Below are 56457 nucleotides of genomic sequence, written 5' to 3'. Positions count from 1 at the left end.
CAAGCAAAACACTCGCGTCCACTGTGCAGTCACTGACACAACACACCAACCCGAAGAAGTGGTTGGCCGACAAAAATTGCATACACACGCTGAACACTCAGCGCCGTGCATACCCCACAAGGTGTGTCGGTGGTTGATGGCGGCGGGGAAACGCCCGGTCCCATTCCGAACCCGGAAGCTAAGCCCGCCCGCGCCGATGGTACTGCCCCCGGGAGGGAGTGGGAGAGTAGGTTACCGCCGACCCAACAACTTCACACACAGCACCCGCCACAATCACCTGCTTGCGGCGGGTGCTTTTCTGCATGCTCACTACTCGGCCGGCGTAGCCACGCTGCTCGCGTGTACTCCCGCATTGCAGGCTTCCGCATTGCGGACAACCACACCCCCACCAACAATTGGTGTGCACCCACGGATTGTACGAATCAACAAAACACCCCCGCCGACGCAAAACCGACCTGGGCAAACGCGGCGGCGTCGTCGATTCGTCCACAACCGGTGCCCCGCATGGCCTCCTCGTCGCCCTCTAGCGCTTGCGGACTTCCGCATTGCGGACAACACCGAGCTCGCCAATAATGGGTACGAACCAACCAATGAACCCGGCGGGGAAGTGGCGGTCTCGTAAATTCTGACAACGGTGATCCACGACCTTGGGAAACAGCGGGCGAAAACCGTCCGGTCGTCAACTTCTACGAGACCACCCCAGCCCGCCGCCGTTGCGGATTTCCGCATTGCGGAGAACACCAGTGTCACCAACAATGGGGGCAGACCCACGAATTGTACGAATCGACAACGCGCCCCACTTGCCCGATAATCCACCTGGGGAAACGTGGACCCGCCGTCGATTCGTGCACAATCGGCACCCAAATGGGCAGGTTGATCCCAGATATTGACGCAGTGAGGCCGGACGGGGTGGGGGAAGGCGCAGGTGGTGGGAGCCAGATGTGCCCGGGTGCATGGCTTTCCTATAATGGTCGAGATTAGAAACGGAGGTCCCCAATGGCAGATGTGGACGAAGGAAGAGGGCAGGAGCGCTCTTTCGGTGACAACGGTCGCGAGGACCGCCCGCATAGGGAGCGCGGTGGTCGTGACGCCCGCAACCGCGATGGTCAGCGCGGGGCTCGCGGAAACGACTCCGATCGCGGAGAGCGCCGGGGCGAAGGGCGCCGGGGTCAAGGTCGCGGTCGGGATGGGGACCGTCGACGTGGTGAAGGCCGAGGCGAGGGCCGAGACGGACGGCGCGGCGAGCGTCGGGGCGACGGCCGCCGTGGCGAGGGTCGCGGACGCGACGGGGACCGTCGCCGGGGTCGCGGTGGTGTGCGCCACGACCGTTCCAACCCGCGCCGCGAGGGCTTCCGCGAGGACCGCATGGTGCAGAAGGAGCTGGAGCCTGATCTGCCGCAGGGCCTGGAAATCTCCGACTTGGACCCGTCGGTGCTGCAGGATTTGAAGGTGCTGTCGAAGGATAATGCGGAGCGCGTCGCAAAGCATATGCTCATGGCGACCGACCTGCTGTACGACGACCCACAGCTTGCGCTGCAGCACGCCCGCGCCGCGAAGAACCGCGCGGGACGCGTGGGCGTGGTGCGCGAAACCAACGGTGTGGTGGCGTACCACGCCGGCGAGTGGAAGGAAGCACTGTCTGAGCTTCGTGCCGCGCGCCGAATTTCCGGCGGTCCCGGTTTGCTTGCCGTGATGGCGGACGCGGAACGCGGTCTTGGGAGGCCGGAAAAGGCACTGGAGCTCGGTCGCAGCCCCGAGGCACGCGAGTTGGACGAGGAAGGCCAGATTGAGCTGGCCATCGTTCTGGCTGGTGCACGCCACGACCTTGGGCAGCACGACTCGGCGGTGGCGCAGTTGCAGCGACTGAACCCGTCGCTGGATTCCCAGGGTTTTGAACAGGCGCGGCTGAGCTACGCCTACGCAGATGCGCTCTTGGCCACCGGCGAGAAGGCGGAGGCGAAGCGGTGGTTCGAGCACGTTGCCAAGATTGACGTGGACGGCATGACCGACGCGTCCGAGCGTGTGGCGGAGCTGGGCTAGAGCGATGACGCTTGCGTCGTACCATGACGGCCTGCTGCTGGACCTCGACGGCACTGTCTGGTCTGGCGGTGTGGCGATTGAGCACGCGGTCGAGGCGATTAACGCCTCCGGGCTGCCGGCGATGTACGTGACCAACAACGCTTCGCGCAGTGCCAAGGATGTCGCGGAGATGCTCCGTGCCATTGACTTGCATGCGGGTGAGGAGGACGTGCTCACGTCCGCGATGGCGGCGGTGAACATGGCGGAGCGCTACCTCGAGAAGGGGGACGCAGTCTACGTCGTGGGTGCGCCGTCGCTGCGACAGCTGGTCCAGGACTCCGGCTACCGGGTCGTGGACAGCGCCGATGATGCGCCCAAGGTGGTGCTGCACGGCCACAACTCGGACACGGGGTGGCGCGAGCTGTCGGAGGCGGCGCTGAGCCTGCAGCGCGGGGCGAAGTACCTGGCCACGAACCTGGATACGTCGCTGCCGATGGAGCGCGGCTTGATGGTTGGCAACGGGTCCATGGTCGCGGCGGTGACCTCGGCGACCGGCGTCGTGCCTGAGGCTGCGGGCAAGCCGGAGCCGGCGATGTTCACCCAGGCGGCGAAGTCGCGGGGCATGCAGACACCGCTCGCTGTGGGCGACAGGCTGGACACCGATATTGCAGGTGGCGTCGCCGCTGGCATGCCCGCGCTGCATGTGCTGACCGGGGTTTCTGGCCCGTACGCGCTGCTGCAGGCGCCGCCCGAACACCGGCCGACGTACATCGCCGCGGACATGCGCGGACTGAGCGAGCCGACGGAGGCACTCGCCCCGGGCGCGCAGGAGGGCTTCGAGGCGCGTATCGACGGCTCCGCCATCGTCCTTTCCGGCGGCAACCCCGGCGCCTCCAGCTTGGCTGCGCTTCGGACTGCCCTCGACGTGGCGTGGCGGCAGCCCGAGCCGCCGGCCGATGTGCGCGAAGAGTCAGATGCCGCTGCGGTAGCCGTCGCGAAGTGGTGGTGACGCAGATGAGCCCTGCGCCGATTCCCCGCGACCCGCGCGCGCCCAAGGTCAGCGCCGAGGAAGTCACCGAGCGTGTCGAGTCGATTCTCGCGGAACCGACTGAAGGCCTTGCGGCAGAGGTGGACGCGCTGACCCGGGCGCACGCGGTGCTGCACGAAGCGCTGTCCGACAGATAAGCAACGAAAGGGGGCCGCTACCGTGGCACCGAAACGCACCCGGCTCGACGCGGAGCTGGTCCGCCGCAAGATTGCGCGCTCGCGCGAGCAGGCGCAGTCGTGGATCAAGGAAGGCCGCGTCCAGGTGGGTGGCTTCACGGCAACGAAGCCGGCGACGGTGGTGGAGCCGGAAGCGTCGATCAAGGTCAACACCGACGACGTGGACGATTGGGCGTCGCGTGGTGCGCACAAGCTGCTTGGCGCGCTTGAGGTGTTTGGCGGGGGCGGGCTGGTCGTCGAGAAGCGAAAGGCGTTGGACGCTGGTGCCTCGACCGGCGGGTTTACTGATGTGCTGCTGTCGCGCGGCGCGAGCGAGGTCGTCGCGGTGGACGTGGGTTACGGCCAGCTGGTGTGGCGGCTGCAGAACGACGAGCGTGTGCGCGTGCTGGACCGCACGAACATCCGCAACCTCACTCCGGAGATGATGGGCGGGCCGGCGGATCTTATGGTGGGCGACCTGTCGTTTATCTCGCTGAAACTAGTGCTGCCGGCGCTTGCGGAGTGCATGGTCGACGGCGCGGACATGCTGCCCATGGTCAAGCCACAATTCGAGGTAGGTAAGGACCGCCTCGGCAGCGGCGGCGTGGTGCGCTCGCCGGAGCTGCGCGCGGAGGTCACGCTGGACGTCGCGCGTTTTGCGCAGTCGCTGGGATTGTCCGTGCGCGGGGCGACGGCGTCCCCGCTGCCGGGTCCGAGCGGCAACGTGGAATACTTTCTGTGGCTGGTCAAAGACGGGGGTAAGCACAAGCTTGACGACGACGCACTGGCCGCGCTGGTCAACCGCGCGATCGAGGAAGGACCGAAGTAGATGGGTGAGACGACACGCCGCGAGATCCTGCTGGTGCCGCACCTGTTCAGGGCCTCCAACATTGATTCGGCGGCGCGGGCGGCGCAGCTTTTGCAGCAGGCGGGCATTGAGGTCCGTCTGCTCGAGCAGGAGCAGATGGACGTCATCGAGACCAACCCTGTGCTGTGTGGGCTGACGCGCGCGAAGGCGGACGATTCCGCTGCCGCGGGCTGCGAGTTGGTGCTTGTGCTCGGCGGTGACGGGACGTTCCTACGTGCGGCGAGCTACGCGCGGGCGCAGGACATCCCGGTCCTTGGCATCAACCTGGGTCACGTGGGCTTCCTCGCGGAAGGGGAAGCATCGAGCCTGGAAAAAGTCATCGGCCAGGTGATTGACCGTTCCTACCGCGTGGTTGAGCGCATGACGCTGGATGTGTCGGTGATCGGCGAGGGCGGGGAGGTGCTCGGCCGCAGCTGGGCGCTCAACGAGTGCAGCATTGAAAACTCCGACCGCACCCGCGTGTTGGACGCGACGCTGGAGGTGGATTTCCGGCCGGTGTCCTCCTTCGGCTGCGACGGTGTGCTTATCTCCACGCCGACAGGCTCGACAGCGTACGCGTTTTCCGCGGGCGGGCCCGTGATGTGGCCGCAGCTCGACGCGATCCTGGTGGTGCCGAATAACGCGCACGCGCTGTTTGCCAAGCCGCTGGTGGTGGCGCCGACGTCGACTGTGGCGGTGGAGTCGGAGCAGCAGACCACGCAGGCCGTGGCGGTGATGGACGGGCAGCGCCGCCTGACGGTGCCCGCCGGTTCCCGCGTGGAAGTGGCGCGGGGCGAGCGCGGGGTGCGCTGGGTACGCTTGGACGACAGGCCGTTCACGGACAGGCTCGTAGACAAATTCCAGCTCCCGGTTTCCGGGTGGCGCGGCCCGCGCGGGGCTTGAATCTGACAGGGAGGCACGTTTTTGCTCGCTGAGATTGCTATCTCCAACCTTGGTGTGATCCGCCATGCCTCGGCTGAGCTTTCGCCGGGGCTGACCGTGCTCACTGGCGAGACGGGCGCTGGTAAGACGATGGTGGTCACGGGCCTGCGCCTGCTCACCGGTGGCCGGGCGGATGCCTCACGCGTGCGCACCGGCGCGGACGGCGCGGTGGTGGAAGGCGCGTTCGGCACCGAAGAGCTGCCGGAGGAGATGCGCGAAGCCGTCGGCGCGATAGCCGCGGGCGCTGGCGCAGAAGCTGACGAAAACGGCGAGTATTTGGTCTCGCGCTCGGTGAAGGCCTCGGGGCGCTCCAGCGCGCACCTGGGCGGGCGCAAGGTGCCGGCGGCGACGCTGAGCGAGCTGGCGGGCCACCTGCTGACCATCCACGGCCAGAACGACCAGTTGCGGCTGATGGCGCCGGAACAGCAGTTGGCCGCACTTGACCGTTTCGACCCGGCTATTCAGGCCAAACTGGACGCGTACCGCGAGGCGTACACCGCGTGGCGAGCGGCGGCGAAGGATTTGAAGGAACGCACGGAAAAGCGCCTGGAGCTGGCGCAGGAGGTAGACCGCCTCCAGTTCGCCATCGACGAGATCGATGCGGTGGCCCCGCAGGCTGGCGAGGACGAGGAGCTGGTTGCCACCATCAACCGTCTCCAGGATGTGGACGCCTTGCGCGAGGCCGCCGAGACCGCGCTTATGGCTATCGACGGCGCGGACGCCGTCGGCGGTGTCGGCGGGGAAGAGGAACCCGCCTCCGACCTGATCGGCCGCGCGCAGGCGGCGCTAGAGGGAGCCAGCGACCAGGACCTGCGTGATCTGGGGGCCAGGCTGGGCGAGGTCGCCGGCGTGCTCTCGGACGTTTCCGCGGAGCTGGGCAGCTACACCGGCAGCCTGCCGTCCGACCCGGAGGAGTTGGAGCGGCTCCTGCAGCGACAGCAGGAGATCAAAGGTCTGACCCGCAAGTACGCCCCGGATGCGGCAGGGGTGGTGGCGTGGCGCGACAAAGCTGGGGCACGGTTGGCGAAGATCGATACGTCGGAGGGTGCCGTCGAAACGCTGAAGGCGAAGGTTGCCGAGCTGGAGCAGGCGATGACAAAGCACGCCGCCGCGTTGACGAAGGCGCGCACGAAGGCCGCGGGCAAGTTGGGCGAGGCGGTGACCGAGGAGCTGCACGGGCTGGCGATGCCGAAGGCGCAACTCACGGTCAACGTCGCGAAGGCGCAGTACGGCCGCGACGGGGCCGACACGGTGGAGATCCTGCTCGCGCCGAATAGCGCGCTTGAGCCGAAGCCGCTGGCCACGAGCGCGTCCGGCGGCGAGCTGTCGCGCGTGATGCTCGCGCTCGAAGTGATCCTGTCCGAATCCTCCAGCGGCGCGACGCTGGTGTTCGACGAAGTGGACGCAGGCGTGGGCGGGCGCGCGGCGGTGGAGATCGGACGGCGTCTCGCGCGGTTGGCGCGCGGCAACCAGGTCATTGTGGTCACGCACCTGCCGCAGGTCGCGGCGTATGCCGACACGCACCTGCACGTGTCCAAGGACATCGGCGACGTGGCTGTGACCTCCGGTGTTGCGGCGCTGCAACCGGAGGAGCGCATCGAGGAGCTGGCCCGAATGATGGCGGGCATGGACGATTCGGACACCGGCCGCGCCCACGCCGCGGAACTCTTCGAGCGCGCGCAGGGTGAGGTGGAGCAGTTGCGCGGATAACTCCCCGCGCGCCTCCCCGGTTCAGGCAGGTCACCGTTGCACAATGGTGCGCATGACTGCTGCACCCTCCACCCAAGACCCCACGAAGGAACCGCCCGCGGCCGAGCTGCGCGGCACCTTGCGCGACTGCACCCCGCAGGGCAAGGGCCTTGGCAGGCTCAGCGAGGGCGACATCGTGTTCGTGGACGCCCCCGACATGCAGCGCCGTTTGGCGGAGCAAATCATTGCGCGGCGCCCGGCCGCGGTGGTCAACCTCGCGCCGTACTCCACCGGCACGCTTCCCACGTTCGGGCCGCATTTGCTTCTCGACGCAGGCGTTCCGCTGTTCGAGGCGGCAGGCACAGACATGCGCGGAAAGATCCGCGACGGCAAGAAGGCCGTGGTCTCACCGACCGGCCAAATCACCGTGGGACGCAAAGTTGCCGGCCAGGCACAGCCGGTGACCCGCACCGAAGTGGACGCCACGTTCGCCCAGGCCCAACGCGGTTTGGTGGAAAACATGGAGGCCTACTTCGGCAACACCATCGAGTTCATCCACTCGGAGGCGGCACTGCTCATCGACGGCGTGGGCGCCCCGGAACTCGGCGACATCATGGCCGAGCGCAAGGTACTGGTGGTCTCGCCTGCTGCCGACACGCGTCAGCGTCTGGAGGAGCTGAAGAACTTCATGCAGGAGTACACGCCGGTGGTCATCGGCGTTGGCTCCGCGGCGGACACGCTGGCGTCCATGGGGTACGCGCCGGACGTCATCGTGGGGGACCCGAAGGACGTGGCCTCGGAGAACCTGCGCTCCGACGCGAAGGTGATCCTGCCGGCGGAGCCGGACGGATACGCGCCCGGGTTGGAGCGCATTCAGGATCTCGGAGTGGGCGCGATGACCTTCCCGGCGGCGACGGATTCGCCGACGGACCTGGCCATTTTGCTGGCCACATTCCATGACGCCGAGATGATTGTCACCGTCGGCCAGCCGGTGGAGCTGGACCGCATCTTCGCGGATTCGGCTACCACCGCGGGCACCCCGGCAACGGAACCGGCGGCGCTGCTCGCGCGCCTGAAGGCGGGGCGCAAGATCGTGGATTCCACCGTGATCACCAACCTCTATGCCGTCGAGTCCGGTGCGGGTGTGGCGTGGGCGTGGGCGATCCTCGGCGTGCTCGTTGCCGCCGCGGTGGTGATCCTGATCGCCGGCCTGGGCGGCGACGGCAACTTCGCCGACAACCTCGTAGACACCTGGAACACCATCGCGCTGACGGTGCGCGGCTGGTTCGACGGCTGGACCAGCTAGGAGGGCAGTGGCAGATGGCGAAGACTAAAGGCAGGGCCGGGCTGATTGCGGCCGGTTTGGGTTGGGGCGCAGCGCTGGGTATTGCGCTGGGCGCTCTCGTGCTGGTTCCGGCGATGCCGGGCGAGGTTGACCTCGGCTTTTCCGAATTCAAGGCCGACGCTCCGGCCAAGCCGGACGCGGACGACTCCGAACTCACTGAGGCGGAGGCACGTGCGGAAGAAGCAAACGACTTGTTGGCCCAGGAGTCCGGCTCCATCGTCTCCGGTGCCCTGAAGGACGTGCCGGTGACCATTGTGCGCACCGCCGCGGCGGACGCTGACGATGTGGAGTCCGTGCGCTGGTTGCTCAACGCCGCTGGTGCCTCCGACTCCGGCGAGCTGACCTTGACGGAGCGCTTCACCGACCAGGCGGGTGCAGACGAGCTGTCCAGCATTGTCGCCAACACGCTGCCTTCGGGCGCGAAACTGTCGGTGGAGGAACGCTCCCCAGGGCTTCATGCAGGCGAATCTCTCGCGACCGTGCTTTTCGACGACGGCACCAACGGCGAGTCCAAAACCCTGCCGGCGGACCGCACCTTGGTGCTGGACACGCTGCAGCAGGCTGGATTTATCGAGTTCAACGGTTCTATTGTGCCCGCTGGCGCAGTGGTGATTGTGGACGGGCCGTCGCGAGGCACCGACTTCGGAGCCAAGGTGTTGGGCGATTTTGCCGAGGCACTCGGCGCGGAAGGCAAGACTGCGCTTGCGTCTCAGGGCACTGAGCCGGATGCGATCGACGGGGTGAAGACTGTCGGCGGCGTGGACTACGAGGCAGGACGCATTAAGTCCGTGCTTGCAGTGTCTAGTGGTGGCGGCGAGGCCTAAGGCTCGTAGGCTGGTTGCCATGAGCCACGAATTCACTGTCACTGGGTCCGAAGTTGTCCTCGACGCGCCGATCATCGCGGTGCGCCGCGACCAGGTGGTCATGCCGGGTGGCAACGAGGCCGCGCGAGAAATTGTGGAGCACTTCGGTGCTGTCGCTGTGGTCGCGCTGGATGAACATGGCCGTGTGGCGCTGGTGGAGCAGTACCGCCACACCGTCGGCGAGCGCCTGCTGGAGCTTCCCGCCGGTCTGTTGGACATGCACGCCGAAGACGAGCTGACCTGCGCGAAGCGCGAGCTGCAGGAGGAGGCAGGCCTGGCTGCGGACGAGTGGGGCGTGCTGGTGGATCTGGTCACCTCACCGGGCTTCGCGGAGGAGGCGGTGCGGGTGTTCATCGCCCGCGGCCTGCACGAGGTGGAGCGCCCCGAGCCCGAATACGAGGAGGCCGACATGGACTTTTCGTGGGTGGACCTGGAGGATGCCGCGGATATGGCGTTGCGCGGCGAGGTGGTCAACTCCATCGCGGTCTCCGGCATCCTCGCGGCCGTGCGCCTGGTTGCGCGGGGTGATGCGCCCCGGCCTATCGACGAGCCGTTCCGCCTGCGCCCGACTTCCCTGGCCGCACGTCGCGCCAAGCACGGCGTCGTGCCGGACATGAAGCGGATCTAGCAGGTGGATGCGGAGGCGCTGGCGCAGCGTTGGCTGACCCATCTTGCCGTTGAGAGGGGAGTCTCACCCCACACGTTGAGCAACTACACCCGCGACGTGAACCGCTACACCACGTGGTTGGCGGCTGCGGGCAAGACGGATTTGCGCAAGGTCACCTCCACCGACATCGAGGCCTACGTGGCGGATCTGCGCCGCGGGGTGGACGGGGCGAAGCCTCTGGCCGCATCGTCGGCAGGGCGGGCGCTGACCGTTGCGCGCGGCCTGCACAAGTTCGGGGTGGAAGAGGGCGAGCTGCCGGCGGATGCGGCGGCAGAGGTCTCCCCGCCGCAGACCGGCGAGCGGCTCCCGGACACCTTGAGCATCGAGGAGGTGGCAAAGCTTCTCGACGCCTGCCCGACCGAGACCCCCTCCGGCCTGCGCGACAAAGCACTGCTGGAGACGCTCTACGCAACCGGCGCCCGCGTCTCCGAGGTGCTGGGTTTGAGCGTCGACGATGCAAACGCTGCTTTAGACGGCGAGTACGGCGGCGTGCTGGCGGTAACCGGTAAGGGCAATAAGCAGCGTCTGGTGCCGCTGGGGTCGAAGGCGCAGGAGGCGCTGGAGGCGTATTTGGTGCGCGGCCGGCCGGCGTTTGCCAACGGGACCTCGCACGCGCTGCTGTTGAACAAGCGAGGCGGGGCGTTGTCCCGCCAAAGCGCGTGGAATGCGATCAAGGCAGCGGCGGCACGGGCGGGCATTGAGAAGGACATCTCGCCGCACACGCTGCGCCACTCCTTTGCCACGCACCTGCTGGAGGGCGGGGCGGACGTGCGAAGCGTCCAGGAACTCCTCGGGCACGCCTCAGTGACCACCACGCAGATTTACACCCACATCACAGCCGATAACCTGCGTGAAGTTTGGCGCAGCACGCACCCGCGTGCGTAGACTCGGCTGCTTGATTGACGTACGCAATTAACGGGAGAACTAACCATGCGACCCGCATCCTCGAAAACGCACAGCACGCGCCGCGCTGCGCTGCTCGCCGTGCCCGCCGCGCTGCTTCTCGCGGCTCCGCTCGCTCCGGTGGCGAATGCGCAGCTTCCGGGCGGCATGAGCCCGGAGGAGATACAGTCCATGATCCCCGGCGAAATCTCCGTGCCAGCCGGTGAAAGCACGACCGTGGACGTGGGCGTTCCAGTGGACGTGAACTATTCCTCGGGCGGGTGGACGGTGACGTCGTCCGGCACGTCCGTGACCGTGAGCGCGCCGAACCAGCCCGGTGCGACCGCCGCCGTGCCGGCAAGCGCTGGCGGCTACTCGGCGACGGTGAACCTGGTCGCCGTCGGCGACGGCTCCGCGGATGTCGGCGGGGACTCTGGCGAGTCCGGTCAGTCTGGTCAAGGTAGTCAGTCCGGCGGCTCCGGCGGGGGAGTAGGCGGTGCCGCTGCCGGCGGCTCGGACACCCCCGAAGGTGAAGGTGCAGCTGGTAGCTCCGGTGGCGGCGCCGGGGAAGGCTCCGGCAACCAGGGTGGCGAGGCTGGCAGCGCCCCGGCAGCGGCGCACCCGTCGCGCTCCAAGGCGGAGCCCGCCGACGATGCCGCCGCGACGAAGCTGTACTTCGACGGTGAGATCCAGGACAACAAAATCGTGGTGAAGGTGCCGCTGAGCCGCGTCAAGGACCTGATGAAGTACGCCAGCTACGACACCGAGGGCGCGACCCTGCGCTACTTGGACGTCAACGGACAGGTGATTGAAGGCGTCGAGCGCAAGGTGGACAAAACCAGCCGCACGATCACCCTGACCTACCCGGAAGGCGAAACACCGGACAACCCGTTCATCATGGAAGTCGTGCGCGACGGCAAGGCGGACTTCGTCGCGGTGATCACCTCCACCAACGTGCCGGTCGAAAAAGCCGGCGACAGCAACGAGGACAACCAGTACGGCAACTACGCGAACCAGGATGGTCAAGGACGAGGCGTTGACGAAGGGTCGTCGATAAGCGATGTAGCGCCCCTCGCAATCGCTGGAGCTGCGTTGCTGGCCGCGATCGCGCTGTTGATTGTGTTCCTGCGCCGGAGGCGCAGGCGGGCGTAATGACAACGTTGTAAGATGACGGAAGTCAAGGGTTTGGACGTGATTGAGGGAAGGACCGGCCATGGCGGACGAGGCGCTGTTTGACGCTGCGGACCAGAAGACGTTTCTGACCGGGCGGCCGTGGCGTGAGTTCGCCAAGCCGAAGGAGCTGGACAAGCACGGTCCCGCAACGGTGATCTCCATGGTTAACCAGAAGGGCGGGGTGGGCAAAACTACCTCCACGATCAACCTCGGCGCGTGCCTGGCCGAGCAGGGCCGCAAGGTCCTGCTGGTGGACCTGGACCCGCAGGGCGCGCTTTCCGCTGGCCTGGGCGTGTCCTACGAGGAGGACCAGGTCACGGTTTACGACCTGCTGTTCGACAACACCGCCAGCATCCACGCCGCGATCAACACGACCAATGTCTCCGGCTTGGACGTGGTCCCCGCCAACATCGACCTGTCGGCGGCGGAGATCCAGCTGGTCAATGAGGTCGGCCGCGAGCACACCCTGGCGCGCGCGTTGCGCCCGGTGCGCAACGAGTACGACTTCATCATCCTCGACTGCGGGCCCTCCCTCGGCCTGCTCACCGTCAACGCGCTGGCGTGCTCGCACGGCGTGATCATCCCGATGGAGTGCGAGTACTTCTCCCTGCGCGGCCTGGCGCTGCTCACGGACACAGTGGAGAAGGTGCGCGACCGTATCAACTTCGACCTGGACATCGTGGGCATCCTGGTGACCATGTTTGACCGCCGCACCACCCACGCCCGCGAGGTGATGGACCGGGTGGTGGAGGTCTTCGGTGAGCGTGTCTTCGACACCGTGATCACCCGCACGGTCCGTTTCCCAGAGACGTCTGTGGCCGGCGAGCCGATCATTACCTGGGCGCCGAATTCCCAGGGCGCGGACCAGTACCGCAACCTGGCGCTCGAGGTGCTGGAGCGCACCAGCTAGTGGCAGCGGCCGCGCCCGAGCAGTACCCCCAGCCGGAGATCACCGGGTTCACCCTGGCTCTGCAGAACTTCGAGGGGCCGTTCGACCTGCTGCTCACCCTGATCCAGTCAAAGAAACTGGACGTGACAGAGGTGGCGCTGGCCGAGGTGACCGACGAGTTCATAGCCTACACGCGCGCGCTCGGAGAGACAGAAGCGTTGGATGAGGTCACCGAGTTCCTCGTCGTGGCGGCCACCCTGCTGGACTTGAAGACCGCGCGGCTGCTGCCGGGCAACGACGGCGAAAACATTGAGGACCTGGAGCTGCTGGAGGCGCGCGACCTGCTGTTCGCACGCCTGCTGCAATACCGCGCCTACCAACGCGTGGCCGACCAGTTCGCGGAGTGGCAGAAACACGCGCTGCGGCGCTACCCGCGCGCAGTGTCCATGGAACCGCGGTTTGTGGACCTGCTGCCCCCGGTAGACCTGGGGCACACCCCGGCAAGTTTTGCCGAACTGGCGGCCAGCGTGTTTCGCCCCCGCCCTCCGGAGGAGGTGCGCACCGACCACCTGCACGCGCAGGCGGTGTCCGTGCCGGAGCAGGCCGGCAAGATCTTGGAGACGCTGAAACTCGCTGGCAGCGGCTCGTGGCTCACGTTCGCGGCGCTTACACGGGACTGCACCCGCTCCATGGAGGTGGTGGGCCGCTTCCTGGCGCTGTTGGAGCTGTACAAAGCCAAAGCCGTGGAAGCGGAGCAACCCGAAGCGCTCGGGCGCCTGGACGTGTCCTGGACCGGGCTTGACGTGGACCCGGCCGTGGTCGCGGCCTCGAACTGGACGTAGGCACACAGCGGGGAGACGGCGACCGATACACTGCCGAAGCATGGATAGCTTGCCCATGGTTTCCCAGCTGCGTTCACGCATCGAGTCGGTGCTGCTGGTCATCGACGCACCCGTCGCGGTGGAGGAGCTGGCAAGTGCGCTCGGCGCCACCGACGAAGAGGTGTCCGACCAGTTGCGCGAGTTTGCCCGCGAGCTGGATGAGCGCGGCTCCGGCATCGACCTGCGTGAGACGGCGGAGGGCTGGCGTTTCTACACCCGCACCGACAACGCCGACGCGGTGGAGGCTTTCCTGCTGGACGGCACGCAAAAGAAGTTGTCGCGCGCGGCGATGGAAACCCTTGCGGTGGTGGCCTACCGCCAGCCGGTCACCCGCGCGCAGGTCGCTGGCGTGCGCGGGGTCAACGTGGACGGCGTGATGCGCACGCTCGCGCTTCGCGGTCTCATCGCGGAGGTGGACCCGGGGGAGGCCGGGGAAGAAGTCCCGGATCACGGCGCGCACCGCTACGTCACCACCGAGTTGTTCTTGGAGCTACTCGGCATCGATTCTCTCGAGCGGCTACCGGAGCTTGCGCCGCTGCTTCCGGACATCGATTCCATCGAGGATGCCTGGTAAACTCCCGGGGCATGACACCACCCGCTCGCCGAGATGGCACACCGGAAAAGCGTGGGAAGGACGATACGTTCTACATCTCCTACGCCAAGCCGGCTAAGAAACAGCATGTTCGCCTAGACAAGAGGCGCCAGAACGCCGCGAAGAACCAACCGAACCCGCTGGATGATAACTGGTGGGACGAAGACCCGGCCGCAGCGAAAGTGGCGGCCGAGGGTGTCCGCCTGCAAAAGGTGCTCGCGCAGGCGGGCGTCGCTTCCCGTCGTCACGCGGAGGCGATGATCGAGCAAGGCCGCGTCGAGGTCAACGGTGAAATCGTGACGCGCCAGGGGATGCGCGTGAACCCGAACGTGGACATCATCCGCGTCGACGGCGCCCGCATCAACGTCAATGAAGATCACGAGTACTTCGTGTTCAACAAACCGCGCGGCGTGCACTCGACCATGAAAGACGAGATGGACCGCGTCTCCGTGGGCTCTTACCTGGCCGAGCGCACCGCGTCTGGCCAGCGCCTGTTCCACGTCGGCCGCCTGGATGCGGACACAGAAGGCTTGCTGCTGCTCACCAACGACGGCGAAATGGCCAACCGCCTGACCCACCCGAAGTACGAGGTGGCCAAGACCTACTTGGCCACGGTGCTCGGCGAGGCGAACAACGCGGTGGTCAAGCAGCTCAAAGAGGGCATCGAGCTTGACGACGGCCCCGCGAAGGTGGATTACGCGCAGGTGGTGGACGTGCATAACGGCCAGTCCATCATCCGCGTGGAGCTGCACGAAGGGCGCAAACACATCGTCCGCCGCATGCTGAAGCAGGCCGGATACCCGGTGCAGCGCCTGGTGCGCACGAAGTTCCACACGGTGCAGCTCGGCGACATGAAGCCGGGCTCCATGCGCGCGCTGAACTCCTCCGAGCTGGCGTCGCTGTACAAGGCGGTGGGGATGTAAATGGCTGACACACTGTCCAACACGGCAAACGGCGGGCTCATCGTGGCTGTGGACGGGCCTTCGGGCACCGGCAAATCCACCATGTGCCGCGCGCTGGCGAAGCGCCTGGACGCGAAATACGTGGACACCGGCGCGATGTACCGCGTGGCCACCCTGGCTGTGCTGCGCGCGGGCGTGGACCCGGCGGACACGGCGAAGGTGATTGAGGCGACCGCGGACCTGCCGCTGCAGGTCTCCGACGACCCGGATTCCACCGAGGTGCTGTTTGCCGGCGAGGACGTCAAGGGAGAAATCCGCGGCGCCGAGGTGACCAAGCACGTCTCAGCCGTCTCCGCCATCCCCGAGGTGCGCGTGAACCTGGTGGAGCTGCAGCGCAAACTGGCCCGCGAGGCTGGCCGCGCGATCGTGGAAGGCCGCGACATCGGCACGGTCGTGCTGCCGGACGCTCCCGCGAAGGTGTTCATGACCGCGAGCGCCGAGGTGCGCGCGAAGCGCCGTTACGACCAGGACATCGCGGCGGGGCGCGAGGCGGACTATGACGCGGTGCTTGCGGACGTGCAGCGCCGCGACCAGGCTGATTCCTCCCGCGCGACCAGCCCGCTCAAGCCCGCCGATGACGCGGTGCTGGTGGACACCTCCGAGATGACGCCGGACGAGGTTCTGGCGGCACTGACTGAGGTCGTGGAGAGGAGCGCACGATGAGCGAGTGCAACAGCAACTCCAACGGCGAGCACCTCGAGCCGGAAACCCAGTTCATCCAGCCCGGCATCGACCGTTCCGGCTACACGGACATGGATGCGTACGTGGTTGGCGCCGACAGCGCCGAGTACTACGAGAACAAGGACTTCAACGCTGAAGAGGACCTGCAGGGCTTCGAGGACGCCGGCATTGACGAGTCCGAGTTCGGCGAAGCGGACTTTGGCGAGGGCTACGACTCCGACGACGAGCTGACCGAGGATGAGTGGGCAGAGCTCGAGGCCGAGTACGGCATCGCTCAGCCCGACGTGGTCACCGAAGCGCTGCCGACGGTCTCCATCGTTGGCCGCCCGAACGTGGGCAAGTCCTCGCTGGTGAACCGCTTCATCGGCCGCCGCGAGGCTGTGGTGGAGGACCACCCGGGTGTCACACGCGACCGCGTCAGCTACATCACCGACTGGGGCGGGCGCCGCTTCTGGGTGCAGGACACCGGCGGCTGGGACCCGGACGCGAAGGGCATCCACGCCGCGATTGCCCGCCAGGCGGAGGCCGCGATGGCCACCTCCGACGTCATCGTCATGGTGGTGGACTCGAAAACCGCCATCACTGAAACGGACGCGGTGATGGCCCGCAACCTGCAGCGCTCCGAAGTGCCGGTGATCCTGGTGGCAAACAAGTTCGAGTCCGACAGCCAGTGGGGCGACGTGGCCGAGTTTTACTCGCTCGGCTTGGGCGACCCGTGGCCGGTCTCCGCGCTGCACGGCCGCGGCGGCGCAGATGTGCTCGACGAGATCCTGCGCCTGTTCCCGGACGAGCCGCGCGTGAAGGAATCCATTACCGGCGGCCCGCGCCGCGTGGCGCTGGTGGGCCGGCCGAACGTGGGCAAGTCCAGCCTGCTGAACAAGCTGACCAGGTCCGACCGCTCCGTGGTAGACAACGTGGCCGGCACCACCGTGGACCCGGTGGACGAGCTCGTGCAGCTGGACGAGGACTTGTGGACCTTCATCGACACCGCCGGCCTGCGCAAGAAGGTGAAAAACGCCCAAGGCCACGAGTACTACGCGTCGCTTCGCACCCGCGGCACCATCGAGGCCGCCGAGGTGTGCGTCGTGCTCATCGACGCCTCGGAGGAAATCTCCGAGCAGGACCAGCGCGTGATCTCCATGGTGCTGGAGGCCGGCAAGGCCATGGTCATCTGCTTTAACAAGTGGGACCTCATGGACGAGGACCGCCGCTACGACTTCGACCGCGAGTTCGACGAGACGATGGGCCAGCTCAAGTGGGTGACCAAGCTGAACATCTCCGCCGACACCGGCCGCGGCCTGCACCGCCTGGAGCCGGCGATGAAGGAGGCGCTGGAAAACTGGGACAAGCGCATCTCCACCGGCCAGCTGAACAACTGGCTGCGCGACGCGATCGCGGCGAACCCGCCGCCGATGAAGAACAACCGCCTGCCCAAGCTACTGTTCGCCACCATGGCCAGCACCCGCCCGCCGACAATCGTGCTGTTCACCACCGGGTTCTTGGACGCCGGTTACCGCCGCTACCTAGAGCGAAAGTTCCGTGAGCAGTTCGGCTACCACGGCACCCCGGTGCGCATCGCGGTGCGCGTGCGCGAGCGCCGCGGGAAGAAGGCCTAGGGCCTATGCGGCAGCGCACGGTGGAAGTCGACGGCGTTGAGCGCAGCTACCACGTCTGCGTTCCCGCGGGTCACACCGGCGCGCTGCCGGTGATCGTCGCGCTGCACGGTAAAGGCGACAACGGCCGCGATTTCCTCGCCGGCACGGGCTTGCACCGGGCGCGCGCCATCGTCGCAGCACCCACGGGTGCGGGCCTCGCCTGGTCGCCCGCACCGTATGCGCGGACCACCTTCGACGAGGATCAAGCGTTTGTGCGTGCGCTTCTCGACGACCTCCGGTCCACCTTCGCCACCACCAACACCTACCTGGTCGGCTTTTCCAATGGCGGTGGGCTGGCAGTGCACCTGAGTCTGACCGGCCTCGAGCTCGCAGGGGTGGCCACCGTGGCCGCCGCGGTGCGCGCAACACCGGACGAGATCGCCGCCGCCCGACGACCGGTGGATTACCTGAACATCCACGGCACATTCGACGACGTGGTGCCGTTTGCCGGCGAGCAGCGCTCCCCGTACAGCGGAGCAGAAGACGACACCACTTATGGCGCACCGGAGGTGGTGGCGGCGTTTGAGCGGCGCAACGGCGGCCGCGCCCGCGCCGAGTTAATTGCGGTGGAGGGCATGGGCCACGAATGGCCCACCGGCCCGTGGGCTGCCCGGCGCGGTGTGGACGCCACTGAAGCGATCCTGGAATTCTTCGGGGTCGAGTACAGCCGCGCCGGCTAGGCGCGCTGGTAGACGAACGCGTCGGTGCGATACGGCAGCGGGATGGTGTCGCCGCGGTCGAAGCCGAGGCGCTCGTAGAGGTACCAGGTCAGGTTAGCCTCCATCTTTGCGCGGGTGCGCTGGTTCGCTTTCAACCAGTAGGAGCGGGTGGCCATGAGCTCGAAGCAGTCTTCCACGGCGATGGGGTGCAACCATTCCTGGCGCAGCTCGTTTTCCAGCTGCCAGGGGGAGGCGACCTCCGGGTAGAAGCCCTCGCGCTGCACGTCGCCGGAGTGCATGATGCGGCTGAGCCGCAATACCCAGGGGTGGCGCACGGCTAGCGTGTTCCAGCACAGTACGAGGCGGCCGCCGGGACGGATCACGCGGTCCGCCTCTCGGCTTGCGGCGTGCACATCCACCCAGTGCCAGGTTTGCGCGCACGTCAGCGCGTCGACGGAGTCGTCTGCGAGTCCGGTCGCTTCGGCGGTGGCGCGCCACACGGGTACCGCGGGCAGCACCGTGTGGAAGACCCGGGTCATGTCGTCGCTGGGGTCGCAGGCGAACACGGATCGTGAATCGTCGCAAAGCAATTGTGTGAACTTGCCGGTACCTGCACCGACGTCGCAGACGGTGCCGGGGCCGACGAGCTCTCCGAGTGCGGCTGGGTAGGTGGGGCGTGCGGCGTCGTAGCGGGTTGCGTCGCGGGTGAACGCCTCGGCCGCGCCGCTGCGGTGCGCGGAGTTTCTGAACCTCGGTCCCGCTTTCCTGCTGGGTCCTGGCTGTGTTCCGCTCGCGTGCACGATGGTCTAATCTACCTTGCGTGTTTTACCGCCCAGTGATCCGCGCCGCGGCCGCCATTGGCTTAGCCGTAACCTGCTTCACCGTCGCAGGATGCGCGGGTGACGCGGCGCGGCTGCGCACTGCGATCACCACGCAGCCGGATGCGCCCGAGGACATTGTCCGGGAGGTGGAGCCGTGGACGGATCCAGCAATTGAACGCAGGCAGACGACCTCGGCCGGGCTGAAGCGCGACTACATCCTTTCGGTGCCGCGGGGCGCGAAGCAGCGCGAACGGCTGCCGCTGATCCTAGTGTTCCACGGCTATAAGGAGGACGCGGACCGGATCATGCAGCACTCCCAGCTGGACAAAGCGGACGCCGTAGTGGCGTTCATGGACGGCGTCGGCGAAGCGTGGGCGCCCGCCCCGTACGCGGAGACAACCGGGGAGCAGGACCTCGCGTTCGTGGACGACGTGCTCTCACAGCTCGAGGGCGAGTACTCCATCGACCGCACCCGGATTTTCGCCGCCGGGTTCTCCAACGGCGGCGGGTTTGCGGCCTTTGTGGGTTGCCAACGCCCGCAGGCGTTCAGCGGCATCGCCACGGTGGCGGGCGCGTTTTACCAGCGCGTCGCAGAAGGGTGCTCGAGCATCCCGATGAAGCACGTCGACTTTCACGGCACGGCCGACCCGGTCATCTCCTACGACGGCGGCGAACGCCACGAGACGGTGTACAACTCCACACCGGAGATGCTCGAGGAGGCCGCGGTGCGCAACCACTGCGCGGTGCGCAGGGAAGACGTCGAGATGTCGCACACGGTGACAATGCTGAGCTGGGACGACTGCGACGCCGCGCTGTCGCACTACCGCATCGAGGGTGGGCCGCACGTATGGCCCGGCGGCACCTCCGACAACACAGGCCTGGTGTCCAAGGGGTTTGCCACCCGCACGCTGCTGGAATTCTTCGGCGTCGGCATGTCCTAGCCGCGCGGTGCGCCGCGGTCGAGCGCCGTCACCGCTACCATAAGGCGCGTGAGTGACGCGTCTAAGCCCCGGGTGACGGTGGTGTACAACCCCGTGAAAGTCCACCTCGAACGGCTGCGCCGGGCGGTAGAACGCTACGCCTGGGAGGGCGCGGACATCGAGTGGGCGGCAACGACCACCGAGGGACCCGGGTTTTCCCAGGCTGTCCGCGCGCTCGAGCAGGGTGCGGACTTGATCATCGCTGCCGGCGGCGACGGCACGGTGCGCATGGTCGCGCTAGCTGTGTCAGGTTCGAAGACACCGATGGCGATTGTGCCGGCGGGCACCGGCAACATGCTCGCGCGCAACCTCGGCGTGCCGCTTCTGCTAGAGGCGGCGGTGCACCGGGCGTTTTCCGGCACTGACCGGCTCATCGACCTCTGCCGCGCCGAAATGGTCTACCCGGATGGCCGCACCGAGCACTCCGGCTTCGCGGTCATGGCCGGCGTCGGCGTGGATGCGGGCATGATCCACCGCACCCGCGAGAGCCTCAAGGCCGCCGTCGGGCCGCTCGCGTACGTGCCGGCCGTGTTCCAATCGCTCGGCGGCGGCAACAGCGTGGACGTGGACATCACGCTTGATAGCGACCCATCGGTAGCCACCTCGTTGCACACCTGCATCGTCGGCAACTGCAGCGACCTGGTGGGCGGGATCCCGCTGTTGCCGGACGCGCAGCCTGACGACGGGGTACTCGACGCCGTGGTGCTGCGCGCCGAGGACGTCACCGACTGGGCGGGCATCGGCGGCAAACTCGCGCTGGACACCGTGCGCGGCGGCATTAACGCGCTGCTGCCGAGCGAGGTGCAGCCGCGCCCGCCGGCGTCCCTGCCGCCGAGCATGGAGTACCTCGAGGGACGCCGTATCACCCTGGAGTTCGCCGAGCCCGAGCAGCTTGAGCTCGACGGCGACGCCGCCGGCGCGGTCAGTGCCGTGACCTTCGACGTGATGCCGGGCACCCTGCGGATGGTGTGCTGAGCGCCGCGTGCCGTCGAGTAGCAGCGAAGGCACAATGGTGGCCATGATCTACAGCTTTGAAGGCGCAACCCCGCAGATCCACCCCTCGGCGTTTATCTCCGACGAGGCCACCATTATCGGCAACGTGACCATCGGCGAAGACGCGAACATCTGGCCCGGCGTGGTCATCCGCGGCGACGTGGGCGCGATCCGAATCGGCAACCGCGTCAACGTCCAGGACGGCTCCGTGCTGCACGTGGACACGGACGGGGAGACCGTGCTGGAAGACGACGTCACCATCGGCCACCTGGCCATGGTGCACGGCTGCCACATCGAGCCCGGCTGCCTGATCGGCATGAGCGCGACCGTGCTGTCGCGCTCGCGCGTGGGCAAAGGCAGCATCGTCGGCGGCGGGGCAGTGGTGCTCGAAGGCCAAGAGCTGCCGGAGTTCTCTCTGGCGGCCGGCGTGCCCGCCAAAGTGAAGCGCACGCTCGAGCCGGACACCTTCGAGGCCAGGTTGCGCCACGCGGCGTACTACGTGGAGCTGGGCCGGCGGGCGGCGACCGGTTTGGTGCCGGTGGAGCGAGACTCGCTCACGTAAAAGTTCACAGTGAAATCGTCGTCAAAGTCACGCAATGAGGCGTAATGTGACGAGTATGACATTCAATAACGTAACAGTACTTGGTGCAGGTGTCCTGGGCGCGCAGATCGCTTTTTGCTCCGCGTTCGCGGGTAAGAAGGTTGTGTCCTACGACATCAACGAGGAGGCCCTCGCGGCCGGCAAGAAGCGTTTCGACGCTATCGGCGAACAGATGAAGGCGGAGCTCGAGTCCGCTAACGACGAAACCATCGCGGCAGCGCACGCGAACGTGACGCAGACCTCAGATCTGAAGGAAGCGGTAGCGAACGCGGACCTAGTTATCGAGGCGATCCCGGAGAACCTCGAGCTGAAGCGCAAGGTCTGGGCTGAGGTGGGGGAGTACGCCCCGGATACCGCGGTGTTTGCCACCAACACCTCCACGCTGATGCCGAGCAAGTTCGCAGACGCGACGGGCGCGCCGGAGCGTTTCTTGGCGTTGCACTTTGCCAACCACATCTGGATCCAGAACACCGCCGAGATCATGCCGCACGAGGGCACTGACCCGAAGTATGTGGACCAGCTTGTGGAGTTTGCGGAGCAGATCAACATGGTGCCGGTCCCGCTCAAGCGCGAGCAGCCCGGCTACGTGCTGAACACCCTGCTGGTGCCGCTGCTCAGTGCCGGCATGTACCTGCTGCACCACGACATCGCTGACCCCGTCGACATCGACCGCGACTGGTGCAACTCCACCGGGTCCCCGCGCGGGCCGATTGAGATCATGGACCTCGTCGGCGTGCGCACCTTGGTCGCCGTGATCGAGTCCAACGACAACGCCCCGCAGTGGCAGAAGGACTTCGTTGAGACGACGCTGAAGCCGATGGTCGCAGAAGGTAGGACCGGCCTGGAAGCTGGGCAGGGCTTCTACACCTACGACGCGAACGGCAAGATCGTGTCCTAAGCGCGGCGCTCGCGGATAAGCTGTTGAGCTCGCTGCAGATGCTCTCCGTCAAAACCAGGCGCAACCTGTTTGTCCTCGGCGACGGCGATTTGGTTTCTGCGTGCGAGCTCTTTCCATTGCTTCACTGCGTCGACTGCGCGGCTGAGTCGCTCGATGGCTTGAGCGTCATTGAGACCAAACCAGCCCGCGGCGCCAATGAGCGTGTCTACCGAATCGTCGCCGACAACGTCCACTGAGGTGGCAAAATTGGTTTTGGTGGTGGCGGGCGTGATATCGAAAACAGGTGAGAGCTGCCACGCACCACCTACGCGAATGAATCCGTGGTTTCGCAGATGGTTATCGGTATTGCCCACCAGCAGGTTGATCGCTGCCCTGCTGAAAAGCTCGGCCGCGGAATCGCCATTGATGCTCAGCAGCCGAAGCTCCTCAGCGATCTCGACCATGGATGCACGGTCGCCGTCCGTGCGATTGAGCAGCGTCATTGCGGACATGTAGGGGATACGGGCTTCGCTTCCATCCTCGCCGTAGGCCCGGTCGAACCTTTCCAGAAGCAATACGGACCGCCCATTAATCTCCAAGAGTCTTGAACTCGGTGTGTTGATGCCCGCAAGTTCTGCGATATCCAAACAAACCTTTTCCCAGGCAACCGCGTCGATAGTGTCCGCGGATGACGAGAATTTCGCCATCATCAGCTTGCCTCCGTCATCAATGACTGTCGCTTTCGGACGGGCTCCGCCCAGAGAGGATCCGGCAACGGCGATGCGCCTCAAGGCATCCACTGCATCATCGCCTTCCTCAACGGCGCGCGAGGCACGCTCAATGTCAGCGAGGTTCACAAGTTTGGGCACCCGGCTGCTCGGCGATTGGGTCACCCCGTTCACTTCGAAGCGCAACGCTCCTAGGCGAAGGCGATCGTCGACACCGAGAAGGTAGTCGACCTCGGTCGGCTGTTCACCCCGCCGCGCAAACTGTTTTTGAATGAGCATCCGCCCCCAGCGATCCGGAGCAGAATCGGAAAGCGCGGTGGGCAGGTGCCCGCGATCAGAGAAAAGAGGCTGCTTTCCGCTGTGAAGGGGAAGCGCGGGGCTGATCGCGTACGCGCCTGGATGTTGTATCCACTCCTTTTCGTACTCGAGCGTCCCACCGTGCTGATGCGGAAAATAGGTTGCGACGGAGATCTTGCGGTCCTCGATCTCCGTCCAGATGCCTATAGACGTGGGTGCCATGGCTAAATCATCTGCTCAATCAAAGCCCGACCGCGATCATGTTCCATCGGATCAACCGCGTCTCTCACCCGGTCAAGCAGTTGAAACGCACGGCATACCCGGAGGAAGTTTTCCAGCGTCGCGCCGTGGCCTTGCTCTAGGCGACGCAACGTGGACACGCTCACGTCGGCGCGGTAGGCGGCCTGCTCGATGGTAAGGCGATTAAGGCGACGCCAGCGCTGCAGATCGTCGCCGATCTCGATAAGCCCACCTTCGACCGCACGAGGGGTCCGACGGCTACTCACTTTTGACGTATCCATGTCAATATTCTGTCATATTTGATTAGTTAATGGATGGGGCTAAGCGGTAGCACGGGTACGCGGGAGACTCCAATTCTTTCCGAAAGTAGCTACCTAGGTTTCCGCGATTTCACGAAGAATTGCGCGATTGCTGATCCAAATTGGGCTGCGGGAGTTCAGCAATCAGTCATCGTCAGGCAAATGCCAGCCATGCGCAGTGTGTTTTGGGGGTTCCACGGCTTACCGTCGTCATGCTTTTTGTGGTGTACTTCGTCGAATCGGTCTAGAAGTTCGCGCCAATCCTCACGTTCGTAGTCAACACGAACCTTTTCCCGTTCTTCGTTCCAATCCTCATCGGAGAGCGATTCAATCCATTCTTCGCTGTATTTCTTTATCCCAAACCCGAACAAGCGACTTACCTCCATTGAAACTCTTTCAAGATCGAATCTAGTCGAACGAGCCAGCTTCTCGAATGCGAAAAAAGAAACCCCCGAACCCCCAGAAGAAAACTTTGTCGGACTGACAGGATTTGAACCTGCGACCCCCACACCCCCAGTGTGGTGCGCTACCAAACTGCGCCACAGCCCGATCCGCTACCTAATCGGTAACTGCGCAAATATTACAGCACTGTCATACGGACCCAAAAACCGGCAGGTCACCAGACAGTCACTGCCGACATCCTAGGTTTAGCGGACCACGCCGTCGACGTAGACCCATCGACCGGCGCGGCGCTCGAAGCGGGAGCGTTCCCGCATGACGCCGCCGGGGTGGTGGGCGGCGAACTCGACTACGCCCTCGGCGTCGAAAGGCCCGCCGCCGGCGGTATCCAGCACCTGGAGCTGGGAAAACGGCTCGCCGGAGGGATCCACGGACAGATCCGCCGGCCGGGTCTCATCCGCCCAAGTCGATGCCACGTAGGAGCCCGCGCCGCGCACGTAGGCGGTGTAGCGCGAGCGCATCAGCGTCTCAGCGGTGGGCGCCGCGGCAGCGCCGTTGATGTAGCGCCCGCAGCACGCCTCGTACGGCAGGCCCTGCCCGCAGGGGCACACGGCCCGCACGTCCGCCCACAGCCCGGATTCAGCCATTACTTGCCCAGGCGCTCCGCGCGGTGGAGCTTGTTCTGGCGGCGTCGGCGTTCAAGCGAGGCGGTCTCCGCAGCCGTTTCAATCTCGCCCTTGGCTACGTAGCCGTCCACGGTGGAGGACGCACCCGCGGCGCGCAGGGTCTCCACCTCGTCGTCCGTCAGGTCGCCGTAGAGGGTGATCAGGCGGGTGAAGGTGCCGTCGCCGTTGTGGTTGACTTCCACGCGGACGTCGTCAAGCTGCATGCCCTTGGCGGCCTCGCGCACCGCCTGCGAGCAGCTGACGGCGAGCGCGGACATGTACAGGCCGGTGGAGGTGACGCCCTGGCCCTTGCCGCCGGTGTTCTTGGAACGGTCGGTGGTGATCGCGCGGTCGGAGGTGCGCACCACGTCGCCGTACTTCGTGCCGCGCGCGGAGTAGGACACGGCGTTGGTGTCCGTGGTCTTCGCCGGGACGAACAGCGGCTGGATGTACTGCTGCGCCCAGGAGCCGATGATGTCCGCGGCGCGATGCGCGGTGCCCTGGCGGGTGAGCAGGTGGTCCGCTTTGTCCAGCGCCATCAGGGACTTGGGGTAGCGCGCCAGGGAGAAGATGTTCTGGGCGTTGTCGATGCCGACGGTGACGTCGATAGGCGAGTGCACGACAAGCAGCGGCTTGCGCAGCTTGGGCAGGTACTCCTCCGGGTTGGTGTCGGCGAGGTCCTCGAGGAACTCGCGCGAGATGGTCAGCTCGCGGCCGCCGAGCACCACCCCGACCGAGCCGTTCGCATCCGCCTCGCCGATCGCGTGGGCGTAGTGCAGCACCGAGTGCGCCGGGTCGAAGGGTGCGCCGACGGTGGCCACCGCCTTGATCATCTTCTTCAGCTCCGGGCGGGTGGCGGCCTTTAGCGTGGCGGCGCCGCCGAGGGAGTGGCCCATGAGCAGCTGCGGGGCCTTGTAGTTCTCCTCCAGCCACAGGGCGGCGGCGACGATGTCGTCCACATTCTCGGAAAACGAGGTGTCTTTGAAATCGCCCTCGGACTGGCCCAGGCCTGGGAAGTCGAATCGCAGGGTGGCAATGCCGTGCTCAGTCAGCCGCTTGGCAATGCGGGAGGCACCGGGCGTGTGGCGGGAGCCGGCGAAGCAGTGGGCGAAAATGGCGTAGGCCTGCGCGGGTCCGTCGGGGCGGTCGATGGTCGCGGCCATCATGTGGCCTTTCGACGACGGAACTTTCACGTTCATAGACAGCATGGGTAGCCGTGTCCTCCTGCGGCTCGGCGGTTCAACGCAACGGTTACTTTCGCTGCAAGACTAATCGTCGCACCAACGGTTTGGCACGTTGGCGTTATTCTTACCTCTTATGGGCAAGTTTGACTGGTTCTGGAAGGCCATGGGCTCCACCACGGAGCGCAACAATAAGAAGTCGAAGGCCGTTGTCGCGGACGCGCATGGGCTGATCGGGGAGCTTTCGCTTCTCGACGATGCTTCGCTCGCCTCCGCAGTCGCCTCCACCGTGCGCGACGGTGCCATCGCCGACAAACCGCGTTTTTTGGCCGGGTTGTCCGTCGCCTCCCAGCGCACCCTGGGCATGACGCCGTTCGAGGTGCAGAACCAGGCTGTGCTGCGCCTGCTGGAGGGCGACGTGATCCAGATGGCCACCGGCGAGGGCAAAACGCTCGTCGGCGCGATGGCCGCCACCGGGTTCGCGTTGCAGGGCAAGCGCGTCCACCTGATCACGGTGAACAACTACTTGGCCGCGCGCGACGCGGAGTGGATGCGCCCGCTCGTGGAGTTTTTCGGGTTGACGGTGGCGGCGGTCACGGAGTCGTCGACACGCGAAGAGCGCGTGAGCGCCTACCGCAGCGACGTCATCTACGCGCCGGTGACCGAGATCGGCTTCGACCACCTGCGCGACAACCAGATCACCTCCCGCGAGCTGACCGTGCAGCCGCCTGCCGACGTCGCGCTGGTCGACGAGGCGGACAGCGTACTCGTCGACGAGGCCCTCGTGCCGCTCGTGCTCGCCGGCTCCGAGGGCTCCAAGCAGGCCACCGGCCAGATCACCGAAGCCGTGTCGAAACTGGACGAAGAGACCGACTACACCATCGACGCCGATGGGCGAAACGCCTTCCTCACCGAGGACGGCGCGGCGAAGATCGAACGGCTTTTGGGCATCGACTCGCTCTACTCGGACGAGCACATCGGCACGACTCTCGTGCGTGTGAACTTGGCGCTGCACGCGAAGGCCTTGCTGATCCGCGACGTGCACTACATCGTCGACGACGGCAAAGTCGCGCTTGTGGACGCCTCCCGCGGGCGCGTGGCGGAGCTGCAGCGCTGGCCCGACGGCCTGCAGGCCGCGGTGGAGTCCAAGGAGGGGCTGGACGTGTCCGAAGGCGGGCGCATCCTGGATTCCATCACTTTGCAGGCGCTCATGCGCCGCTACCCGCTGGTGTGCGGCATGACCGGCACCGCGGTGGAGGCGACCGACCAGTTGCGCAGCTTCTACGGCCTCCGCGTGTCTGTGATTGACCGCGCCAAGGAGCTGCAGCGCTTCGACGAGGCGGACCGGATCTACGCCACGATGGAGGAGAAGAACTCGGCGATCGTCGACGAGATCGAGCACATCAACTCCACCGGCCAGCCGGTGCTGGTGGGCACACACGACGTGGCGGAGTCCGAGGCGCTGGCGGAAGCGCTTCAGGCCCGCGGCATCGCGGTCAACGTGCTCAACGCGAAAAACGACGCGGAGGAGGCGCGCATCATCGCCGAGGCCGGCGATGTGGGACGCGTGACCGTCTCCACGCAGATGGCGGGCCGCGGCACGGATATCCGCCTCGGCGGCGCGGATGAACGCGACCACGACAAGGTGGCCTCGCTCGGCGGCCTGGCCGTGATCGGCACAGCCCGCCACCGCACCGCGCGCCTAGACAACCAGCTGCGCGGCCGCGCCGGCCGTCAGGGCGACCCGGGGCTGAGCGTGTTCTTCGTCTCCCTCGACGACGACATTGTCACCTCCGGCGGCGACGGGGAGCAGTTCTCTGCTCAGCCGGAGCCGGACGGACGCATCACGGGCAACCGCGCCCAAAGCTTCATCGAGCACTGCCAGCGCGTCACCGAAGGCCAACTCCTGGAGATCCACTCACAGACCTGGAAGTACAACAAGCTGCTGGCGGACCACCGAGACATCCTGGACGAACGGCGCGCCGCGTTGCTGGACACGGACACCGCGTGGCGCGAACTGTCGGAGCGCTCCCCGCAGCGCGCCGCCGAGCTTTCGCACCTGCCGCAGGACGTGCTCGAGCAGGCGGCCCGGGAGATCATGCTGTTCCACCTGGACGCCGAGTGGTCCGAGCACCTGGCGCTGATGGACGATGTCCGCGAGTCCATCCACTTGCGCGCCATCGCCCGCGAAACGCCGATCGACGAGTACCACCGCATCGCTGTGCGCGAGTTCAAGGACTTGGCCAACCGGGCGGTCGCCGCGGCGGTAGAAACATTCAACACCGTGGACATTGACGCCGACGGCGCGCACCTGGCGGACGCAGGCTGGAAGCGCCCGAGCGCGACGTGGACGTACATGGTGTCCGACAACCCGCTGGCGGGTTCCGGCAACTCAGTCATTTCCGGTATCGGCAACATTTTTCGCTAGGCATTATCCGGTAGCCGCCCCTCGCGGCGGGCCGGACGCTATTATGGCGAGAGATCTCAACCACGACTCGAAAGTCAGGAGTTACCCATGAGCGACAACACGCCGCAGAACCAGGTCGAAACCACCTCGGTATTCCGCGCAGACCTGCTCAAGGAGATGGAGTCCGGAGCTGCGACGTCTGCGGACTCCGCCGCCGGTGCGGACCAGCTGTCGGATGGGGAGGCACTCCTCGTAGTCAAGCGCGGCCCGAACGCGGGTGCGCGTTTCCTGCTGGACCAGGATTCCACCACTGCGGGCCGCCACCCGGAGGCCGACATCTTCCTCGACGACGTGACCGTGTCCCGTCGTCACGCAGAGTTCCGTCGCAACGAGGGCGGCTACGAGGTCGTGGACGTGGGCTCGCTCAACGGCACCTACGTCAACCGCGAGCCGCGCAACTCCCAGGAGCTGACCAACGGCGACGAAATCCAGATTGGTAAATTCCGTCTGGTCTTCATCACCGCCGGCAACTAGTTAGAGAAGAGTTCGATCACGTGAGCGCAATCCGTCAAACGGCACCAGCCGCTACCCCCGCGAAGCCGGCGAAGGCCGCCAAGGCAACCAAGACCGCGAAAACGATGTCCATCGGCGTGGTGCTTGAGCGTCTGCGCACCGAGTTCCCGGACGTGACCGTCTCCAAGATCCGCTTCCTCGAGTCCGAGGGGCTGATCACTCCGCAACGCACCGCCTCCGGCTACCGCCGCTTCACCGAGGAAGATGTGGAGCGTCTGCGCTACATCCTGGTCACCCAGCGCGACAACTACCTGCCGCTGAAGGTCATCCGCGAGCAGCTCGAGGCGATGGATTCCGGCCACGTCACCGCGATCCTTACCGCCGGCGAGTCCGAGCCGATGATTTCCCCAGAGAACTTCCGCGCGCCGTCGGCGACGCAGCTGACCGACGCGGACGTGGCCGAGCAGGCCCAGGCGGATCCGTCGACGGTGGAGGAGTACATCAAGGTCGGCCTGATCACCCCGGATGCCGCCGGGCTGTTTACCGCCGACGACGTCCGTACCGTCACCACCGCACTGTCGCTGTCCGAGTTCGGCTTCGACGCCCGCCACCTGAAGACGCTGCGCACCGCGGCGGCCCGTCAGGCCGACATGATCAACCAGGTTGCGGAGCCGGTGTCGAAGTCCGGCAAGGTCACCGCGAAGCAGAAGGCCGAGGAGATCGGCCAGCAGATGTCCGCGCTGGTCGTGTCCCTGCACGCGTCGCTGGTGAAAAACGAGCTGCGCAAGCAGCTGGGGAGCTAATGGAGGCCGTCAACCTCATCGGCGTGTTTCCGGTCGGCCCGGAAGATTTCCTCTGCGCCCTGCTGCAGCGCCCCACGAACGGCCGGTGCATTCCCGTGTGGCTGCCGCCGATGGAGGGCGCTGAGCTGGCCATGCGCCTAGACGGGTGGGCCCCGAACCGACCGCGTCCCGTCGACGCGATCGCGGAGCTTATCCGCACCTCCACTAACGGAGCGGACAGCCTTGAGCTGTCCAGTTACGTCGACGGCACCTTTATGGCCACCCTGACCATCTACGGCGGCACCGAGATTGACCTGCGGGCGTCCGACGCGCTGTTGTTGGCCGAGGAGCTGGACATGGAGCTGACTGTCGACGACACGGTCGCCGCCCAGGCCTCGGTGTTCTTGTCGCAAGAGGACGCGGAGCGCTACCTGCAGGCGGAGATCGAGATCGAAGATTTCACGGAACAGTCCGCCTCCGCCAGCGGCGACGCCCAGGCCGACGCGGACTTCGAAGCGTTGATGCGCAGCCTCGGAGTCGACAACTCGGATTTGGGGGAGGATAACCCCGAGGAGGGGTAAAACCCTCAAGTAATCCTTGAGAGTTTCGGCGTGTTACGCATGTGACTATTGACCAGCTACGTATGCTTACCCTTTAATAGTCATTAGGCTTCGAGCTAACTTTCATGGGAGTAATTACGTGAGCATCATCGAGGAAAACCAGGACGGCCTGTTCGACGCTGTGCAGGAGTCGCTTTTCGACGTCGGCCCGTCCGACGAAGTCGGCTACCGCGTGCCGATCGCCTGCCAGGTCGCCGGCATCACCTACCGCCAGCTCGACTACTGGGCACGCACCGGCCTTGTGCGCCCGTCCATCCGTGGCGCTAAGGGCTCCGGCTCTCAGCGCCTGTACTCCTTCAAGGACATCCTGGTCCTGAAGATCGTCAAGGGTCTGCTCGACACCGGTATCTCGCTGCAGAACATCCGCCTCGCAGTGGACAAGCTGCGTGACCGCGGTGTGTCCGACATCGCCGAGATCACCCTCGTCTCCGACGGCGTGACCGTCTACGAGTGCCGCTCCAACGAGGAGATCATCGACCTCCTCGGCGGCGGCCAGGGCGTGTTCGGCATCGCCGTGCCGCAGATCATGAAGGAGCTGACCGGCACCATCTCCGCGTTCCCGTCGGAGCGCGTCACCGAGGACGACGCCGACAACGTCATCGGCTTCGACGAGCTGGCGGACCGCCGCCGTCGCAAGACCTCCTAAATGAAGCGTTTAGGCCCGGGCTGGGATCACTCCCACCAGCCCGGGCCTTTTTCTATGTCCTCGCCGCACAGACCCTGGGAGGCAGAGCCTGGGATCGCTCGATTTTCGCCCGATCCCAGGCTTAGGATCCCAGGGTCTGTCGCAGGGGGGGCTGACCGGATGCCTACAGGCCGGATGCCTGCTTCACGGCGCCGTCGATGCCGTCGGCTTGCTTCGCATCCACGGTCTTCGCGGACAGGGCCTCGACCGCCTTGTCCGCTTCGCCCTCGCCGACGCGCACGACGGTGATCTCCACCTTGTCGCCGGCCGCGCCTCGCACTGCGTCTTCGAATGCCTTGTCGTCGCCAGCATCGGCCGTGCCAGTGGTGACCAGGACGACGCGGGTTTTCGCTTCGCCAGCACCATAGGCGCCTGCGGCTGCCTCGACGGCCTGGCGGGTCTGGGGCACGCCGCCGGTGAGGAAGCGTCGCACCGCCACGGCGACGGAATCGGCGTCGGGGGAGACGCTGATGTTCTGGCGGTAGCCCACTACAACTCCTGGGTTCAGCGGGGAGGAGTAGTTCCACAGGCCGACCTGCTTGCCCTTGCCGCCGAGCTCGAGCGCGGCGTTTGCGATGGCGTCCTTCGCCGGCTGGAGGTACGGGCTCATCGCATCGGAGGTGTCTAGGAGGAACAGGGTGTTTTCGGGCTGCAGGGCGCCGGCATTGGCACCGGCGGCGTCAGCGCTTTCGCCGCCAGCAGCCTTGTCAGCGTCAGCGCCATCCTGCGCTCCGTCCTTCTTCGCGTCCGATGTGATGGCCTCGCCGCCGGCGGGCAGGGCAGCGGCCCACACCAGATCGGAGACGGCCGGCTGGTCCTTTTCGGTGCCGTCGAAACGCTCGGAGGCGAAGCGGGCGAAGTCCTGGCCCGCGCGGGCCTGGTTCTCGTCGACCTTGTCGTTCTGGTTCAGCGGGAACGCGGCGTAGACGGCGTCGGCGCCAACCGGGGTGAACTTCAGCCCTTCCGGCACGGCGTCCTCGGCGGTGGCGAGGTACTCGCCGGCATCTGCGTTGAGCTCGTCGGCGCTGCCGATGCGCTGATCGGTCAGCGCCTGCACGGCGTCGTTGTCGTTGCCTGCCACCTGCGAGGCCACCAGGGCGGAGGCGGCCGATTCCTCGGAGACGGGGAAGCGGACCTTATCCACGGTCAGGTCCTCGAGCTTGACTTCATCCTTACCGGCCACGCCGACCGCTTCGCTGTACGCGGGCTGCGCATCAGACACGGCGGGGGTGCGGCCGGCGCTTTCCAGCGACTGGTGGGTCACCGCCGTGTTCGGGGCGACGAAGACCGCGGCGTCAGCAACAGAGTCGACCAGCTGGGGCTTCACGCAATAGTCGCGGACGACGGGGGCGGAGTCACCGTAGGCGTCCACAAGCGATTGGCCCGCGCCCTTGTCGGAGGCCGCGACAGGCAGCACGAGCTCGCCCGCGACGCATTCCTCGGCCTTCGCCTCAGTGCTGCCGGCATCGTCGCCGCGGCTGGACAACCACCAGATCACGGCCGCCGCGATCAGGGCCAGCACCACCAGTAAGGCGATGAGCTCTCCGGACAGCCTGTAGTTGTTTTTGCCGCTTGCGTGCTTCGCCACCGGAATCGCCGCCTTTATCGATCGAACGAGTGAAAACCGTCTTCGAGTCTAGCCGTCATATGCGGCGTCGATGATCGCGACAAGCCGCTGCCGCAGCGGTTGTGCGCGGCGGCTGAGCTCGCGCTGGCGGGCGACGTACTCCGCCTTGCCCTCCGGTGTTTCCACCGCCACCACACCGAAACCAAGGCTCCGGCAGTCGTACGGGGAGGCCTCCATGTCCAGCCGGCGGGCGTCGGCGGCGAGTTCGAAGCAGTCCATGAGTAGCTCGCCCGGCACGAGCGGGCCGAGCTTCATCGCCCACTTGTACAGGTCCATGCTCACGTGCACGCAGCCCGCCTGGTCATTGTCCGCCTGCCCCTCGCGCGTGAGCACTGTGAGGTTCAGCGGCCGCGCCGCCGGGGTGAAAAAGCGGAAGGCGTCGAAATGCGTGCACTTGACGTTGTGCGCCTCCACCACGGCGTTCGTGCCCTCAGGCCCTAAGCGCAGCGGCAGGCTGTGGCGCGGGTTGTCGGTGCGGTACACCATCGCCCACTCGTGCATCCCGAAGCAGTCGAAGTGGGCTTCTCGCTTATCGACGGACCGAAGGATGGCCTCCGCCTCCTCCACGTCGCCTCTGCGGTGGGTGAGGAACCGTTGGACGTCGAGAAGCACAGTGCCCTTGTTGCAGACATAGTCGCGCCAGCCGGCGTGGGGGAGCGAAGCGGCGTCTTCGAGCGCGATGCCGACGCCCGGGTGCCAGCGCTTGAGATGGGCGGGGCGCTGCGGGTAGTAATCGAAGAGGAAATCCCACACCGGGTGATACTGGCCGCGTGCCCGGCGCGCCACCCTTGGCGCGGTCCAGCGTTCGGCGCGGGCGGCGTGAGCTGCGATGCGCGGCAGGTACTCCTCGGGCGTGAGCACCTGCATTACTCGCCCTCGTGGGTCCAGTCGGACACCGTGCCCACGTATTCCTCGATGAGGTCTTCCAGCGCGACCACGCCGACGAGTTTGCCGTTGTCGTGCACCTCCGCCATGTGCGCGGAACGGCGGTGCAGCATCGCGAGCGCGTCGTCCATGGACTGGGCGGCATCGACTGTAGTCAGCGGGCGGATGCGCTTGAGCGAAACCCGCGGATCGCCCTGCGGGAACTCCATCAGGTCCAGGATGTCCTTGACATGGACGTAGCCGGCGAGCGAGCTGGCGTCGATGCGGACAGGGAAGCGGGAGTAGCCGGTGTCTTGGACCGCCTGCTCGATGACGGAGAGGCGGATGCCGCGAGGGTCGTACGGGATCGTCGTGACCTGGGCCAGCGGGATCATGGCTTCCTTGAGCTGGCGGGAGTCCTGGCGCAGCGCCTTGGCCAGGCGCACGGTCTCTTCGGCGTCCAGGAGGCCCTCCTCGCGCGACTCCTGGATCATGGTGGCGAGCTGTTCCTGGTCCACGGTGGATTCGAGCTCGTCGCGCTGCTCGATGCCGAACAGCAGCAGCGTCTTGCGCGCGACCCAGTTGAGGAATTCCAGCAGCGGATGCGTGAGCTTCATCCACAGCGTCATCGCGGGGGTCAGCCACATCGCCATGCGTTCCGGGCCCGCGATGGCAATGTTTTTCGGCACCATCTCGCCGAACAAGATGTGCAGAAACGAGATGATGAGCAGGGCGAGCACGAACGCTACGGGGTGCAGCAGGTCGCCGGGCATGCCCAGGGCCTCAAACGGCGCCTCGATGTAAGTGGCGATCGCAGGCTCGGCCACCTTGCCCAGAATCAGCGACGCCACCGTGATGCCGAACTGTGCGCCGGCGAGGTAGATCGAGAGGTGTTCGGTGGCGTAGAGCACGCCCTCAGCCTTGGTTTTGCCCTGCGCAAGGAGCGACTCCAAGCGGTCCTTGCGGGAGGAGACGAGTGCGAATTCGACGGCCACGAAGAACGCGTTGGCGCCGAGCAGCGCGACGATCAGCAGTGCTGCCAACCAGATACTCACTTGGTGTCCACCGCCTCTCCAACTTCGCCTGCTTCCTCGGGCGGGACCGGGCGCAGCAGCGCGCGGTCGATGCGGCGGCCGTCCATCTCGGAGACCTGCGCCAGCCAATTGCCAGCGCCGCCGGATTGCAGCTCCTCCTGGAAATTCGCCGCGGAGGCGGTGCGCAGCACGACCTCGTCGCCGAGCTGGGGATGCGGCCCAGCGTGGCCATAATCAGGCCGCCGAGGGTTTCGTAGGGACCGTCCACGGCGGCGAACCCGGTGCGTTCCTCCAACTCGTCGAGACGCACGAGGCCCGCAACCTCCCAGGACGTGCCAAAGCGGGTGAAGTCCTTCTCGCTTTCCTGGTCGTCGTACTCGTCGTAGACCTCACCGAGGATCTCCTCCACAAGGTCCTCGATGGTGACCAGGCCCTGGGTGCCGCCGTACTCGTCGGCCACCAGCACCACCTGAGAGCCTGCGGAGCGCACGCGGTTGAGCACCGAGTCGCCATCGAGCGTGCCCGGCACGAACGGCACCCGGCGCGCCAGGGATGCCAACTTCGTCGTGGCGCGGAACTCGTGCGGCACAGAGAAGGCATCCTTGATGTGGACCACGCCGAGGGTGTCGTCCAAGTCGCCGCGGCGCACCGGGAAGCGGGAGTGGCCAGTCTCGCGCGCGAGGGTGATCAAATCCGCGACGGTGTCGTCCGCGTCCAGTGAATCGATGGTTGAGCGCGGCGTCATCACTTCCTCAGCCGTCGTCTCGCCGAAACGCAACGAACGGTCGATCACGGCGGCAGTAGCCGCATCCAGACCGCCCGCTTCAGCGGAGTTTCGCACCATCGCGCCGAGCTCCTGGGAGGACCGGGCGGACGCGAGCTCGTCGGCAGGCTCGATGCCCATTTTGCGCACCACCCAGTTCGCGGCGGTGTTGAGAAACAGGATGAACGGCTTGGTCGCCGTGTTGAAGTAGTGCACGGGCGGCACCACCGTGCGGGCCGTGTTCAACGGGTCCGTGATGGCCACGTTTTTCGGCACCAACTCGCCGAACACCATGGACAAAAACGTCGCCACCACCAGCGCGAGGACGAGCGCGACAGTGGTGGACGCGCTTGCAGGCAGTCCGACGAGCTCGAGGACCGGGGTGAAGAATTTGCCCAGCACCGGCTCTGCGAGGAAACCGGCGGCAAGGGTGGTCACCGTGATGCCCAACTGCGCGCCGGAGAGCACGAACGAGAGGTTTGCGTGGTCGCGCGCAATCGCCCGCGCTGTGGCGTCGCCCCGCTCCTTGACGTGGGCGTCGATGGTCGAGCGTTCCAGGCCCGTCATGGCGAATTCGACCGCGACGAAAAGCCCGGTCGACGCCGTGAGCAGCACGAACGCCAGTAGGGCGAGGATGGATAAGAGTATGTCCATGGATGGTGGTCTGTGCCTTAGCGGCCGTTACTCCTTCGACTTCGGTCCGCGCGGCGGGCGCGGTTGCGGTTGTTGCTTCCGCCGCGGCTGGCATTGCGGCTCCGGTTGCCGTCTGCCTTGCGGTTGCCGGAGGCAGCGGTCCGCTTCGGCCGCTGGGGTTGGCCCGGCGGAGGAAGCGGCGTGCCTTCCGGTGTGCGTGCACCGGTGATTGTAACCAAGGAATCCGAAAGCGGAGCCACCCTGACCTCGGGCGCGTCCACGCCGGCCTTGCGCAGAAGCTGCGCGACTTCCTTGGCTTGGTCGTCCATCACGAGGGTGACCACGGTTCCGGACGTGCCGGCTCGTGCTGTGCGTCCTGCGCGGTGCAGGTACGCCTTGTGCTCCGCGGGCGGGTCCACGTGCACGACCAGGGAGACGTCGTCGACGTCGATGCCGCGGGCCGCGATGTCCGTGGCCACCAACACAGGGGTGGAGCCGTCGGCGAAGCCCTCCAGCGCTCGTGTGCGCGCGCCCTGGCCCTTGTCGCCGTGGAGGCCTTGGGCGTGGATGCCGGCGCGGCGCAGCTTTTTCACCTGGCGGTCCACGCCGTGCTTCGTGCGCATGAACATGATGGTCTTGCCCTCGCGCGCCGCGATCTGCAGCGCGATCTCGTTGCGCTCCTCGCGGCCGCCCACCATGAGGCGGTAGTGGTCCATCGTGTCTACCGCCGCCTGCACCGGGGCGGTGGAGTGGGTGACGGGGTCGTGCATGTAGCGGGCGATGAGCTTTTCCACGTCACCGTCGAGGGTGGCGGAAAACAGCAGGCGCTGACCGTCCTTCGGGGTGCGGTCCAAAAGCTTGCGCACCTGCGGCAGAAAGCCCATGTCCGCCATCTGGTCCGCCTCATCCAGGGCAGCAATTTGCACCGAATCGAAGGACAGCTTCTTCTGGTTGATCAGATCCTCGGCACGGCCGGGGGTGGCCACCAGCAGGTCCACCGGGGACGCGAGCGAGCGGATGTGGTGGTTGATGTTCACACCGCCCACAACATCGAGCACGCGCAGGCCGAGCGCGGCCGCGGGGTCCTCGAGGCGTTCGCGGATTTGCGAGGCGAGCTCGCGCGTCGGCGCCAGAACAAGGCCGCGCGGGTGGCCCGGGGTGCTCGGAGCGCCTGCGAGACGAGCCAGCATGGGCAGGCCGAACGTGAAGGTCTTGCCGGAGCCTGTCGGGCCGCGGCCCAGCACGTCCTTGCCGGCCAGCGCGTCGGGGATCGCCGCTTCCTGGATGGGGAAGGGCTCTGTGATGCCTTGCTTGCCCAGGACGTTGACAATGGCCCGGGGCAAACCGAGATCGGCGAATGTAGTCATTCAGTGCAGTCTACGCGGTCGGACGAAAGGGGAGAAGCCGAGCTAGTAGCTCAGTTCCTCGCGTTCGCCGGACCACGTGGTGTGGAACGTGCCCTCCATGTCCACGCGCTTGTAGGTGTGGGCGCCGAAGAAGTCGCGCTGGCCCTGGATCAGCGCAGCCGGCAGGCGCTGCGCGCGCAGCGAGTCGTAGTAGGACAGCGAGGATGCGAACACCGGCACCGGCAGGCCCAGCTGGGTTGCGGTGACAACCACGCGGCGCCAGGAATCGACCAGGCCCTTGTCCAGCTCGCCCTTGAAGTACGGGTCCAAAAGCAGCGACGGCAGCTCCGGGTCCTTTTCGTAGGCCTCCGTGATGCGGTCGAGGAACTTCGCGCGGATGATGCAGCCGCCGCGCCAAATGCGCGCGAGATCGCCGGGCTTGATGTCCCAGTTGTGTTCCTGGGAGCCGGCGTTGATCTCGTCAAAGCCCTGCGCGTACGCCACCAGCTTAGAGGCGTACAACGCGCGCCGCACGTCCTCAACGAACGACTGCTTATCGACGCCTTCGGCCTCCAACGTCGTCGTCTCACCCGCAGGCAGACCGACCTCCTGGGCCGCCTCGCGCTGAGCCAGCGCAGACGACAGCGCGCGGGCGAAGACGGCCTCGCCGATGGCGGTGGTGGGAACCCCGAGGTCCAGCGCTTCCTTGACCGTCCAGCGGCCGGTTCCCTTCTGGCCGGCGGCGTCCACGATGACGTCGATGAACGGTTTGCCGGTGCGCGCGTCCACCTGGCGCAGCACCTCCGCGGTGATCTCGATGAGGTAGGAGTCCAGGTCGCCCTTGTTCCACTCCGTGAAGATGTCCGCGATCTCCGCCGGCTCGAGGCCCGCCGCGTAGCGCAGCAGGTGGTAGGCCTCGCCGATGACCTGCATGTCCGCATACTCGATGCCGTTGTGCACCATCTTGACAAAGTGGCCGGCGCCGTCCGGGCCGATGTGGGTCACGCACGGGGTGCCGTCCACCTTCGCGGAGATGTCCTCCAGCAGCGGCCCGAGAGTCTCCCAGGATTCCACCGGACCGCCCGGCATGATCGACGGGCCACGCAGCGCACCCTCCTCGCCGCCGGAGATGCCGGCGCCGACGAAGTGGCGGCCAGCTGCAGCGACTTCACGTTCGCGGCGGATGGTGTCCGTGAACAGGGAATTGCCACCGTCGATGATGATGTCTCCGTCGTCCATGGCCTCCACGAGCTGCTTGATCACTGCATCTGTGGCGGCGCCGGCCTGCACCATGATCACTGCCTTGCGGGGGCGCTCGAGCGATGCGACGAAGTCCTCGATCGACTCGGAGGGGATGAAATTGCCCTCGTGGCCGAACTCTTCAACGACCGCGCGGGTCTTTTCCGGGGAGCGGTTGTAGATGGCCACGGTGTGGCCCTTGGACGCGAAATTGCGGGCCAGGTTGGAGCCCATCACCGCCATGCCGACAACACCGATTTGAGCGAGCTGGTCACCGTTGTGTTCTGCAGTCATACGCCGGATTCTACGCGGGGTGCGCCCGCTTTCGCCCGTAAGATTGGCCGGCATGGACATGGAGAAGAATCTGCGCCTGTACCGAGAGGTCATCGAGGCCCCTCTGACGGAAGAAGAGCTGTCCTACATCAATTCCGGCGAGTTTGATTTCGCCCAGACGCTGGGGTTGAAGCTGACGTACTGCTCCAAAGACCGCCTCGATGGGGCGCTGGAGGTGGAGCAGCGCCACCTGCAGCCCACCGGCATCGTCAACGGCGGACTGTACTGCGTGATCGGGGAGACGCTTGCCTCCATCGCAGCCGTGGCGGCGAGCGCGAAGCCTGCAGTAGGCATGAGCAACTACACCGACCTGCTCGGCAGCGTGCGGCTAGGCCAGACGATTCGCGCGGTGGCCGAACCCGTGCACGTCGGCAAGCGCACGCACCTGTGGCGCGTGGAGATGACAGCCGACGGCAAGCTGGCCGCCGTAACCAACCTGAAGCTGATGGTGCTGGACCGCTAGCTACAGCCAGTTGTTCTTGCGGAACCACCACCACATCGCGGAGATGGCCAAAAGCATGACCAAAAGCGCGGCGGGGTAGCCGTAGCGCGACCCAAGCTCCGGCATGTGCTCGAAGTTCATGCCGTAAATGCCCGCGATCAGCGTCGGCACCGCGGCCATGCCGACGACAGCGGAGATGGTGCGCATGTCCGAGTTCTGCTGCATGGTGATCTTGGCTACCGACGCATCGAGCAGCGACGTCAGACGCTCGTCGAAGCCGGACAGGCGGTCGCTGACGATCGTGGAGTTGTCCTGCACGTCCCGGAAGTAGGTGCGCAGGACCTTACGCATGAAGTCCTTGTTGCTGGTCAGGCCGTTACGCAGGGCAGGAGCGAGCGGATCGATTGCGTGCCGCATCTCCAAAATCTCACGCTTGTAGGTGTAGATCTTGTCGATGTTGATGGTGCGGCGGGGCGTGAACACCTCATTTTCCAACTCGTCCACGTCGTCCTCGAGCAAGTCGGCGACCTTGAGGTAGTTATCCACCAGGTAGTCCGACACCGCCCAAGCGACGGCGGTGGGGCCGAGCACGGCGAGATCTTCTTCGTCCTCAAGCTTTGGCGTGAGGTCCGGCAGGCGAGCACCGTGACGAATGGTGATGGCGAACTTTTCGCCGACGATCATCTGCACCTCGCCGGTGGAAATGATTTCGCGGGCGTCCGCGACCTCTTCATCGTCGCGGTAGGACACGGACCGCACAACCATGAACAGTTGCTCGTCGTGTCGCTCGATCTTCGGGCGCTGGTGCGCATCCACGACGTCGTCGACGACCAGGTCCTCGATGTCGAAGACCTCCGCGATCTTCTCCATCTGCTCCGTGGTCGGCTCTTTCAAGCTCAGCCACACGAAGGCGTTTTCGTAGCGCTCCACAACCTCGAGCGCGTGCGACATCCGCACATTGCCGGGCTGGCGCTTGCCGTCCACGAAGACGCGGCAGAAATCGATCTGGCGCTCGAGGGGGACCGGGATGCTGCGCGTGGGGGGCTGTACCTTCTTCGGTCGTTGACCCGGCATTGGAATACGTGGTGGCATTGCTTCAGCCCCCTTTCACTCGTGCGAGGGGCCGGTAGCAATGCAGGATCTTGGCGCTGCGGCGCAGTGGCCCCCGTGCGGCGGGAGAGTGCGCCCCTGGCGCGCTCGACAACTTAGGTAATACTACGCTGATCGCGACGGTTGTCTAGCGGGGGTGCGCCCGGGTGTCCACCCGGGCGAAAAGCCGCTAGAACACCGTCAGCCCGCGGCTGCGGAAGATGTCTCGCGCGTGCTCGACAGCCTCCGGGCTGGGGGGCTTGACGTCCGCCAGCTCATAATCCAGCCCGATCTTTTCCCACTTATCGGCGCCCATGTTGTGGAAGGGGAGCACCTCGACGCGCTCCACGGTGCCCTTCCAACGCGCGACAATGTCGGCGACGTTCCGGATGTTCTCTTCGCTGTCCGTCAGACCGGGCACCAGCACGAAGCGGATCCACACGGGCTTGCCTTTCGCATGCAACCGGTCGCCGAAGTCGATCGTCGGCTGCAGCTGGCGGGCAGTCACGTGCTCGTACGTTTCCGAATCGCCGGACTTCACGTCCAACAGGAACAGGTCGATATTGTCCAGGTCCTCGTCGGTGAGTCGCGCACCAAGAAAGCCGGACGTGTCGATCGTGGTGTGCACGCCCGCGTCGTGCACCGCCTTCAGCAGGCGGCGCGTGAACGCGATCTGGAACAGCGGCTCGCCGCCAGAGAGCGTGAGCCCGCCACCGGAAGCGCTGAAGACCGGCTTGTAGCGCAGCACGCGACGCACGACATCGTCGATACGCTCGAGCGTGCCTTCCTTCATTTCCATCGTGTCCGGATTGTGGCAGTACTTGCACCGCAGCGGGCAACCGGACAAGAAGATGGTCATCCGGGTGCCGGGGCCGTCGACAGCTGTGACCAGCTCCCACGAGTGGATGAGGCCGATTTCGCCCGTGCGGCGGGCCTCGAACAGCTCGGGGCGGGTGATCTCCAGGTCGTCGGTGGACAGTCCGCCTAAACCGGCAGCGACGCCGCGCACGCGCTCGCCCTGTTCGGGCGAAAGCGTGACGACGCCGCTAGTTCCGTCCTGGGCCATACACTAAGCGCCCTTGTGGAAGGTACGGGAAATAACGTCGCGCTGCTGCTCCTTCGTCAGCTTGACGAAGTTCACGGCGTAGCCGGAGACGCGAACGGTTAGGTTCGGGTAGTTCTCCGGGTGCTCCATTGCGTCCTCCAGCGTGGACTCGTCCAGCACGTTGATGTTTGCGTGGTACAGGCCAGAGTCCATGTGGTGAGCGGAACGGGAAGCCTTCATGGAAGCGAGGCGCTCGTCGAAAGTAGGGGTAGCCATGATGTTGTCTCCTTCAGAGTGAAAAGGTGGATGGGGAAGTCTTGGTTAGGCGGGGTTGATGACCGAGTCGGCGTTGTCCATGATGAAGCCTGCATCCAGGACACCGACCAGGTTGGTCACCTGCTCCTCCTTGTTGCGGCCCAAGCCCGTCGGAGTGATCGTGTTGGTCAGCGAGATGCCGTCCAGCGCGTCGTTGTAGTCGAGCTTGCCCACGGAGAGCATGGACGCGACCATGCCGTGGTTGTCCGCACCGTTTTCCGGGTTAGCGCCCGGTGCGAACGGGGTGCCGGCCTTGTGGCCGGACGGGAAGGAACCGGTGGCCTTGCCGTAGACCACGTTGGAGGTGATGGTCAGCACCGACTGGGTCGGGATGGCGTCGCGGTACAGCGGGATCGCCTTGATCTTCTGCATCACCGTGTGCACCACCGTGGCGGCGATGTCGTCCGCGCGGTCATCGTCGTTGCCGTAGAACGGGAACTCGCCCTCGGTGACGTAGTCGACGATCAGGCCGGTCTCGTCGCGGACCGGGGTGACCTTGGCGTACTTAATCGCCGAGAGGGAGTCCGCCACGATAGACAGGCCGGCAATGCCGCAGCCCATGGTGCGGACGATGTCGGAGTCGTGCAGCGCCATCTCGATGGACTCGTAAGCGTAGCGGTCGTGGCAGTAGTGGATGATGTTCAGCGCTTCGACGTAGGTGCCGACAACCCAGTCGAGCATCTCCTCGTACTTCTGCCAGACCTCGTCGAAGTCCAGCGGGCCGTCGCCCTGGATCGGGGTGTGGTCGCCGTCGGTGACCTGCTTGCCGCTGACCTCGTCGCGGCCGCCGTTGATGGCGTAGAGCAGAGCCTTCGCCGCGTTGACGCGGGCGCCGAAGAACTGCATCTGCTTGCCCACCTTCATCGGGGACACGCAGCAGGCGATGGCGGCGTCGTCGCCCCACTGGCCGCGGATCTGCTTGTCAGACTCGTACTGCAGAGACGAAGTCTCGATGGAGATTGCGGCGCAGAATTCCTTGTAGCCTGCCGGAAGCTCCGGGTCCCAGAAGATGGTGATGTTCGGCTCCGGCGCCGGGCCGAGGTTACGCAGCGTCTGCAGCAGGCGGAACGAGGTCTTGGTCACCTGGTGGCGGCCGTCCTCGGAGAAGCCGGCGTCGGACCAGGTTGCCCAGTACGGGTCGCCGGAGAAGATCTGGTCGTAATCCTCGGTGCGCAGGAAGCGCACGATGCGCAGCTTGATCACCAGTGCGTCGATGATCTCCTGGGCCTCAACCTCGGTCAGGGTGCCGTTGGCAAGGTCGCGCTCGAAGTATGCGTCCAGGAAGGGGGAGAGGCGGCCAATGGACATGGCGGCGCCGTCCTGGCTCTTCACGGAGGCGAGGTAGCCGAAGTAGGTCCACTGCACGGCTTCCTTCGCGTTGGTTGCCGGGCCGGAGATGTCGAAGCCGTAGTCTGCGGCCATCTTCTTCAGCTTCTTCAGCGCCTTGATCTGCTCGGCGTGCTCCTCGCGGTAGCGTGCCCAGTGCTCAGAGAAGCCCTTCTCCACGGACGCGTCCTTGGCCTGCTGCTTTTCCTCGATGAGGAAGTCCACGCCGTAGAGCGCCACTCGGCGGTAGTCGCCGATGATACGGCCGCGGCCGTAGGCATCCGGAAGACCGGTGACGATGTGGGAGGAACGGGCTGCGCGGATGCGCGGAGTGTAGATATCGAAGACAGCGTCGTTGTGGGTCTTGCGGTACTGGGTGAAGATCTTCTTCACGTCCGGGTTGACCTCTTTGCCGGCCTCCTTGATGGCCTGCTCGACCATGCGCCAGCCACCGTTGGGCATCATCGCGCGCTTGGTCGGGGTGTCCGTCTGCAGGCCGACGATGACATCGTCGTCATCCGAGATGTATCCCGGCTTGAACGCGTCGATGTCGGCGGGGGTTTCGGTGTCGACGTCGTAGACGCGGCGCTCGCGTTCGACGGCGAGGTAGTTCTTGTCCAGGTAGTCCCACAGGCGCAGCGTCTTCTCGGTGGCGCCTTCGAGGAACGAAGCATCCCCGTCGTACGGGGTGTAGTTGCGCTGGATGAAATCGCGAACGTCGATGCGTTCCATCCACGGTCCCGGCGTGAAGCCTTCCCACGCGCGGTTTTCGGTTTGCGGCTCTGTAGAAACAGTCACAGTTGCACAGTCCTTCGGTAAAGCTTATGAGGATCTCTCGCGGCTGCACTTGCCCAATCAACATGCCCATGTACTTTCAAAGCGCGGGCCGCTCACACACGATTGTAGGGGACGTGAGAACAATAAAGGTAATACGATAGGTGTGATTCTTCCCACTCGAATGGTTACGCTCTAAGCGGGACGAAAAATGGCCCCGAGCCTGGGTAAACAGGTTCGGGGCCGGGGGAGAGGCGCGGCTACAGCACGCCCGGAAAAAGGCGAGGGACTACTTCTCGTTGTCCAGTTCAGAGACCTCAAGCTGGCCCTCAGTTACCGCCAGGTTGTGGCGGGCACGGGAGAAGGCGTTGGTGGTCCACTCGGTGGCAGCCACAAGACGGTTGCGGGTGCCAGTGAGGAAGGACAGGTGCACGCCCAGCCACATCAGCCAACCGATGAAGCCGGTGATCTCCACCTTGCCCATCTTCACCACAGCGTTGAAGCGGTTGATGATGGCCATGGAGCCCTTGTCGAAGTACTCGAACGGGTCGCGGCTCTCCGGTGCGACGTCGTGCTCGACCTGCTCCTTGATGATCTTGCCGACGTACGCGCCGGACTGGATGGCCACCTGCGCCACACCCGGGAGACGGTCGCGGCTCATCATGTCGCCGACGATGAAGACGTTCGGATCGTCGCCGACAGACAGGTCGGCGTTGACCGCGACCTTGCCCGCGCGGTCTGCTTCAACGCCGAGCTGGTCTGCGACCTGCTTGCCCAGCGGGGAAGCGGCCACACCGGCGGACCAGATCTTGGTCGGGGTGCTGATGGTGGTCTCCTGCTCGGACTTCATGTCCTTGTAGGTCACGCTCTCTGCATCCACGTTGGTCACCATCGCGTTGAGGATGACGGTCACGCCGGCCTTCTCAAGCTCGCGCTGCGCCTTCTTGCCCAGGCGCTTGCCAAACGGCGGCAGCACCTGCGGAGCGCCGTCAAGGAGGTAAATCTTGGCCTGCTCGGTGCTAAAGGAGTAGCGGCCGGAGGTGAACGCGCGGTGCGCCATCTCTGCCACCTGGCCAGCCAGCTCCACACCGGTCGGGCCAGCGCCGACGATGACGAAGGTCAGCTGGCGGTCGCGCTCTTCCGGGGTCTCGGCAAGCTCGGCGCGCTCGAAGGCGGCGATGAGGCGGGCGCGGATCTCAAACGCGTGGTCCAGCGTCTTCAGGCCCGGAGCGAACTCGGCGAAGTGGTCGTTACCGAAGTAAGACTGGCCAGCGCCGGCGGCGACGATGAGCGAGTCGTAGGAGAAGGTCGATTCCTTGCCGCCCTCGACGGAGGTGACGGTCTTCGCCTTCACGTCAACCGTTTCTACGGTGCCGCGCACGACGCGGACGTTCTGCTGGTTGCTGAACATCTGGCGCACGTCGCCGGTGATCTCACCGGAGGACATCAGGCCGGTTGCCACTTGGTACAGCAGCGGCGGGAAGAGGTGGTGGTTGGTGTTATTGATCAGCGTGATGTCGACGTCTGCATCTGCGAGCTCCTTTGCCGCGTTCACGCCGCCAAAACCTGCGCCCACGATGACGACGTGGTGGCGGCTACCTTCGGGGCGGTACACCTGAGAGGCCATGAGTGATATCTCCTCGGGTCAATGACGTAATTAATCGGAACGGCATACATAGTACGCGCCCGCCAGCAAACCGCGCGGCCAGGCTCCGCCGTGGCACTCCGCATCTGAGCTGCCGGCGCAGTAGCATCCGAGGAATGTCCGAGAGCACTCCCGCGAACACCCCAGCGCACCTACAGTCGGTCGATGCAGACGCTTGGCCGGGAGTGGCTTCAGTGCCGCAGCCAGGCAGATTACGCACGAGGCTTGCGGAGGCGGGCTTTGCCCGCGCGTGCGCGAAAGCGGGACTGTCCTTCGAGGGCGACGGCGCGGATCTCACGGTTGAGCGCGCGGAGGTGTTCCAGCGCATCGCCGCGAGCGGGTGGGTCGGGCTCGCGGAGGGCTACATGGCGGGAGAGTGGTCGACCGGGGGTTCGCAGCAGCTTGTCGACGTCCTCACGGCCCTCCTGCGCACCGGCTACCTCCCGCGCACCCGTAGGGTGGACGCGGTGCGGCCCGCGACACCGGGCGAGCTGCCGCCGGACTTGGTGGCCCATTTTTCCGGAGACGGGCTGAGCGCATTTCAGGGCCATTTTTCCACCGGCGTAGCCACCACTGAGCGCATGCGGGTGAAGTCGCACACCAAAGGTGCTGGTAGAGGCCGTGAACCTCGGGATCATTTCGTCGACGTGACGGAATTCGGGTCCCCGTTAGAGTCTGACCGCGCGGACCTGAAGGACGCGCAAACCCGCAGCGTACGAGCTATTTTGGACCTTTTGGGGGCGGGTGCGGGTACGCACCTGTTGGAGTATCCGTCCGGCGGCGGAGCGGTTGCTTTCGCCGCGGCAGAACGGGGCGCGACTGTAGATGCGGTCGTGCGCGACGCCCGCCTGTATGCGGCCATGCGCGAGCAGCTCGTGCTGGCAGGCACGGACGGATCGGTCACTGTGGACCGCATCGCGGAAGGCCCGGACGCTGTGGCAAAGCAGCGCCGCGGGGTCTATGACGCAGTTGTGAGCATGGAGATGCTGGAGACGATGCCACGGCGACAGCAGCGGCAGTATCTGCTCGCTGTGGACGCGTTGCTGGGCCAGGGCGGCAGAGCCAGTCTGCAAACCGTGGTGCGCGCCAAGGCGTACAACCGGACGGCGGATCTCGCGTTGGAGTCTCTGCGGGCGTACATCTGGCCGGGGTTGCATTTCACGACGGCTGCGGAGATCGGCAAGACGGTCGACCGCGAGACGGATCTGCGCGTTGTGGCGCAGACGTCGGCGCCGGAGCATCTCGCGGCGTCGTTGCGCCTGCAGCGCATCACGTTCGACGGCAAGCTGCGCGACGCGGCGGCAGACGGCTACGACGCCGTGTTCCGCCGCCTGTGGGTGTGGCAGTTCGCGTTACGTGAAGCGATGGCGCGGCTGGGGATGATCGATCTGGCTCAGATCACGTTGGCGCGGCGGAACAGGAGAGGCCGTCGCTAGGTAGGAGTCCAGCCACCAGAACCGTACTTGACATAATGTACATTATCGGACAGTTATATACGGATAAACGGTAGAAGGGCGCCGCACGCTCCTTGCGCCTGACGCCCTTCCATATACCCCTTTTAGCGTAACGTTACGTAAACAAGCCCATCTACTTGGTCATGTTGATCCGCACGTTCACTTCGCCCTCCTCGGCGATTTTCGCCGCGACGAGCTCCGGGGTCTCCACGCCGTAATCCAGGCGGTTGATCGGAATGTCGCCGGCGACGATCAACCGGTCGCCCGAGCGCGCAACGTCGAATTCGTGCGTGATCTCATTGGTCTCGCCGTGGATTGTCAGCTCGCCGGTCAGCGCCACGGTGCCCACAGTGCCGTCGTCCGGCACGGCGGACACGTCCGCCGGCTGCGTCACCTTGAACGTCGCCTCCGGGTACTCGTCCGTGTGGAAGATTCGGCGACGCACCGACGAGTCGCGCTTGTCGCTGTCGGACGACAGGTGCTGCATGTCGACGGTGATCTCGCCGGCGGTTAGCGTGCCTTCGGCAATCGTCGCGAAGCCTGTGACCGCGCGCGTGGACGCCGATGTGCTGCGGCGCTCGCCCGGCAGTACCTCTTCAAAGGTGAAGCCGGCGGATGTGACGTTGTCGCCCGGGCGGTTGGTCACCGTCCATTCGCCGTCAAGCTCTGTGGAGGCTGCGGACACGTTGTCGGCGTCAATCCCCTCTGTCTTTACCCCGCCGCCTTTAAACAGGGTCATCAGCAGCGGAATCATCGCCACCAGCACCGCCGCGACGATGAAAATGGATACGACAACGATTAGAGTTGTGCGCGTCTTTGCGCTGGTTGCCGCGCGTTTTTCCACCTGGAAATCACCTCAGCCTTTCAAGTTGCTGGGCTAATTCTACTAATTCGTCACAAAGCGGGGCCAAATCGTCAGGCTTCGCGCCCTCCGCGGCCGCCGTGCGGATGTCCTCCGCTGCGCAGCGCAGCGCAAACAAGCGGTCGCGTATCTCGGCCACTTTGTTGCGGTTCAAAATCACCGCATCCTCGTCGACCGACGTGCCGGCTAGCATCGTGCGCTGTTCGTACGCACGCTGCTTGCACGACGGCCCGCAGTACTTCCGTTTCCTGCCGCGACCACGGTTGACGGGGATTTCCTTCCCGCACCATGCGCACACGGCTTGCTTCTTGGTAAGAGCACGTAGTTTATCCGTCACAATTATGCAGTGTATTACAACTGTCGATTACGCAAAAGTAGCCGGGAACAATTCGCGGAACTGCACCGTTATACTGGAGCGACTGAAAACAAACGGGTTGAAAAGGATGGTGAGTGCCATGGCTGATCGAGTTCTTCGCGGAAGCCGCATGGGCGCAGTCAGCTACGAAACGGACCGCGACCACGATCTCGCGCCACGCCAGATGGCGAAGTACCGCACCCCCAACGGTGAGGTGTTCGAGGTGCCGTTCGCTGACGACGCCGAAATCCCCGAGGAGTGGATGTGCAAGAACGGCCAGGTCGGCACCCTCATGGAGGGCGAAGGCGTGGAATCCAAGCCCGCCAAGCCGCCGCGCACCCACTGGGACATGCTGCGTGAACGCCGCAGCATCGAGGAGCTCGACGTCCTGCTCGAGGAGCGCCTTGAGCAGCTGCGCAAGCGCCGTCGCACCGCCGCCCGCATTGCGAAGGAACAGCAGCAGGCAAACGAGAGCTAGTTCGCTTTACGACGGCTCACGCAAGTGCCCGCCCCCGCGACACGAATTCGCGGAGGCGGGCACTTCCCTATTGTCGGCCGCTACTTCTTGCGCTTGCCGTCGAAGCCGAGCGCGTGGAGCGCCTGGCGGACGGTCTCCTCGCCCAGGTTGATGGCGTCGTTGACGCGGCGGGCGGCGTTGGACTGGACCTTGCCCAAGTTGGCGCTGTCGATCTCGTGCTTGGCCACGGAACCGAACTCGCCGAGCGCGTTGATTATCTGCTCTGGAGCGTCGGCGGCCGCGCGGCGGACGTCGGCAAGCTTCGAGTGCTCCACGGCGTAGACGAACTGGCGGACAGTCTCAGAGGTGAAGTCCTTGACGAAGGTGGCCTTGTCCGCGGCGCCCCACTTGGTCACCTCGGCCAGCGAGGCGGTGGCAAAGCTGGCGTCCAGCTTGGACTCGCCGAGCTTGCGGTCCTCAAAGGTGATCGGCACCTCGCGGATGTCGAAGCCCAGCTTGTCCACCTTGTGCGCAATCTCAACCTGGAAGATGTAGCCCTTCTTCGACAGCGAGTCCAGGTCCAGCTCCTCCAGCACCTCGCGCTTGAAGGCGCGGTAGCCGGCGGTCATGTCCGCCACGTCGGTGCCGAGGGCGACCGAGACGTACTGGTTGCCCAACTTGGACAGCAGGAACCGCTTCTTCGGCCAGTTGACCACTTCCCCGCCCTCGACGTAGCGCGAGCCGATGGCAAGATCCGCGCCGTCATCCAGCGCGTCGAGAAGCCTGTGCAGCTCCTCCGGCGCGTGGGAGCCGTCGGCGTCCATCTGCACCAGCACCTGGTAGTCGCGCTCCAGGCCCCAGTTGAAGCCGGCGCGGTAGGCGGCCAACAGGCCGTCCTTGCCAGTGCGGTGCAACACGTTGACCTCGTCGTGTGCGGCGGCGAGCTCATCGGCCTTCGCGCCGGTGCCGTCCGGCGAGTTGTCGTCCACGACGAGGATGTCCACGGCATCCTTCGTAGCCAGCACACGCTCGACAATAAGCGGGAGGTTTTCCACCTCGTTGTAGGTCGGAATGATCACCAGAGTCTGGTTGGCCACGGCGCTAATTCTCCTCGTATTTACGCTGTTGTTGTCCGGTAGGAGCATACCCCCGCCCGCTGCGGCGCGCGGACACGGATGCGGCAACCATGAGTGCCGCCCCGGCGACGACCAACAACCACTCCAAAATCTGCCCGAACCGTACTGCGGGTGTGGTGCCGGTGCGCAGCGGAAGCGTCTCCATCAAGTGCGCGGGCTCGAAGATTTCCGTCTGTTGGGACACGTGCCCGTCCGGGTGCACGATCGCCGAGACACCCGAGGTGGCGACAACCACCACTGCCCTGTCGGTTTCGATCGCGCGCATCCGGCTCATCGCCAGCTGCTGGTACGTCATGTCCGTGAAACCGAAGGTGGCGTTGTTCGTCGGCGTGGACAAGATCTGCGCGCCGTCGCGCACTGCCATGCGGTACGCCTCGTCTTCCGCCACCTCGTAGCAGGTGGCCACGCCTACTGGGATGCCGCCCATGTGCACCACGCCGTTGTCGCTTCCGGGCTTGAAGTCGCCCGCCAAGTCCACCAGGTCGGAGAAGTTGCGGAAGAAGTCCCGCATGGGCATGTACTCGCCGAACGGCTGCAGGAAGCGCTTGTCGTGGCGCTCCCCCGGCCCAGTGTCCGGATCGAAGACCACCATGGTGTTGCGGGCGCCGACGTCGTCGCGGGTGAGCGTGCCCACCAGCAGGGGCGTATCGACGCCACGCACCGCCGCGCCCACCAGCGCCTCGGCTTCTTTGTCGGCAAACGGGTTGACGTCGGAGGCGTTCTCCGGCCAGAACACCATGTCCAGCTTTTCTCCGGATTCCTTGGCCTCCTCCGCTAGGCGCAGCGTCTCGTTGACGTGGTTGCTCAGCACCGCCCGGCGTTGCTCGTTGAAGTCCAGGCCCATGCGCGGCACGTTGCCCTGCACGGCCCCCACGCGGGCCTCGTCGACGGTGGAGCTGTCCTTGCCGACGCCGAGGTTGGCGATCAGCCCGGCGGCCAACGGCAGGATGATGGCGGCGACGGCGGGGCGGCGCGACGTGGCGTCGAGAAGCGAGATGCACCCAACCGCCACGAACACTGTGGCGGCGGTGACCAGCGCGGGCCCACCCCAGGCCGATAGCGCGGCGAGCGGACCGTTGATTTGGCCCCACGCCAGGCGCACCCACGCGAACCCGCCGAAGGGCCATGAGGAGCGCACGAACTCAACCGCCAGGTAGACCAGCGGGAACGCGAACGCGCCGAAGCGCCAGCGCGCCACCAACACGCCGAAGGCGCCGGTGGCCAGAGCGTAGAGCGCCATCGTGATCGCCAGCGCGATGTACGGCATGGCGCCGACAAACTCGCCGACCCACGGCAGCAGGAACAGGTAGCAGAACAAGCCGTGGGTGAACCCGAGCAGGGCGCCGAAGCGGGCAGACGGGCGCTCCTGCGCCTCCCCCGCCATGCCCAGCGCCGCGGTGGCGCGCCTGGGCCACGGCACGAGCGTGAGCCACAGCAGCGCGATGCCGAGCACCGCGGCCCACCAGTGGCTGATCGGTTCGTACGACAGGTAAACCAGCCAGCCGGAAATGGCTGCGAGTCCGAAACGGAGAAACGCCGGCACTTAGCGCGCCCCGCCCTTGCCGCCGCCTGGGTTGTGCGGGTCCTCGGGGCTGTCCATGCGGTACCACTGCTCGAGCTCGTCGGCGTCGATGACCGGCTCCTGCGGCTGCGCGTCGCCCGGCTGGTTGAAGGAGCCGTAGCTGGTTTGGAACTGGCCCATCGGGGTGGCGTCGTACACGCGAACGCCGAGGTTCTCAACGGCGGCGCGCGCCCGCTTGGTCATGGTCTTGCGGATCACAGCGCGCGTCGGCCCGAACACCAGCGGCAGGCCGATCAGGGAGGTGACGAAGCCCGGGATGACGGAGAGCGTCCAGCCGCCGATGAGCAGTGCGGAATCTCCCGCGAGTTTGCCCACGCTGGATTGGCCGTGCGCGGCCTGCAGCAGCGAGTTGCGCAGCGCCAAGCTGGCTGCGGCGCCGCCGGCGATCATGAGCACGAAGATGGCCAAAAGCGCCCAGCCGACACCGATGGCCTTGGCCACCAGGAAGAATGCGAGCGCTTCGACGAGGAAGTATGCGAGAAGAGGAATCGGCATGGCTACGAGGGTACCTGGCCATACCGCTACCTCGGCATGTGCCTCCACACCGGCCGCGGAACGACCCGCATGATCGCGGCGAGGACAACCAGGCGCCGCGGGATCCAGACTGTGGCACTTTTGCCGCGCGCGGCGGCGTCCACCACCGCGTCCGCGACCACGTCCGGGGTCACCGACATCACTGCCGGTGTCATCCCTTCCGTCATCGAACCGATGACGAAGCCCGGGCGCGCGAGGATGAGGTTGAGCCCGGTGCCGTGCAGCCGGTCCATCAGCCCCTGGCAAAACGCGTCCAGCCCCGCCTTGGTGGAGCCGTAGACGTAGTTCGCGCGGCGCGCCCGCCACCCCGCGATGGAGGAAAACGCGTAGATCTCGCCGCGCGACATTTCGTCCGCCAGCACCGTGAGCATGCTCACCTGCGCAAGGTAGTCCACCGTGGCGATGCGGGCGGCCTCGTGCTCGTCGCGCTCGGCGAGCTCCTGGTCGCCGAGGATGCCGAACGCCACGATCGCGGTGGTCACCTCGCCTGCCTCGCGGACGATGCGCCGGTGCGACTCCAAGTCGGTGGCGTCGAAGTCGAGCGCGCGCACTGCCCTGGCACCCGCGGCGAACAAACGCTTCTCGACGTCCTCCAGTCCCCCGCTACCCCGAGCCGCCAGCACGACCTCGCGGCCCCGGCAGACGCGTGCGGCGATCTCGCCGCCGATGTCGCTGCGTGCCCCGAGTAGGAGCACCGCGCCCTGCCCGGAAGAGCGAGCCCCGGTGGCGCTAGGCATCGTCGCCGCCCAGCGTGCGGCGGGTGTGGTTGAGCGTCTCGATGCCGCTTGCGGTCATGCGCACGATGTCCTCGATGCGCATGCCCCACTTGCCCGGCACGTAGATGCCGGGCTCGATGGAAAACGCCATGCCCTCGCGCAGCACCACGTCGGAGTCGGCGATGATGAATGGCTGCTCGTGGCCGGAAAGGCCGATGCCGTGGCCGAGGCGGTGCGTGAAGTACTCGCCGTAGCCTGCGTCTGCGATCACGTCGCGGGCGGCAGCGTCGAGCTCGCCGGCGGTGATGCCCGGCTTGGCGGCTTGGCACGCGGCGTCGAATGCGCGCTCCAGCACCGCGTAGGCCTCCAGGAAGTCCTGCGGCGCCTTGGCCGCGTCGCCCACCACGTGGGTGCGGGTGCAGTCGGACTGGTAGCCGGACGGCAGCGCGCCGCCAAGATCGACCACTACCGGGTCGCCCTCCTCGAGGACGCGGTCGGAGAAATCGTGGTGCGGGTTGGAGCCGTTGGGCCCGGAGCCGACGATGACGAACTGCACGTTCGCGTGTTCTTCAAGGATCAGCGCGTGCAGCTCGTCCGCGATTTCGCGCTCTGTGCGGCCGGGCTTGAGCAGTTCGGCGGCGCGCTCGTGCACGCGGTCGATGGCTGCGCCGGCCTTCTCCAGCTCGGCGACCTCTTCGGCGTCTTTGACCATGAACAGCTCCGCCACCGCGTCTGACGCCAGCTCGGTGTCAGGCAGAAGCGTCTGCAGCGCGAAGACGTGGTCCGCGGTCAGCGACGAGCCCAGGCCTACCGCGCCGTCGCCAAGTGCGTCCGCCACCAGCTGGTACGGGTTCTCCCCGTCGCGCCAGCCGACCACCTCGACATCTGCGGCGCCGTCCAGCCCCAGCGACTGGATGTCCGTCACCGGAGCCACCACGGTGGTGCCGCCTGGCGCGATCACCAGCGCGGTGAGCCGCTCGTGCGAGGAAGTCCAGGAGCCGGTGAGGTAGGCGAACTCGGCGCCGGTGCCGATGACCAGCCCGCCCAAACCGCGCTGTTTGACCAGCTCGACGGCTTGGTTGCGGCGTTCGGTGTACACATCAGAGTCGAATGCAGTCATGTGCGCCATGGTAGATCGCTAGCATCGTTGCCGTGTTGCCTGCCCTGAACCGCTCCGTCGCCCGCCTGAGCGCACCCGGCGGCGGCTACTGCTCGGGCGCGCTCATCGCCCCCGACATCGTTCTCTCGTGCGCGCACTTCTTCCGCGAACGCCCGCACACGGGGGCGCAGGTGCGTATCGACGGCTCCGCGTTCCCCATCGACAGCCTCCACCTCGTGGCCGGCACAGATGTGGCGCTTGTTCGTCTGCCCGAGCGGGTGGATGCCACCCCGTTCGTGCTCGGGCCGTCGCCGCGCCCGCTTTCGCGCACGCTCACGCTCGGGTTCGGCGGCCAGGCGCGCAGCGTCCAAGCCCGGCCGGGTGTCTACCTGGGAACGCTGCCGGTGTCCTGGTCCAGGAAGCGCGTGACCCAAGTGCGCCCGGCTGGCCTGGTGTACGCCAACCCGCCGGCGGTGAAGGGCGATTCCGGCGGGCCCGTGCTGGCCGGCGGCAAGGTCATCGGGGTCCAGTCGCTCATTCTGGATCCGAGGGGCACCAACCTGCGCATCGCCACCGTGTCGCTGTGGCCGCGGGGGCTCATGCAGCCCCTGCGCCGGCTTTAGTTGCCGATGGCCACCACGCCGCGGCGGATCGCGTCCACTGCCCGGTTGGCGTTGTCCCGGATCTGGTCCGAGTAGCCGGTCTTTTTGATCTGCTCGAGCAAGTCGATCACCTGTCGGCACCAGCGCACGAAGTCGCCGGGGGTGAGCTCTGCGCCCGATTCCGCAGCGGCGGCCAGCGCATAACCGAGAGGTGCTCCGGCGGTCCACTGGTGGATGGACAGGCAGAACCCGGGATCCGGCAGACGGGTTGCGGGCAGGTTGTGGCGCTGCTCGTCGGAGACCAGCTCGCCGTAGATGCGCATCGTCTCGTTCATTGCGTCGGCCATGGCGTCGGTGGCGGCCTCGGGGCTGCCGCCGGTGGCGCGGCGGTTCTCAAACACGACCATGGAGGCCACGCCGGCCAACTCGGCTGGGTCCAGCTCGTCCCAAATCCCGCGCTTGAGGCACTGCGCCACCAAGAGGTCGGAGACGTTGTGGATTCGGGATAGGCGCTCGCCTTCGTCGGTGACCTGCGGTTCGCCGTCGTGAAGCTCGACGTAGTCCATTTCCGTGAGCAGGCCGATGATGCGCTCGAAGGTGCGTCCCAGCGAGTCGGTGGAGGTGTCCACGCGCCGTTCCAGCTTGGCCAGAGCGCGCTCCTCGCGCACGATCTCCTCGGCGGTGCGGGCCAGCAGCTCGCGGTCCGCCGCCGGCCAGTCGTGGACCGGGTGGTTGCGGATGGCCTCGCGCAGCGTGGTGACCTTTTTGTTCGGCCGCACCCGGGACTGCTCGCGCAGGCGCTTCGGTGCGTTGAAGCGGCCGCGGTGCAACAGGCTCGCCACCTTGCGGGCGTGACGACGCGGCTGGTCCTGCATGTGGCGCGGCACCTTGATGCGGCCCACCACCAGCGGCGGGTTCTTGAACGCCGCGGCGTCGATGCGCCCGGACCAGCCACGCTCTGTGGTCACCCAGGGGCGCGGGTCGTGCGGCTTGCCCGCGGGCTGCACCACGGCGGCGAGCTCCGGCTTACGCTTGCTCGGCAGCGCGATGACCTGGCCCACCTGCAGTGAGCCGAGGATCTTGATCGTCTCGGTGTGGCGGCTGTCCAGGTGGTCGCGCCGTGCCTGCTTCTCCTCCTCAGACAGGTCCCGGCGCAGTTGCGAGTACTCGACCAGCTCGGCGGCTGCGTCGTCGCTAGGCGGAGCGAACGCGGAGATGTCGCGCTCGAGCTTGGTGCGCAGCGAGCGCACCTTCTGCTGCAGCCGCTCGATGTCGCGCACCTCGCCGACCACGGAGCGGTCCGTCTGGAACTGGGCGAAGGACTGCTCTATCAGGCGGATCGAATCGTCGAAGCCGTTCATGGCCAGCATGTTGATGGCCATGTTGTAGCCGGGCTGGAACTGGGAGATCAGCGGGTAGGTGCGTGTGGACGCGAGCCCGGCCACCTGGTGCGGGTCCATCGCGGGCGCCCACTGCACCACGGCGTTGCCGATGTGGTCGATCCCGCGGCGTCCTGCGCGGCCGGTGAGCTGGGTGTACTGGCCCGGGGTGAGGTCCACGTGAGCCTCGCCGTTGAACTTGACCATCTTCTCCAGCACCACGGTGCGCGCCGGCATGTTGATGCCCAGCGCCAGGGTCTCGGTGGCGAAGACGACCTTGACCAGCCCGCGTACGAACAACTGCTCCACGATGTGCTTGAACGCGGGCAAAAGCCCTGCGTGGTGCGCGGCGAACCCGCGCATCCAGGCGGTGCGCACTTGGCGGAAGTTCAGCACCTCCAGGTCCTCTTCGGGGATGCCGTCCACGCCGTCGTCGATAATCTGCTCGATCTCGGCGCGCTCCTCGGGCGTGGTGAGCTCCTTGCGCGAGCGCAGGCATTGGAACAGCGCGCCGTCGCAGCCTGCGCGGGAGAAAATGAACACGATCGCCGGCAGCATGTCCTGGCCCTGGAGGGCGGAGACAACCTCGGGCCGGCCGACGGGGCGAACCTTGTCCTGGCGGCGCGAACGCCCGCTGCGGGAGCGCGAGCGAAAGCCTCTACCCTCCTCGAAGTCGCGCCGGCCCTCGTCGGAAGAGCCCGCCTCGATGCGCTCGATGGCGTGCTCGAGGCTGCGGTTGACCCGCCCGCCGGTGCCCGGCTCGAATAGC

General features: G+C 66.1%; 55 protein-coding genes, 1 tRNA gene, 1 rRNA gene and 1 pseudogene (1 of these 58 cut by a window edge). 32 read left to right on the top strand and 26 right to left on the bottom strand.

Going from position 1 to position 56457, the window contains the following annotated elements:
- Positions 1-125: 125 nt before the first annotated feature.
- The 19 genes from rrf to ACF3NP_RS04280 all read left to right on the top strand — a co-directional run bounded on the left by rrf (position 126) and on the right by ACF3NP_RS04280 (position 17970).
- Positions 126-243: ribosomal RNA gene (gene rrf, locus ACF3NP_RS04370) — 5S ribosomal RNA — on the top strand.
- Between the two features lie 1071 nt (positions 244-1314).
- On the top strand, positions 1315-2040 hold the full coding sequence (locus ACF3NP_RS04365; protein ID WP_370642053.1) for a tetratricopeptide repeat protein: 726 nt from the start codon (positions 1315-1317) through the stop codon (positions 2038-2040).
- 4 nt (positions 2041-2044) lie between these two features.
- Positions 2045-3028 carry an HAD-IIA family hydrolase gene (locus tag ACF3NP_RS04360; RefSeq protein WP_181888372.1) on the top strand — a complete coding sequence of 328 codons (984 nt, stop codon included), beginning with the start codon at positions 2045-2047 and terminating at the stop codon, positions 3026-3028.
- Positions 3019-3204 carry a hypothetical protein gene (locus ACF3NP_RS04355; protein WP_181889680.1) on the top strand — a complete coding sequence of 62 codons (186 nt, stop codon included), beginning with the start codon at positions 3019-3021 and terminating at the stop codon, positions 3202-3204. Before ACF3NP_RS04360 ends, ACF3NP_RS04355 begins: the two co-directional genes overlap by 10 nt.
- Positions 3205-3226: 22 nt before the next feature.
- Positions 3227-4051, top strand: coding sequence for a TlyA family rRNA (cytidine-2'-O)-methyltransferase (locus ACF3NP_RS04350; RefSeq protein WP_181888373.1), 825 nt, complete (start codon positions 3227-3229; stop codon positions 4049-4051).
- Entirely contained in the window at positions 4052-4972 is a 921-nt protein-coding gene (locus ACF3NP_RS04345; RefSeq protein WP_181888374.1) for an NAD kinase, read from the top strand. It begins immediately after the preceding gene.
- A 21-nt stretch (positions 4973-4993) separates the two neighbouring features.
- Positions 4994-6721, top strand: coding sequence for a DNA repair protein RecN (gene recN / locus ACF3NP_RS04340; RefSeq protein ID WP_181888375.1), 1728 nt, complete (start codon positions 4994-4996; stop codon positions 6719-6721).
- A 52-nt stretch (positions 6722-6773) separates the two neighbouring features.
- The gene (steA, locus tag ACF3NP_RS04335) at positions 6774-8006 is read left to right on the top strand and encodes a putative cytokinetic ring protein SteA (RefSeq protein WP_181888376.1); all 1233 of its coding nucleotides are present in this window, start codon (positions 6774-6776) and stop codon (positions 8004-8006) included.
- A gap of 14 nt (positions 8007-8020) precedes the next feature.
- Positions 8021-8869, top strand: a complete 849-nt coding sequence (locus tag ACF3NP_RS04330) for a copper transporter (RefSeq protein ID WP_181888377.1) — start codon at positions 8021-8023, stop codon at positions 8867-8869.
- A 19-nt stretch (positions 8870-8888) separates the two neighbouring features.
- Positions 8889-9536 (top strand): NUDIX domain-containing protein, encoded by a 648-nt coding sequence (locus tag ACF3NP_RS04325; protein WP_181888378.1) that lies wholly within the window; start codon positions 8889-8891, stop codon positions 9534-9536.
- Positions 9537-9539: 3 nt separating this feature from the next.
- The gene (gene xerD, locus ACF3NP_RS04320) at positions 9540-10460 is read left to right on the top strand and encodes a site-specific tyrosine recombinase XerD (protein ID WP_181888379.1); all 921 of its coding nucleotides are present in this window, start codon (positions 9540-9542) and stop codon (positions 10458-10460) included.
- Positions 10461-10505: 45 nt separating this feature from the next.
- Positions 10506-11609 carry a hypothetical protein gene (locus ACF3NP_RS04315; protein ID WP_181888380.1) on the top strand — a complete coding sequence of 368 codons (1104 nt, stop codon included), beginning with the start codon at positions 10506-10508 and terminating at the stop codon, positions 11607-11609.
- Positions 11610-11670: 61 nt separating this feature from the next.
- Positions 11671-12540, top strand: a complete 870-nt coding sequence (locus ACF3NP_RS04310) for a ParA family protein (protein WP_181888381.1) — start codon at positions 11671-11673, stop codon at positions 12538-12540.
- Positions 12540-13361, top strand: a complete 822-nt coding sequence (locus ACF3NP_RS04305; protein WP_181888382.1) for a segregation/condensation protein A — start codon at positions 12540-12542, stop codon at positions 13359-13361. The genes ACF3NP_RS04310 and ACF3NP_RS04305 overlap by 1 nt, the downstream gene beginning before the upstream one ends.
- Positions 13362-13401: 40 nt before the next feature.
- Positions 13402-13974, top strand: coding sequence for an SMC-Scp complex subunit ScpB (gene scpB, locus ACF3NP_RS04300; RefSeq protein WP_181888383.1), 573 nt, complete (start codon positions 13402-13404; stop codon positions 13972-13974).
- Between the two features lie 11 nt (positions 13975-13985).
- Complete coding sequence (locus ACF3NP_RS04295; RefSeq protein WP_181888384.1) at positions 13986-14915, top strand: pseudouridine synthase; 930 nt, start codon at positions 13986-13988, stop codon at positions 14913-14915.
- Positions 14916-15617, top strand: a complete 702-nt coding sequence (gene cmk / locus ACF3NP_RS04290; RefSeq protein ID WP_181888385.1) for a (d)CMP kinase — start codon at positions 14916-14918, stop codon at positions 15615-15617.
- 89 nt (positions 15618-15706) lie between these two features.
- Positions 15707-17251 carry a ribosome biogenesis GTPase Der gene (gene der / locus ACF3NP_RS04285; protein ID WP_239306622.1) on the top strand — a complete coding sequence of 515 codons (1545 nt, stop codon included), beginning with the start codon at positions 15707-15709 and terminating at the stop codon, positions 17249-17251.
- A gap of 5 nt (positions 17252-17256) precedes the next feature.
- Positions 17257-17970 carry a CE1 family esterase gene (locus ACF3NP_RS04280; protein WP_181888386.1) on the top strand — a complete coding sequence of 238 codons (714 nt, stop codon included), beginning with the start codon at positions 17257-17259 and terminating at the stop codon, positions 17968-17970.
- On the opposite strand, the gene ACF3NP_RS04275 is transcribed toward ACF3NP_RS04280, so the two are convergent.
- Entirely contained in the window at positions 17967-18749 is a 783-nt protein-coding gene (locus ACF3NP_RS04275) for a methyltransferase domain-containing protein (RefSeq protein WP_181888387.1), read from the bottom strand. The genes ACF3NP_RS04280 and ACF3NP_RS04275 overlap by 4 nt on opposite strands.
- A gap of 20 nt (positions 18750-18769) precedes the next feature.
- On the opposite strand from ACF3NP_RS04275, the gene ACF3NP_RS04270 reads away from it, so the two are divergent.
- Genes ACF3NP_RS04270 through ACF3NP_RS04255 form a run of 4 tightly spaced genes read left to right on the top strand, consistent with a single transcriptional unit; the run spans position 18770 to position 22242 of the window.
- Positions 18770-19711: a PHB depolymerase family esterase gene (locus tag ACF3NP_RS04270; RefSeq protein WP_181888388.1), complete on the top strand. Its 942-nt coding sequence runs from the start codon at positions 18770-18772 to the stop codon at positions 19709-19711.
- 48 nt (positions 19712-19759) lie between these two features.
- Entirely contained in the window at positions 19760-20725 is a 966-nt protein-coding gene (locus tag ACF3NP_RS04265; protein ID WP_181888389.1) for a diacylglycerol kinase family protein, read from the top strand.
- Between the two features lie 43 nt (positions 20726-20768).
- Positions 20769-21305 carry a gamma carbonic anhydrase family protein gene (locus tag ACF3NP_RS04260; RefSeq protein WP_070474044.1) on the top strand — a complete coding sequence of 179 codons (537 nt, stop codon included), beginning with the start codon at positions 20769-20771 and terminating at the stop codon, positions 21303-21305.
- 55 nt (positions 21306-21360) lie between these two features.
- Positions 21361-22242, top strand: a complete 882-nt coding sequence (locus ACF3NP_RS04255) for a 3-hydroxyacyl-CoA dehydrogenase (RefSeq protein ID WP_181888390.1) — start codon at positions 21361-21363, stop codon at positions 22240-22242.
- Here the strand turns inward: ACF3NP_RS04255 and ACF3NP_RS04250 are convergent.
- The 6 genes from ACF3NP_RS04250 to ACF3NP_RS04225 form a co-directional block, all read right to left on the bottom strand.
- On the bottom strand, positions 22239-23468 hold the full coding sequence (locus tag ACF3NP_RS04250; protein WP_181888391.1) for a type II toxin-antitoxin system HipA family toxin: 1230 nt from the start codon (positions 23466-23468) through the stop codon (positions 22239-22241). The genes ACF3NP_RS04255 and ACF3NP_RS04250 overlap by 4 nt on opposite strands.
- Before the next feature lie 2 nt (positions 23469-23470).
- On the bottom strand, positions 23471-23767 hold the full coding sequence (locus ACF3NP_RS04245) for a helix-turn-helix domain-containing protein (RefSeq protein WP_181888392.1): 297 nt from the start codon (positions 23765-23767) through the stop codon (positions 23471-23473).
- Between the two features lie 155 nt (positions 23768-23922).
- Complete coding sequence (locus ACF3NP_RS04240; RefSeq protein ID WP_181888393.1) at positions 23923-24171, bottom strand: hypothetical protein; 249 nt, start codon at positions 24169-24171, stop codon at positions 23923-23925.
- An 89-nt stretch (positions 24172-24260) separates the two neighbouring features.
- Positions 24261-24334, bottom strand: a tRNA-Pro gene (locus ACF3NP_RS04235).
- Positions 24335-24432: 98 nt separating this feature from the next.
- Positions 24433-24831, bottom strand: a complete 399-nt coding sequence (locus tag ACF3NP_RS04230) for a YchJ family protein (protein ID WP_181888394.1) — start codon at positions 24829-24831, stop codon at positions 24433-24435.
- Complete coding sequence (locus ACF3NP_RS04225) at positions 24831-26057, bottom strand: bifunctional alpha/beta hydrolase/OsmC family protein (protein ID WP_181888395.1); 1227 nt, start codon at positions 26055-26057, stop codon at positions 24831-24833. Before ACF3NP_RS04225 ends, ACF3NP_RS04230 begins: the two co-directional genes overlap by 1 nt.
- A gap of 109 nt (positions 26058-26166) precedes the next feature.
- Here ACF3NP_RS04225 and secA2 point away from each other — a divergent pair, with 109 nt between their 5' ends.
- From secA2 to ACF3NP_RS04200, 5 genes are all read left to right on the top strand, one after another.
- The gene (secA2, locus tag ACF3NP_RS04220) at positions 26167-28458 is read left to right on the top strand and encodes an accessory Sec system translocase SecA2 (protein ID WP_181888396.1); all 2292 of its coding nucleotides are present in this window, start codon (positions 26167-26169) and stop codon (positions 28456-28458) included.
- An 87-nt stretch (positions 28459-28545) separates the two neighbouring features.
- Positions 28546-28971: an oxoglutarate dehydrogenase inhibitor Odhl gene (gene odhI / locus ACF3NP_RS04215; protein WP_181888397.1), complete on the top strand. Its 426-nt coding sequence runs from the start codon at positions 28546-28548 to the stop codon at positions 28969-28971.
- Positions 28972-28991: 20 nt separating this feature from the next.
- Entirely contained in the window at positions 28992-29753 is a 762-nt protein-coding gene (gene ftsR, locus ACF3NP_RS04210; protein WP_392398988.1) for a transcriptional regulator FtsR, read from the top strand.
- Positions 29753-30313 (top strand): bifunctional nuclease domain-containing protein, encoded by a 561-nt coding sequence (locus ACF3NP_RS04205; RefSeq protein WP_181888398.1) that lies wholly within the window; start codon positions 29753-29755, stop codon positions 30311-30313. Before ftsR ends, ACF3NP_RS04205 begins: the two co-directional genes overlap by 1 nt.
- 127 nt (positions 30314-30440) lie before the next feature.
- Positions 30441-30998: a MerR family transcriptional regulator gene (locus ACF3NP_RS04200; RefSeq protein WP_181889576.1), complete on the top strand. Its 558-nt coding sequence runs from the start codon at positions 30441-30443 to the stop codon at positions 30996-30998.
- A 163-nt stretch (positions 30999-31161) separates the two neighbouring features.
- Here ACF3NP_RS04200 and ACF3NP_RS04195 read toward each other — a convergent pair whose 3' ends face one another.
- From ACF3NP_RS04195 to gndA, 6 genes and pseudogenes are all read right to left on the bottom strand, one after another.
- Positions 31162-32625 (bottom strand): vWA domain-containing protein, encoded by a 1464-nt coding sequence (locus tag ACF3NP_RS04195; RefSeq protein WP_181888399.1) that lies wholly within the window; start codon positions 32623-32625, stop codon positions 31162-31164.
- Positions 32626-32673: 48 nt separating this feature from the next.
- Positions 32674-33531 (bottom strand): 3-methyladenine DNA glycosylase, encoded by an 858-nt coding sequence (locus ACF3NP_RS04190; protein WP_181888400.1) that lies wholly within the window; start codon positions 33529-33531, stop codon positions 32674-32676.
- The gene (locus tag ACF3NP_RS04185; RefSeq protein ID WP_181888401.1) at positions 33531-34583 is read right to left on the bottom strand and encodes a CNNM domain-containing protein; all 1053 of its coding nucleotides are present in this window, start codon (positions 34581-34583) and stop codon (positions 33531-33533) included. Before ACF3NP_RS04185 ends, ACF3NP_RS04190 begins: the two co-directional genes overlap by 1 nt.
- Positions 34580-35979, bottom strand: a pseudogene (locus tag ACF3NP_RS04180) (hemolysin family protein). Before ACF3NP_RS04180 ends, ACF3NP_RS04185 begins: the two are co-directional and overlap by 4 nt.
- Before the next feature lie 17 nt (positions 35980-35996).
- Positions 35997-37325, bottom strand: coding sequence for a DEAD/DEAH box helicase (locus tag ACF3NP_RS04175; protein WP_181888403.1), 1329 nt, complete (start codon positions 37323-37325; stop codon positions 35997-35999).
- A gap of 42 nt (positions 37326-37367) precedes the next feature.
- Positions 37368-38837, bottom strand: coding sequence for an NADP-dependent phosphogluconate dehydrogenase (gene gndA / locus ACF3NP_RS04170; RefSeq protein ID WP_181888404.1), 1470 nt, complete (start codon positions 38835-38837; stop codon positions 37368-37370).
- A 52-nt stretch (positions 38838-38889) separates the two neighbouring features.
- Here gndA and ACF3NP_RS04165 point away from each other — a divergent pair, with 52 nt between their 5' ends.
- Complete coding sequence (locus tag ACF3NP_RS04165; protein WP_236883400.1) at positions 38890-39339, top strand: PaaI family thioesterase; 450 nt, start codon at positions 38890-38892, stop codon at positions 39337-39339.
- Here ACF3NP_RS04165 and ACF3NP_RS04160 read toward each other — a convergent pair whose 3' ends face one another.
- The 5 genes from ACF3NP_RS04160 to ACF3NP_RS04140 form a co-directional block, all read right to left on the bottom strand.
- A complete protein-coding gene (locus tag ACF3NP_RS04160; RefSeq protein WP_181888405.1) occupies positions 39340-40410 on the bottom strand; it encodes a magnesium and cobalt transport protein CorA in 1071 nt (356 codons plus the stop codon).
- A gap of 187 nt (positions 40411-40597) precedes the next feature.
- Entirely contained in the window at positions 40598-41473 is an 876-nt protein-coding gene (pflA, locus tag ACF3NP_RS04155; protein ID WP_181888406.1) for a pyruvate formate-lyase-activating protein, read from the bottom strand.
- Positions 41474-41476: 3 nt separating this feature from the next.
- A complete protein-coding gene (gene grcA2 / locus ACF3NP_RS04150) occupies positions 41477-41728 on the bottom strand; it encodes an autonomous glycyl radical cofactor GrcA2 (protein ID WP_181888407.1) in 252 nt (83 codons plus the stop codon).
- A gap of 45 nt (positions 41729-41773) precedes the next feature.
- Positions 41774-43825, bottom strand: coding sequence for a pyruvate formate lyase family protein (locus tag ACF3NP_RS04145; RefSeq protein ID WP_202032148.1), 2052 nt, complete (start codon positions 43823-43825; stop codon positions 41774-41776).
- Positions 43826-44156: 331 nt separating this feature from the next.
- Positions 44157-45494 carry an NAD(P)/FAD-dependent oxidoreductase gene (locus ACF3NP_RS04140; RefSeq protein ID WP_181888409.1) on the bottom strand — a complete coding sequence of 446 codons (1338 nt, stop codon included), beginning with the start codon at positions 45492-45494 and terminating at the stop codon, positions 44157-44159.
- Between the two features lie 134 nt (positions 45495-45628).
- Here ACF3NP_RS04140 and ACF3NP_RS04135 point away from each other — a divergent pair, with 134 nt between their 5' ends.
- Positions 45629-46948, top strand: a complete 1320-nt coding sequence (locus ACF3NP_RS04135) for an SAM-dependent methyltransferase (protein ID WP_181888410.1) — start codon at positions 45629-45631, stop codon at positions 46946-46948.
- Positions 46949-47099: 151 nt separating this feature from the next.
- Here the strand turns inward: ACF3NP_RS04135 and ACF3NP_RS04130 are convergent, their stop codons facing one another.
- Both ACF3NP_RS04130 and ACF3NP_RS04125 read right to left on the bottom strand, forming a co-directional pair.
- A complete protein-coding gene (locus ACF3NP_RS04130; RefSeq protein ID WP_338026572.1) occupies positions 47100-47810 on the bottom strand; it encodes a YceI family protein in 711 nt (236 codons plus the stop codon).
- Positions 47811-47817: 7 nt separating this feature from the next.
- Positions 47818-48168: a hypothetical protein gene (locus ACF3NP_RS04125; RefSeq protein ID WP_392399129.1), complete on the bottom strand. Its 351-nt coding sequence runs from the start codon at positions 48166-48168 to the stop codon at positions 47818-47820.
- A 115-nt stretch (positions 48169-48283) separates the two neighbouring features.
- Between ACF3NP_RS04125 and ACF3NP_RS04120 the strand changes: the two genes are divergently transcribed.
- Positions 48284-48661 carry an RNA polymerase-binding protein RbpA gene (locus ACF3NP_RS04120; protein ID WP_070473852.1) on the top strand — a complete coding sequence of 126 codons (378 nt, stop codon included), beginning with the start codon at positions 48284-48286 and terminating at the stop codon, positions 48659-48661.
- Between the two features lie 80 nt (positions 48662-48741).
- On the opposite strand, the gene ACF3NP_RS04115 is transcribed toward ACF3NP_RS04120, so the two are convergent.
- From ACF3NP_RS04115 to ACF3NP_RS04095, 5 genes are read right to left on the bottom strand one after another with little or no spacing between them, the layout of a single operon-like run.
- Complete coding sequence (locus ACF3NP_RS04115) at positions 48742-49785, bottom strand: polyprenol monophosphomannose synthase (RefSeq protein WP_181888412.1); 1044 nt, start codon at positions 49783-49785, stop codon at positions 48742-48744.
- Positions 49742-51319, bottom strand: a complete 1578-nt coding sequence (lnt, locus tag ACF3NP_RS04110; RefSeq protein WP_181888413.1) for an apolipoprotein N-acyltransferase — start codon at positions 51317-51319, stop codon at positions 49742-49744. Before lnt ends, ACF3NP_RS04115 begins: the two co-directional genes overlap by 44 nt.
- Positions 51320-51853, bottom strand: coding sequence for an FxsA family protein (locus tag ACF3NP_RS04105; protein WP_181888414.1), 534 nt, complete (start codon positions 51851-51853; stop codon positions 51320-51322).
- 26 nt (positions 51854-51879) lie between these two features.
- Positions 51880-52629 (bottom strand): SDR family oxidoreductase, encoded by a 750-nt coding sequence (locus tag ACF3NP_RS04100; RefSeq protein ID WP_181888415.1) that lies wholly within the window; start codon positions 52627-52629, stop codon positions 51880-51882.
- Positions 52622-53737 (bottom strand): M24 family metallopeptidase, encoded by a 1116-nt coding sequence (locus ACF3NP_RS04095; protein WP_392398987.1) that lies wholly within the window; start codon positions 53735-53737, stop codon positions 52622-52624. Before ACF3NP_RS04095 ends, ACF3NP_RS04100 begins: the two co-directional genes overlap by 8 nt.
- Before the next feature lie 23 nt (positions 53738-53760).
- Here ACF3NP_RS04095 and ACF3NP_RS04090 point away from each other — a divergent pair, with 23 nt between their 5' ends.
- Positions 53761-54330, top strand: coding sequence for a trypsin-like serine peptidase (locus tag ACF3NP_RS04090; protein WP_338026574.1), 570 nt, complete (start codon positions 53761-53763; stop codon positions 54328-54330).
- On the opposite strand, the gene ACF3NP_RS04085 is transcribed toward ACF3NP_RS04090, so the two are convergent.
- A protein-coding gene (locus tag ACF3NP_RS04085) for a DEAD/DEAH box helicase (protein ID WP_181888417.1) crosses the window boundary here: on the bottom strand, positions 54327-56457 show its 3' portion. It continues 632 nt past the right edge of the window; only the last 2131 of its 2763 coding nucleotides appear in the window; its start codon lies off the right edge, out of view; its stop codon occupies positions 54327-54329. The two genes, ACF3NP_RS04090 and ACF3NP_RS04085, sit on opposite strands and share 4 nt — an antisense overlap.

This window comes from Corynebacterium lehmanniae, from assembly GCF_043161975.1.
In the GTDB taxonomy this organism is placed as follows: Bacteria; Actinomycetota; Actinomycetes; order Mycobacteriales; family Mycobacteriaceae; genus Corynebacterium; species Corynebacterium lehmanniae.
The sequence above is the reverse complement of the archived record's forward strand: the minus strand, read 5'-3'. Positions and strand labels throughout refer to the sequence as shown.

Excerpts from the sequence above, each read along its gene's own strand:
- ACF3NP_RS04360 (WP_181888372.1), top strand. The coding sequence starts at position 2,045 with ATGACGCTTGCGTCGTACCATGACGGCCTGCTGCTGGACCTCGACGGC.
- ACF3NP_RS04345 (WP_181888374.1), top strand. The coding sequence starts at position 4,052 with ATGGGTGAGACGACACGCCGCGAGATCCTGCTGGTGCCGCACCTGTTC.
- steA (WP_181888376.1), top strand. The coding sequence starts at position 6,774 with ATGACTGCTGCACCCTCCACCCAAGACCCCACGAAGGAACCGCCCGCG.
- ACF3NP_RS04330 (WP_181888377.1), top strand. The coding sequence starts at position 8,021 with ATGGCGAAGACTAAAGGCAGGGCCGGGCTGATTGCGGCCGGTTTGGGT.
- ACF3NP_RS04325 (WP_181888378.1), top strand. The coding sequence starts at position 8,889 with ATGAGCCACGAATTCACTGTCACTGGGTCCGAAGTTGTCCTCGACGCG.
- ACF3NP_RS04315 (WP_181888380.1), top strand. The coding sequence starts at position 10,506 with ATGCGACCCGCATCCTCGAAAACGCACAGCACGCGCCGCGCTGCGCTG.
- ACF3NP_RS04310 (WP_181888381.1), top strand. The coding sequence starts at position 11,671 with ATGGCGGACGAGGCGCTGTTTGACGCTGCGGACCAGAAGACGTTTCTG.
- scpB (WP_181888383.1), top strand. The coding sequence starts at position 13,402 with ATGGATAGCTTGCCCATGGTTTCCCAGCTGCGTTCACGCATCGAGTCG.
- ACF3NP_RS04295 (WP_181888384.1), top strand. The coding sequence starts at position 13,986 with ATGACACCACCCGCTCGCCGAGATGGCACACCGGAAAAGCGTGGGAAG.
- cmk (WP_181888385.1), top strand. The coding sequence starts at position 14,916 with ATGGCTGACACACTGTCCAACACGGCAAACGGCGGGCTCATCGTGGCT.
- der (WP_239306622.1), top strand. The coding sequence starts at position 15,707 with ATGGATGCGTACGTGGTTGGCGCCGACAGCGCCGAGTACTACGAGAAC.
- ACF3NP_RS04280 (WP_181888386.1), top strand. The coding sequence starts at position 17,257 with ATGCGGCAGCGCACGGTGGAAGTCGACGGCGTTGAGCGCAGCTACCAC.
- ACF3NP_RS04260 (WP_070474044.1), top strand. The coding sequence starts at position 20,769 with ATGATCTACAGCTTTGAAGGCGCAACCCCGCAGATCCACCCCTCGGCG.
- ACF3NP_RS04255 (WP_181888390.1), top strand. The coding sequence starts at position 21,361 with ATGACATTCAATAACGTAACAGTACTTGGTGCAGGTGTCCTGGGCGCG.
- ACF3NP_RS04250 (WP_181888391.1), bottom strand. The coding sequence starts at position 23,468 with ATGGCACCCACGTCTATAGGCATCTGGACGGAGATCGAGGACCGCAAG.
- ACF3NP_RS04245 (WP_181888392.1), bottom strand. The coding sequence starts at position 23,767 with ATGGATACGTCAAAAGTGAGTAGCCGTCGGACCCCTCGTGCGGTCGAA.
- ACF3NP_RS04240 (WP_181888393.1), bottom strand. The coding sequence starts at position 24,171 with ATGGAGGTAAGTCGCTTGTTCGGGTTTGGGATAAAGAAATACAGCGAA.
- ACF3NP_RS04230 (WP_181888394.1), bottom strand. The coding sequence starts at position 24,831 with ATGGCTGAATCCGGGCTGTGGGCGGACGTGCGGGCCGTGTGCCCCTGC.
- ACF3NP_RS04225 (WP_181888395.1), bottom strand. The coding sequence starts at position 26,057 with ATGCTGTCTATGAACGTGAAAGTTCCGTCGTCGAAAGGCCACATGATG.
- secA2 (WP_181888396.1), top strand. The coding sequence starts at position 26,167 with ATGGGCAAGTTTGACTGGTTCTGGAAGGCCATGGGCTCCACCACGGAG.
- odhI (WP_181888397.1), top strand. The coding sequence starts at position 28,546 with ATGAGCGACAACACGCCGCAGAACCAGGTCGAAACCACCTCGGTATTC.
- ACF3NP_RS04205 (WP_181888398.1), top strand. The coding sequence starts at position 29,753 with ATGGAGGCCGTCAACCTCATCGGCGTGTTTCCGGTCGGCCCGGAAGAT.
- ACF3NP_RS04190 (WP_181888400.1), bottom strand. The coding sequence starts at position 33,531 with ATGCAGGTGCTCACGCCCGAGGAGTACCTGCCGCGCATCGCAGCTCAC.
- ACF3NP_RS04175 (WP_181888403.1), bottom strand. The coding sequence starts at position 37,325 with ATGACTACATTCGCCGATCTCGGTTTGCCCCGGGCCATTGTCAACGTC.
- gndA (WP_181888404.1), bottom strand. The coding sequence starts at position 38,837 with ATGACTGCAGAACACAACGGTGACCAGCTCGCTCAAATCGGTGTTGTC.
- ACF3NP_RS04165 (WP_236883400.1), top strand. The coding sequence starts at position 38,890 with ATGGACATGGAGAAGAATCTGCGCCTGTACCGAGAGGTCATCGAGGCC.
- ACF3NP_RS04160 (WP_181888405.1), bottom strand. The coding sequence starts at position 40,410 with ATGCCACCACGTATTCCAATGCCGGGTCAACGACCGAAGAAGGTACAG.
- pflA (WP_181888406.1), bottom strand. The coding sequence starts at position 41,473 with ATGGCCCAGGACGGAACTAGCGGCGTCGTCACGCTTTCGCCCGAACAG.
- grcA2 (WP_181888407.1), bottom strand. The coding sequence starts at position 41,728 with ATGGCTACCCCTACTTTCGACGAGCGCCTCGCTTCCATGAAGGCTTCC.
- ACF3NP_RS04145 (WP_202032148.1), bottom strand. The coding sequence starts at position 43,825 with ATGGAACGCATCGACGTTCGCGATTTCATCCAGCGCAACTACACCCCG.
- ACF3NP_RS04140 (WP_181888409.1), bottom strand. The coding sequence starts at position 45,494 with ATGGCCTCTCAGGTGTACCGCCCCGAAGGTAGCCGCCACCACGTCGTC.
- ACF3NP_RS04135 (WP_181888410.1), top strand. The coding sequence starts at position 45,629 with ATGTCCGAGAGCACTCCCGCGAACACCCCAGCGCACCTACAGTCGGTC.
- ACF3NP_RS04120 (WP_070473852.1), top strand. The coding sequence starts at position 48,284 with ATGGCTGATCGAGTTCTTCGCGGAAGCCGCATGGGCGCAGTCAGCTAC.
- ACF3NP_RS04115 (WP_181888412.1), bottom strand. The coding sequence starts at position 49,785 with ATGCTCCTACCGGACAACAACAGCGTAAATACGAGGAGAATTAGCGCC.
- ACF3NP_RS04105 (WP_181888414.1), bottom strand. The coding sequence starts at position 51,853 with ATGCCGATTCCTCTTCTCGCATACTTCCTCGTCGAAGCGCTCGCATTC.
- ACF3NP_RS04100 (WP_181888415.1), bottom strand. The coding sequence starts at position 52,629 with ATGCCTAGCGCCACCGGGGCTCGCTCTTCCGGGCAGGGCGCGGTGCTC.
- ACF3NP_RS04095 (WP_392398987.1), bottom strand. The coding sequence starts at position 53,737 with ATGGCGCACATGACTGCATTCGACTCTGATGTGTACACCGAACGCCGC.